This is a genomic window from Rhizobium sp. BK176 (assembly GCF_024808055.1).
On record NZ_JANUBV010000009.1, the window covers coordinates 221,852 to 279,522 of the forward strand.

Annotated in this window: 43 protein-coding genes and 3 pseudogenes (2 of these 46 running past the window's edge); 15 read left to right on the top strand and 31 right to left on the bottom strand. The window is 58.3% G+C overall.

What is annotated here, in order from left to right:
* Positions 1-47 carry the beginning of a hypothetical protein gene (locus FHT76_RS25090; protein ID WP_016553674.1) on the bottom strand. The gene continues 280 nt to the left of window position 1, outside the view, so the window shows 47 of its 327 coding nt (coding positions 1-47); it begins with the start codon at positions 45-47; the stop codon falls past the left edge of the window.
* A 2-nt stretch (positions 48-49) separates the two neighbouring features.
* Positions 50-304 (bottom strand): DUF2188 domain-containing protein, encoded by a 255-nt coding sequence (locus tag FHT76_RS25095; RefSeq protein ID WP_114712520.1) that lies wholly within the window; start codon positions 302-304, stop codon positions 50-52.
* Positions 305-517: 213 nt separating this feature from the next.
* Between FHT76_RS25095 and FHT76_RS25100 the strand changes: the two genes are divergently transcribed.
* The gene (locus FHT76_RS25100) at positions 518-691 is read left to right on the top strand and encodes a hypothetical protein (protein ID WP_183859117.1); all 174 of its coding nucleotides are present in this window, start codon (positions 518-520) and stop codon (positions 689-691) included.
* 10 nt (positions 692-701) lie between these two features.
* Here the strand turns inward: FHT76_RS25100 and FHT76_RS25105 are convergent, their stop codons facing one another.
* Positions 702-1,565 carry an MBL fold metallo-hydrolase gene (locus FHT76_RS25105; protein WP_183860698.1) on the bottom strand — a complete coding sequence of 288 codons (864 nt, stop codon included), beginning with the start codon at positions 1,563-1,565 and terminating at the stop codon, positions 702-704.
* Between the two features lie 194 nt (positions 1,566-1,759).
* On the bottom strand, positions 1,760-2,590 hold the full coding sequence (locus FHT76_RS25110) for an alpha/beta fold hydrolase (protein ID WP_183859115.1): 831 nt from the start codon (positions 2,588-2,590) through the stop codon (positions 1,760-1,762).
* A 381-nt stretch (positions 2,591-2,971) separates the two neighbouring features.
* Here FHT76_RS25110 and FHT76_RS25115 point away from each other — a divergent pair, with 381 nt between their 5' ends.
* From FHT76_RS25115 to FHT76_RS25145, 6 genes and pseudogenes are all read left to right on the top strand, one after another.
* A complete protein-coding gene (locus tag FHT76_RS25115) occupies positions 2,972-3,223 on the top strand; it encodes a hypothetical protein (protein WP_183859113.1) in 252 nt (83 codons plus the stop codon).
* 769 nt (positions 3,224-3,992) lie between these two features.
* Complete coding sequence (locus FHT76_RS25125) at positions 3,993-5,669, top strand: ATP-binding protein (RefSeq protein ID WP_259129422.1); 1,677 nt, start codon at positions 3,993-3,995, stop codon at positions 5,667-5,669.
* 306 nt (positions 5,670-5,975) lie between these two features.
* Positions 5,976-6,068, top strand: a pseudogene (locus FHT76_RS25130) (DUF599 domain-containing protein); the annotation flags it as partial.
* A 414-nt stretch (positions 6,069-6,482) separates the two neighbouring features.
* Positions 6,483-9,307 (top strand): annotated as a pseudogene (locus FHT76_RS25135) (2-oxoglutarate dehydrogenase E1 component).
* A gap of 100 nt (positions 9,308-9,407) precedes the next feature.
* Positions 9,408-9,630, top strand: a pseudogene (locus FHT76_RS25140) (thiamine pyrophosphate-dependent enzyme); the annotation flags it as partial.
* A 47-nt stretch (positions 9,631-9,677) separates the two neighbouring features.
* Positions 9,678-9,971 (top strand): helix-turn-helix transcriptional regulator, encoded by a 294-nt coding sequence (locus tag FHT76_RS25145; RefSeq protein WP_183859107.1) that lies wholly within the window; start codon positions 9,678-9,680, stop codon positions 9,969-9,971.
* Between the two features lie 6 nt (positions 9,972-9,977).
* Here FHT76_RS25145 and FHT76_RS25150 read toward each other — a convergent pair whose 3' ends face one another.
* The 8 genes from FHT76_RS25150 to FHT76_RS25185 form a co-directional block, all read right to left on the bottom strand.
* Positions 9,978-11,000: a GlxA family transcriptional regulator gene (locus FHT76_RS25150; RefSeq protein ID WP_259185938.1), complete on the bottom strand. Its 1,023-nt coding sequence runs from the start codon at positions 10,998-11,000 to the stop codon at positions 9,978-9,980.
* Positions 11,001-11,075: 75 nt separating this feature from the next.
* Positions 11,076-11,627 carry a G/U mismatch-specific DNA glycosylase gene (gene mug, locus FHT76_RS25155; RefSeq protein ID WP_183859103.1) on the bottom strand — a complete coding sequence of 184 codons (552 nt, stop codon included), beginning with the start codon at positions 11,625-11,627 and terminating at the stop codon, positions 11,076-11,078.
* A complete protein-coding gene (locus FHT76_RS25160; protein WP_246712538.1) occupies positions 11,624-13,417 on the bottom strand; it encodes an acetolactate synthase 3 large subunit in 1,794 nt (597 codons plus the stop codon). The genes mug and FHT76_RS25160 overlap by 4 nt, the downstream gene beginning before the upstream one ends.
* 146 nt (positions 13,418-13,563) lie before the next feature.
* Positions 13,564-14,169: a TetR/AcrR family transcriptional regulator gene (locus tag FHT76_RS25165; RefSeq protein WP_183756786.1), complete on the bottom strand. Its 606-nt coding sequence runs from the start codon at positions 14,167-14,169 to the stop codon at positions 13,564-13,566.
* A 56-nt stretch (positions 14,170-14,225) separates the two neighbouring features.
* A complete protein-coding gene (locus FHT76_RS25170) occupies positions 14,226-15,179 on the bottom strand; it encodes an aldo/keto reductase (RefSeq protein WP_183859101.1) in 954 nt (317 codons plus the stop codon).
* A 75-nt stretch (positions 15,180-15,254) separates the two neighbouring features.
* Positions 15,255-16,481 carry an adenylate/guanylate cyclase domain-containing protein gene (locus FHT76_RS25175; RefSeq protein ID WP_183859099.1) on the bottom strand — a complete coding sequence of 409 codons (1,227 nt, stop codon included), beginning with the start codon at positions 16,479-16,481 and terminating at the stop codon, positions 15,255-15,257.
* Between the two features lie 39 nt (positions 16,482-16,520).
* On the bottom strand, positions 16,521-18,077 hold the full coding sequence (locus tag FHT76_RS25180) for an MFS transporter (RefSeq protein ID WP_183859097.1): 1,557 nt from the start codon (positions 18,075-18,077) through the stop codon (positions 16,521-16,523).
* Entirely contained in the window at positions 18,070-19,212 is a 1,143-nt protein-coding gene (locus FHT76_RS25185; protein ID WP_246712537.1) for an HlyD family secretion protein, read from the bottom strand. Before FHT76_RS25185 ends, FHT76_RS25180 begins: the two co-directional genes overlap by 8 nt.
* 380 nt (positions 19,213-19,592) lie before the next feature.
* Between FHT76_RS25185 and FHT76_RS25190 the strand changes: the two genes are divergently transcribed.
* Complete coding sequence (locus tag FHT76_RS25190; RefSeq protein ID WP_183859093.1) at positions 19,593-21,350, top strand: MOSC and FAD-binding oxidoreductase domain-containing protein; 1,758 nt, start codon at positions 19,593-19,595, stop codon at positions 21,348-21,350.
* A 36-nt stretch (positions 21,351-21,386) separates the two neighbouring features.
* On the opposite strand, the gene tehA is transcribed toward FHT76_RS25190, so the two are convergent.
* From tehA to FHT76_RS25245, 11 genes are all read right to left on the bottom strand, one after another.
* Positions 21,387-22,577, bottom strand: a complete 1,191-nt coding sequence (gene tehA, locus FHT76_RS25195; RefSeq protein WP_246712536.1) for a dicarboxylate transporter/tellurite-resistance protein TehA — start codon at positions 22,575-22,577, stop codon at positions 21,387-21,389.
* A 254-nt stretch (positions 22,578-22,831) separates the two neighbouring features.
* A complete protein-coding gene (locus FHT76_RS25200; protein ID WP_310503132.1) occupies positions 22,832-23,206 on the bottom strand; it encodes a response regulator in 375 nt (124 codons plus the stop codon).
* 326 nt (positions 23,207-23,532) lie between these two features.
* Positions 23,533-24,201, bottom strand: coding sequence for a response regulator transcription factor (locus tag FHT76_RS25205; RefSeq protein WP_183860690.1), 669 nt, complete (start codon positions 24,199-24,201; stop codon positions 23,533-23,535).
* A 445-nt stretch (positions 24,202-24,646) separates the two neighbouring features.
* Positions 24,647-24,901 carry a hypothetical protein gene (locus FHT76_RS25210; RefSeq protein ID WP_183859091.1) on the bottom strand — a complete coding sequence of 85 codons (255 nt, stop codon included), beginning with the start codon at positions 24,899-24,901 and terminating at the stop codon, positions 24,647-24,649.
* A gap of 435 nt (positions 24,902-25,336) precedes the next feature.
* Positions 25,337-26,284, bottom strand: coding sequence for an AEC family transporter (locus FHT76_RS25215; RefSeq protein ID WP_183859089.1), 948 nt, complete (start codon positions 26,282-26,284; stop codon positions 25,337-25,339).
* A complete protein-coding gene (locus FHT76_RS25220; RefSeq protein ID WP_259132150.1) occupies positions 26,284-26,547 on the bottom strand; it encodes a cytochrome d ubiquinol oxidase subunit II in 264 nt (87 codons plus the stop codon). Before FHT76_RS25220 ends, FHT76_RS25215 begins: the two co-directional genes overlap by 1 nt.
* Entirely contained in the window at positions 26,492-28,222 is a 1,731-nt protein-coding gene (gene poxB / locus FHT76_RS25225) for a ubiquinone-dependent pyruvate dehydrogenase (protein WP_259185939.1), read from the bottom strand. Before poxB ends, FHT76_RS25220 begins: the two co-directional genes overlap by 56 nt.
* Complete coding sequence (locus tag FHT76_RS25230; RefSeq protein ID WP_183859083.1) at positions 28,212-29,387, bottom strand: NAD(P)/FAD-dependent oxidoreductase; 1,176 nt, start codon at positions 29,385-29,387, stop codon at positions 28,212-28,214. The genes poxB and FHT76_RS25230 overlap by 11 nt, the downstream gene beginning before the upstream one ends.
* Positions 29,388-29,398: 11 nt before the next feature.
* On the bottom strand, positions 29,399-31,030 hold the full coding sequence (locus FHT76_RS25235; protein ID WP_183859081.1) for an NAD-dependent malic enzyme: 1,632 nt from the start codon (positions 31,028-31,030) through the stop codon (positions 29,399-29,401).
* 213 nt (positions 31,031-31,243) lie between these two features.
* On the bottom strand, positions 31,244-31,894 hold the full coding sequence (locus FHT76_RS25240) for an HD domain-containing protein (protein WP_259132147.1): 651 nt from the start codon (positions 31,892-31,894) through the stop codon (positions 31,244-31,246).
* A gap of 234 nt (positions 31,895-32,128) precedes the next feature.
* Positions 32,129-37,534 (bottom strand): AAA family ATPase, encoded by a 5,406-nt coding sequence (locus tag FHT76_RS25245; RefSeq protein ID WP_259185947.1) that lies wholly within the window; start codon positions 37,532-37,534, stop codon positions 32,129-32,131.
* Between the two features lie 584 nt (positions 37,535-38,118).
* Between FHT76_RS25245 and FHT76_RS25250 the strand changes: the two genes are divergently transcribed.
* The 5 genes from FHT76_RS25250 to FHT76_RS25270 all read left to right on the top strand — a co-directional run bounded on the left by FHT76_RS25250 (position 38,119) and on the right by FHT76_RS25270 (position 41,677).
* Positions 38,119-39,063 carry a substrate-binding domain-containing protein gene (locus FHT76_RS25250; protein ID WP_259132065.1) on the top strand — a complete coding sequence of 315 codons (945 nt, stop codon included), beginning with the start codon at positions 38,119-38,121 and terminating at the stop codon, positions 39,061-39,063.
* 24 nt (positions 39,064-39,087) lie between these two features.
* The gene (locus FHT76_RS25255) at positions 39,088-40,149 is read left to right on the top strand and encodes an ABC transporter permease (protein WP_183756770.1); all 1,062 of its coding nucleotides are present in this window, start codon (positions 39,088-39,090) and stop codon (positions 40,147-40,149) included.
* Entirely contained in the window at positions 40,127-40,870 is a 744-nt protein-coding gene (locus FHT76_RS25260; protein ID WP_183756880.1) for an ATP-binding cassette domain-containing protein, read from the top strand. Before FHT76_RS25255 ends, FHT76_RS25260 begins: the two co-directional genes overlap by 23 nt.
* A gap of 70 nt (positions 40,871-40,940) precedes the next feature.
* Entirely contained in the window at positions 40,941-41,357 is a 417-nt protein-coding gene (locus FHT76_RS25265) for a response regulator transcription factor (RefSeq protein ID WP_183865078.1), read from the top strand.
* A gap of 149 nt (positions 41,358-41,506) precedes the next feature.
* A complete protein-coding gene (locus tag FHT76_RS25270; RefSeq protein WP_259132062.1) occupies positions 41,507-41,677 on the top strand; it encodes a hypothetical protein in 171 nt (56 codons plus the stop codon).
* Between the two features lie 636 nt (positions 41,678-42,313).
* Here the strand turns inward: FHT76_RS25270 and FHT76_RS25275 are convergent.
* The 5 genes from FHT76_RS25275 to FHT76_RS25295 all read right to left on the bottom strand — a co-directional run bounded on the left by FHT76_RS25275 (position 42,314) and on the right by FHT76_RS25295 (position 49,917).
* A complete protein-coding gene (locus tag FHT76_RS25275) occupies positions 42,314-46,135 on the bottom strand; it encodes a vitamin B12-dependent ribonucleotide reductase (RefSeq protein WP_259132059.1) in 3,822 nt (1,273 codons plus the stop codon).
* Between the two features lie 591 nt (positions 46,136-46,726).
* The gene (locus FHT76_RS25280; RefSeq protein WP_183756767.1) at positions 46,727-47,314 is read right to left on the bottom strand and encodes a hypothetical protein; all 588 of its coding nucleotides are present in this window, start codon (positions 47,312-47,314) and stop codon (positions 46,727-46,729) included.
* A 197-nt stretch (positions 47,315-47,511) separates the two neighbouring features.
* On the bottom strand, positions 47,512-48,009 hold the full coding sequence (gpt, locus tag FHT76_RS25285; RefSeq protein WP_114712411.1) for a xanthine phosphoribosyltransferase: 498 nt from the start codon (positions 48,007-48,009) through the stop codon (positions 47,512-47,514).
* A gap of 179 nt (positions 48,010-48,188) precedes the next feature.
* Entirely contained in the window at positions 48,189-49,031 is an 843-nt protein-coding gene (locus FHT76_RS25290; protein ID WP_183865076.1) for a universal stress protein, read from the bottom strand.
* A 109-nt stretch (positions 49,032-49,140) separates the two neighbouring features.
* Positions 49,141-49,917 carry a competence/damage-inducible protein A gene (locus FHT76_RS25295; RefSeq protein ID WP_183865075.1) on the bottom strand — a complete coding sequence of 259 codons (777 nt, stop codon included), beginning with the start codon at positions 49,915-49,917 and terminating at the stop codon, positions 49,141-49,143.
* Positions 49,918-50,138: 221 nt separating this feature from the next.
* Between FHT76_RS25295 and wrbA the strand changes: the two genes are divergently transcribed.
* Positions 50,139-50,735 carry an NAD(P)H:quinone oxidoreductase type IV gene (wrbA, locus tag FHT76_RS25300; protein WP_016553685.1) on the top strand — a complete coding sequence of 199 codons (597 nt, stop codon included), beginning with the start codon at positions 50,139-50,141 and terminating at the stop codon, positions 50,733-50,735.
* 72 nt (positions 50,736-50,807) lie between these two features.
* Here the strand turns inward: wrbA and FHT76_RS25305 are convergent, their stop codons facing one another.
* From FHT76_RS25305 to FHT76_RS25315, 3 genes are all read right to left on the bottom strand, one after another.
* Positions 50,808-50,945 (bottom strand): hypothetical protein, encoded by a 138-nt coding sequence (locus FHT76_RS25305; RefSeq protein ID WP_016553686.1) that lies wholly within the window; start codon positions 50,943-50,945, stop codon positions 50,808-50,810.
* A gap of 230 nt (positions 50,946-51,175) precedes the next feature.
* Positions 51,176-51,862 (bottom strand): response regulator transcription factor, encoded by a 687-nt coding sequence (locus tag FHT76_RS25310; protein ID WP_246712851.1) that lies wholly within the window; start codon positions 51,860-51,862, stop codon positions 51,176-51,178.
* Between the two features lie 7 nt (positions 51,863-51,869).
* The gene (locus FHT76_RS25315; RefSeq protein WP_183865073.1) at positions 51,870-53,342 is read right to left on the bottom strand and encodes a sensor histidine kinase; all 1,473 of its coding nucleotides are present in this window, start codon (positions 53,340-53,342) and stop codon (positions 51,870-51,872) included.
* A gap of 381 nt (positions 53,343-53,723) precedes the next feature.
* Here FHT76_RS25315 and FHT76_RS25320 point away from each other — a divergent pair, with 381 nt between their 5' ends.
* Positions 53,724-57,671 carry the 5' portion of a peroxidase family protein gene (locus tag FHT76_RS25320; RefSeq protein ID WP_259185942.1) on the top strand. Its footprint extends 2,745 nt past the window's final position, so 3,948 of the gene's 6,693 nt are visible here — the first part of the coding sequence; the start codon lies at positions 53,724-53,726; its stop codon lies beyond the right edge, outside the window.

Consider the following 57,671-nt stretch of genomic DNA (forward strand, 5'->3'; position numbering starts at 1 on the left):
AGCATCCATGCATGCTGCTGCTTCAGAAAACGTTCTTTGATGGTCATTCCTAGTCTTTTTCCTTGGCGTCATCGACGACATCGGCCTCGGGACGGTCGCCTCCGTTCGACCGTTCCGTTGTCCAGCTGCCGTCTGCACGCTGATATGTAATGTCCGCATCCTGGCCATCGAGCTGTTGTCGCTCCGCGGCTTGTTTGGCCGCTGCCAGTGCTTGTTCGTGAGTTGGGAAAGTTTCCGACCAGACATCGTCCAGGCGGTAAGCCCAGGCGCCATCGTGTTCGGCGACGTGGTAGGTAATCGACATCGATCATTCCTTCAAGAACTTTTCTCAGGAATTTGCGGGACGGCTTCCTACAAATTGCAAGACTGGAACGCAGGTCGCCAGATGCTTGTTCCCATCGACGCCTGGCCTGTGTGAGGCTGGATTCAGTGTGAAGAACGATCTTGCGCGAGCGGGGAACGCTTCATAGGTTTGAGACGTTGATGGATTCGTTCAACGCCTTTCAATAGGAACCACATGCGCGCTCAGTCGAAGCCGTTCATCGTCGAAGTTAAATCCTCGCGCCGCCAGGAGCGCCGCCAATCCGCGTCGATCTGGGGAAATCTGGATCTTTCGGCCGTTGCTGAAGAAATTGCGGAGGAACTGCCGCAACCAGCCGCCGCGCCGGCAGAATCCGCCGACGCGCAGTAGCCTTTTAAAGCTACGCCGCGACAAAGCGATAGGATGTGTCCTTGCGTTCGGCGTAGCCGACGCCCGGGTAACTCCAGTGATAGCCGAGCATCTTCAGCTTGTCGGTGGCGGCGCGATCCAACAGCATTTGACGGGTTTTCAACGCAACCTCCGGCTCGGTGTCGAAGCCGAAATGCCAGGCGGCATGTTCGAAGAAGATTACGTCGTTGGTGCAGGCGTCGCCCGTAATCAACAGACCACCGTCTCCAGCCAATTCGATCGAGATGTGGCCGGGCGTGTGCCCGCGGCTCTGCAGGATTCGCATGCCTGGAATGATCTCCTGATCGGGCCGAACCAACGTCAGACGGTCTTTGACGGCAAAAAGGTCCCGTTGCGCTCCGCGGGCAAAATCGTGAAGCACCGACGGCAGATGCGTCTCATAGTCCTTGTCGGTCCAGAAGTTCCATTCGGCTTCACTGACGAAATACTGCGCATTCGGATAAAGCACCTTGCCGTCGGCTGTTGTCGTTGCGCCCGAGTGATCCGGGTGAGCGTGAGTGAAAACCACCTTGGTGATCACCTCCGGCGCGACGCCGATGGATTGCAGGTTGGCGGCCAGCTTACCCGCGCTTGCCTGGAAATGACTGCCGGAACCGGTGTCGATGAGAATCAGGTCGTCGCCGTGGCGGATCAGCGGGATGTTGGCCTGGACCGGAGCGGCGGCCGAAGTTCCGCCGAGCCGCGGCATGATCGCCTTGCGCTCTTCAGGCGTGGCGTCGGGCAGCAGGATCTCGACCGGGAGCGTTAGAAAACCGTCGCTGACGACCGTAATGTCGAACGCGCCGTGATGGAAGCGATGGAACTCGGCCGCGATGGCATCGCGGGAAGCGAGCATCGCCGCTGCTGCAGCCGTCAGCTTCAGCAGGTCGCGTCGGGATAATCCATTTGGAATGCTGTCTCGTGTAGTCACAGCCGTCTCCTTTGCTGGGCAGATACGTCATGTGTCGCAGGCGAGCGCGACCGCACTCACCTGCGAATACTCATCCGCATAGCGGCAGCCGTGACGAACGGAGCCGCGGATCCACATGCTTAATCCAGGAAGAACTCCAGCAGGTCGGCGTTGATAACTTCAGGGTGCGTTGTGCACATGCCATGTGGCAAGCCGGCATAAGTCTTGAGTATGCCGTGCTTCAAGAGCTTGACCGAAAGCGGAGCGGAGTCGGCATAGGGAACGATCTGATCGTCGTCTCCATGCATCACCAGGGTCGGTACCGAGATTCGCTGGAGATCCTCGGTAAAGTCCGTTTCGGAGAAGGCCTTGATGCAATCGTAATGCGCCTTTGCACCACCCATCATCCCCTGCCGCCACCAGTTTTCGATGACGCCCTGACTGACCTTGGCACCCGGGCGGTTGAAGCCGTAGAAGGGGCCGGTGGGTACGTCTAGGAAGAACTGCGCACGATTGGCGACGAGCGCCGCACGGAACCCGTCGAAAACCGCGAGCGGCAGGCCGCCGGGGTTCTTGTCCGATTTGACCATGATCGGGGGGACGGCGCCGATCAGAACGGCCTTGGCGACCCGGCCGGGCTTCGCACGCGCGACATAGTGAGCAACCTCGCCGCCGCCGGTCGAGTGGCCGACATGGATGGCGTTCTTGAGATCGAGCGCGTCGGCTAGCGCGATAACGTCCGCCGCGTAGGTGTCCATCTCGTTGCCCTGCCACGTCTGGCTGGAGCGGCCGTGGCCACGCCGGTCATGGGCGATCACCCGATAGCCCTTGTCCAGAAAGAACATCATCTGCGCATCCCAGTCGTCTGCACTGAGGGGCCAGCCATGATGGAAAACAACAGGCTGGGCGGTGGCCGGACCCCAATCCTTGTAGAAGATTTCGGTTCCGTCCGTGGTCTTGATGAATGGCATGATCAGGTCCCTCTTTCTGGATGTGATTGCTTCGATGGTGGCAAGGCACGCCAGCATCCTTCCGGCGCCCATATTATGGAGCGTCCGGCTAGAGCTGGCCCACCGCGCTGCCGTACTACGTCATCATCATGACGCGGCTTTAGCGGCGCTGCGAACCAACGGTAACTTGAGGCAAATATTACAGAATGGAAGATGCCGTTTTGAAGAAATGGTGCGCAGGAGAAGCTAGCCGGTCGTGCCTTCGGACGGACGCGGGGCATGGGACGCATTCGTTATAGATCGGTCCCTGATTGGGAACACGGAGTGTCTACGAATTCAACGGGGCACTGGCCATGATATCGCCAAAGTCAGCATCGACCTTCCTGGAAGGGAGGCGATCTGATGAACGCTGACGAAAACCGCTATATCGAGATCACCACGCGGCTCCGTTCCGCGCAGTCGTTCTGCGAGTTTCTTGCGCACGGCGGCACTGTCCGCATCGCGCAGTCCGATGGCGCGCCATTCCATGACGTGAGCCACCGACTTCTCCAGCAGCATCGCCTGGAGGTCGAAGCCTTGAAGCGAGCCCGTAGGCAACTGTTTCCCGATCGAGTCGACGACGACATCAATCCTTGCCTCTACAGCCTGAACTAGCTGCTCGCTGTGACGCGATCGCATTCGCGGCGGTGCCGGCGGCGAGGCTGGCGTGATCAGCGCAACGTCAAGTTCGAAAACTGTGCGAATTGCCGAGCCCTCGAATTGAGCTCCAAAAATTATCCTGGGTTGCAGGCCCGCCACGTCGTCGGGATCGTCGCGCGCATGTTGACGTGAGTTCGAGGGTGGCGGGCGGAACCGTGTCACCAATTCCGGAGCGCCGCCATTGTACGATGGTGTCGGCGAGACCCTGGTACAATCGACGCTGGCACTCGACGGTGTAGGATCTGCCAGTGTGCAAAGATTTCGCACGGGGAGTTTTGAATGGATCGGATCGACGCGATGAGTTTTCCTTGCGGCAGTGGGCGAGGGCAATCTGGCTGGTGTGGCGCGAAATCGAGAGGCAGCAACGGACTTCTCGATCGTCTGTGCGATCGGCGTCACCAGCTTTCCTGCGCAACCCTTCGCTTAGCGTTCCGACGCGACGTCGGTGATGGCGCTGGACAACGGAACGCAAACTGAAGATCATTGCCGCGAGCTATGCCCTTGGGAGACCGTCTCCTCGGCGGCTTGACGACATGGAGTTGCGCCGAGCCTTCTTTGCGGGCGTCGGCGCCTGAGCGAGGGAGGCGCGGTGGCCGTGGTTTCCGACCAGCCTGTGACTGGCAGTTGCAATGCAAAGAAGCTGGAAGATCGGGTGCGCAGCCTTGAGACTATTCTCAGACGCAAGGTGTTGGAGAATGAGGCCCTGCGAGAAGCTCTTTCCAATGTGCAATCCGAGAAACCGATTGGGATACCCTTTGACGCCGGGGCCGCGATCAGATTCTCGCAGGCTCTTTCCCGCAACCTCCTCCATTCTACACTCGTTGGGCGTCTTTTGCAGATCTCCGTGGATTATGCAGGCGCCGAGCGGGGCCTCCTGATCTTCATCATCGATAATGCGGCGACGATCAAAGCGGAGGCTGTCGTTCGGGCCTCCGGCATTGAGGTCCAAGCACGAAATGATGCAGTCGGCATGTTCAAGGAGTTGCCGATGGCGATCTTGCAATACGTGATCCGAACGAACGAACCGGTGATACTCGACGATGCATCAACCGACGCTGTCTACGGTCGCGACGAAACGGTGCTCTCGCGAGGAATGCGTTCGACACTTGCGCTTCCGATCCTCTCGCAGTCGAAGCTCATCGCGATACTCTTTCTCGAAAACAACTTCGCACCCTGCGTGTTCACTCCGGATCGAGTCGCGGTGCTCGAACATCTTGCATCGCAGGCCGCGATCTCCTTCGAAAGCGCCGATCTTTACGCCGAATTGGAAAAGAAAGTCGCGCTCCTTGACGTCCTCCCGGTATCCGCTTGGATGCTCGAGCCGAACGGCACTCCCGAGTTCGTAAACCGCTCCGGATTGGAATTTGCCGATCAGTCTTTGGCTCATATCACGTCACATCCAGCCTCATGGATGGACGCTGTTCATCCGGACGATAGAGACGCGGCAACTCGGATTTTCCGTCGGGGTGTTCAGCTAGGACAAGACTTTTCCTTCGAGACACGAAGCCTTAGCGCCCGCGATGGAAGCTACCACCTGCATTTGCATCAAGCGGTTGCGCTACGGGACCGCGAGGGTCAGGTGGTGAAGTTCGTTGGAACGACCACCGATATCGACGAACACAAACGCGGTGAGGAATCGCTACGCACAACACAGTCAGCGCTTGCCCATTCAACCCGGCTTGCCACCCTTAAAGCAGTTGTAGCTTCGCTCGCGCACGAGGTGAGCCAACCGCTATCGGGAATATGGGCGAATGCAGACGCCGGCGCGCGGATGCTGGCTTTAGATTCTCCTGATCTCTCCGGTGTTGCAGAGTCGGTCAAACGAACAATGAGAGACGCAGTGAGGGCAACGGAAATCGTCCAACGGATGCGAGCGATGTTCGCTGAGGCCGCGCCGACTTCAGCAGCGGTGAATATCAACAATGCCGTCAATGAGGTCGTAGCGCTTATCGCGGGCGAACTGGAGAAGGGCGGCGCTACAGTACAAACCAGCCTGTCCGACAGAATACCGCTTGTCGCCGGCGACAAGATCCATTTGCAGCAGGTGATGCTAAACCTGCTGTTGAACGCGATCGAGGCTATGGCTTCCGTTGATGATCGCCCCCGGATTGTCCGGATCGAGACCATCTATGACGATCGGACCGGCGGTGTGCTCGTGAGTGTCCGAGACGTCGGGATTGGACTGGACAAGACGACGCTGGAAAAGCTGTTCCAACCATTATTCACGACCAAAGCGAAGGGTGTTGGTGTCGGCCTTTCGATCTGTCGAACGATAGTCGAAAATCATGGCGGGCGTATATCTGCCGCCGCCAACGCGCGTGAGCCGGGAGCATGCTTTTCGTTCGTCCTTCCGACGCACGAAGCGTCGGAAAAGCAGGCCCCGTCGAAATCGTCGGCCTAAGCCGTGAGGGTGCAATATGATCGTGCAATGGCTCAGCTTGGACGGTCAAAGTAAGTTCCGTTAAGTCATCAACACTCGATGATTAGCCCCTGCACCCTTGACGATCCGCTGTCGTCACGCCGTCGCGGACGCTTGTCGTACGATGCAATGGTTTTCGTTGCTTAGCCTAGGTGTGCTGCATCGGGTGACATGGTCGCGAAGGCACGCAGTCGCTGCGACGGTAGGAAGGTTCGAGAGGCACCGGTAAATGCTCGATGTGCTTGCACTCTGCTTTTTGCGATTGTCTGGGTCGCGATCGAGCCGCTGATGGCGCTCGGCGGGCCTATGCAGAATGACAACCTCTCGAAGGATATGGTGGTAGTCCGGCGTGCTTGGATGCGCGAGGTGCTGACGCGCGATCGAAAGGTGGGCCGTCTCTAGGCGGAAGAGACGGCCCAAGCGGGCCTCCGTAGGCCGCTGGCCCCGGCGGAGGGGAGGGCGCCGGGACATGTCGCCGGTCTTGAACGTGCGTTCGAGAGTGGGAGGTCAACGACAGGTCCAGGGTAACCCGCTGCGGCAGACGATTTAAGTGCACTTAGGTATTGGTCAGAGGGTCTGCGCCCCGTGGAGAAATTCCCGATACCATGGTGCAATTGGAGGAGCGAGCACAGTGGCAGATTGTAGGCGCATCGATCGGCAGGATCTGCAGGGCCTTTGTCCGGAATTGCCTTCTGAAGCCGCTTTCGGACAACAGCCATCCTGCTATTGTGTTGGCACGCAGTCCGCTCGGTCAACGAAGTGCAGTGTGTGAAACAACCGAACCTGGGTGCTGAAATGAACAGCGCGTTTACAAGACAGCCAGCGAACGAGGCCTTCCGCCAGACCGCATTCCTCGACAGCACGAATGCTTCCTATGTTGAGGAGCTACAGGCGATGTTCGCCAAGAATCCGAACTCCGTGGGTCCCGAATGGCGCGATTTTTTCGACCAGCTTGGCGACGACATCGGCGACGTCGCGAAGGGGGCGTCATGGAAGGATGCGAATTGGCCCGTTCCACTTCAAGGTGAACTCATCGCGGCGCTGGACGGCAACTGGCAGCAGACAGTGTCGGCAAAAGCCGAGGCTGATGCGACCGGCGATCGTACGGTCTCTGCAGAGTTTGACGCACGGGACACCGCGCGTGCCCTGGCGTTGATCGGGAGTTACCGGACCAGAGGACATCTTGCGGCGGACCTGGATCCCCTCGGTTTGAGTCCACGCGCACAGAACCGCGAACTGGAACCATCGTTCCATGGGTTTGAAGACGTGGATCTGGACCGTCCGGTCTACATAGGCGGCGTCATGGGCTTGGAGTCGGCGAGTGCACGTCAACTGGTCTCGGCCTTGCGCAGCGCGTACTGCGGAAAGATTGGCTTTGAATACATGCACATTGCCGACCCCGCCGGGCGCGAATGGATGCAACGGCAGGTCGAAGGGCAGAGGTATCAGCCGGAGGGGACGAAGAAGCGTGCCATCCTTCAGACACTTGTCGAGGTCACCGGGTTTGAACGCTTCCTCGGCAAGAAGTTCGTGGGTACGACGAGGTTCGGGATCGATGGCGCGGAAACCACGATCGTCGCACTTGAGGAGATAATAGCGCGGGGAGCTGAACTGGGCGTTGCCGAAGTGGTCCTGGGCATGGCCCACAGAGGGCGCCTCAACGTACTGGGCCAAGTCATCAAAAAGCCGCACCGGGCCATCTTCAGCGAGTTCAAGGGGGGGGCCTCGTTTCCTGACGACGTGGAGGGATCTGGAGACGTCAAGTATCACCTTGGAACCTCTTCGGACCGCATCGTCGATGGCAGGCAAATGCATTTGTCGCTGGTGGCGAACCCCTCCCATCTGGAGGTCATTGACCCCGTCGTTCTGGGCAAGGTGCGGGCCAAGCAGGAGCAGAGGGGTGACTCCGTCGAGCGATCAAGCGTGATGCCGTTGCTGATCCACGGAGATGCGGCCTTCGCAGGCCAAGGCGTCGTCGCGGAAAGCCTGGGGCTGTCTGGGCTAAAGGGCTATCGAACCGGTGGATCAGTCCATCTTATAATAAACAATCAGGTGGGATTCACGACTGATCCAAGTTATGCGCGTTCTTCTCCTTACCCTTCCGACGTCGCCAAGGCCGTAGATGCTCCCATTTTTCACGTCAACGGAGACGATCCGGAAGCCGTTGCATGGGTCGCGCGGCTTGCGACCGAGTACCGGCAGACGTTTCACCGGCCGGCGGTCATCGATCTGATATGCTTCAGGTTGTTCGGCCATAACGAGGGCGACGAGCCTTCATTCACGCAGCCGGCGATGTACAGGGAAATACGATCGCATCGGTCAAGTCTGGAGCTGTACGTCCAGCGGCTTGTCGCCGAGGGGATTATGACCGAAGCCGACGTTGACGCAGCCGGGGCAACATGGTCGGCTTATCTCGAAACAGAACTGGAAGCGTCAAAGAGCTACCGGCCCAACAAAGGCGACTGGCTCGACGGCCGATGGGCGGGATTGGAACGTGGTGAACCTGAAAGCGAAGAAACGTCGGATAGTCCGACAGGTGTTGATCTCGGAGTGCTACGGGATATCGGGCGGGCGATAACTGCTCTCCCCGATCGCTTTGCAGCGCATCCGACCGTCATCCGGTTCCTCGAAGCTCGCCGCAAGGCAGTCGAGAGCGGACGGGATCTCGACTGGTCTACGGCCGAGGCTCTCGCCATGGGTTCTCTTGCGAGACAAGGCGATCGCGTGCGCCTGTCCGGCCAAGACAGCGAAAGGGGAACCTTCTCTCAGCGTCATTCCGTGATCATCGATCAGGAGACCGGCGACCGCTATCTACCGCTATGTCATCTAAGCGTAGACCAGGCGCCGTGCGAAACCTTCAACTCGATGTTGTCTGAGGTTGCCGTGCTGGGATTCGAGTACGGCTACTCTTTGGCGGAGCCGCATTGCCTCGTCATGTGGGAGGCTCAGTTCGGAGATTTTGCAAACGGAGCCCAGGTGATATTCGATCAATTCCTGTCGTCGGCCGAAAGAAAATGGCTGCGCATGTCAGGCTTGGTCTGCCTCTTGCCACACGGATATGACGGACAGGGGCCTGAGCATTCGTCGGCTCGCCTCGAGCGCTATCTGCAGAACTCCGCAGAGGGCAACTGGCAGGTCGCTAATTGCACTACTCCTGCCAACTACTTCCACCTGCTTAGACGACAGGTAACGCGGCCTTTTCGCAAGCCGCTCATTCTCACGACGGCGACCTCGTCGAGACTCCGTCGATGCGAAGAGTTCTCTTGTGCTCAGGCAAGATCTATTTCGATCTCGAGGCAGAACGACGCAAGCGCGGCGTCACCGACGTCTACATACTGCGGCTCGAGCAACTCTATCCGTTCCCCGCAAAGGCGCTTGCTCTCGAGCTGAACCGGTTCGGGACAGCCGAAATATGTTGGTGCCAGGAAGAGCCGAAGAATATGGGCGCTTGGTCTTTCGTCGAAGCCTACGTGGAGTGGTCATCGGGGCAGGGACGCGGCCTGGCGCAGCGGCCAACCTATATCGGCCGCGCCGCGTCGGCCTCTACTGCTACTGGACAGATGGCACGGCACGTCGCCGAGCTCCAGGCGATAATGGACCGGGCCTTCGCTACCGATTGATCTCTTAGACTGGACGGGCCGATCGAATGGAACTTGAACTTCAAACAGCCAACGAGAGCACTAAGCGGTCGCGTGCGGCTGACCTACTTGAATATTACGGATGATGCTCTTGATACGGCGCTTCGAGGAGCGCGCAGGCCAGATGTATGGGGCAGGCCTGATTGGCGGCTTTTGTCATCTGTACATCCGACAGGAGGTGATCGATGGGAATGCGGGCCGCATTCATCCACGGCGATCAGGTCATCACCAGTTACAGGGGGCGCGGGCACACGCTGGCCGCCGGCATGAGCCCGCGATCAGTTATGGCGGAACTCTCGAGGAGGCCGTTCGCCAACGCTGCAAACGGCAAATGACAACTAGGAAATCAGATATGGATTCCGCGACCATCATCAGAGCGCTGGCCCATCCGACGCGACTAAATATCCTAAAGTGGCTGAAGGATCCTGACCGGTATTTTGGGCCGCAGGGATATCCAATTGATTTAGGGGTTTGCGCCAGCCAATTCCAGCGCGACGGAATGGCTCAGTCGACGGCATCCGGTCATCTCAAAGTACTAACGGACGCTGATTTACTGAGCGCCAGGAAGATCGGGCAGTGGAAGTTCTACCGAAGGAATGAGGCAGCCATATCGAGCTTTCTGCATCAGCTCACAACAGAAATTTAGGCCGGCTCAAGCGCCCGTCGCAGTGAATATTTCTTTTGGCGGTGGGGTAACGCCCCGACGGAAGCGACTTCTGTATTCGACCGGCGTGACGTTGATGCGGCGGACGAAAGCTCGCCGAAAGGCGCTCTGATCGTTAAAGCCGCACAAGGCTGCTACGCGCTTCAAGGGAACGTCGCCCTCTTCAAGCATTCTTCTCGCGGCATCCACCCTGACGGCTTCGACGTAGTCCCCTGGCGTCATGTCAGTTTCGCGTTTGAACGTGCGGGCGAAGTTGCGCGCGCTCATCCCAAGACGAGACGCCAGCGTCTCCACGGCGAGATCATTGGCGATATGTTCCGCTACCCATTGAGTTATCTCGCGAATAGGCCCCATTTCAGAGACCTGAGCTTCAAGATGCACGCTGAATTGCGACTGACCGCCTGGACGCTGCAGGAAAAGTATTAGCTCTTTCGCGACCCTCAGCGCCACGCCCCGACCGAAATCTTCCTCGACCATCGCGAGTGCGAGATCCATGCTCGCCGTTACACCGGCACTGGTGTAGACGGTTCCGTCTTTGATGAAAATCGTATTCGGCTGGACGTCGATCGCTGGGAACATCTTTCTGAGCCTTGTCGTGGAATTCCAGTGCGTCGTTGCGCGTCGTCCGTTGAGAAGGCCTGCGCTGCCCAGCAAAAAAGCTCCGGTGCAGATAGAAGCCAGCCGGCGCACCTGGACGGATCCGCTCTTCACCCAATCGACCAACTTGGGGTCCGCCTCGAAGTCTTGAACGCGCGGGCTGCCAGCAATTAAAAGCGTGTCGAACCCTTCCAGCGATTCGTCGATGGTCCGATCAGGGAGCAGGCGCCCGCCGTTAGACGCCACGACCGGCTCCCTGTCCCGCCCGACGACAGCTAGCTCGTATCCGGTCCTCCCATTAATGAGCTTGTTCGCTTCAGAAAAGACGTCCATCGGTCCCGCGACGTCCAGCATTTGCACGCCGGGCATGGCTAGTATCGCTATGCGCATGAGCTTACTCCTCGCGCCGGCCACCAGAGTCCGCCGAAATCTTCCGCGCCTACTTTGCCGGCGGCGGTGGCTGTCGGACAATAGTACTTTGGCATCGACTTACTCGTAACTCGCTCGGAGACGAGCGTACTCCTCAACAAGGCGCTGCAGCGAAAACGATCGATTTAGCCCGCTGGGATTGGGCAGTACCCAGACCTCCGCGCCGGCGAATGTCATGGCTTGCCGGCCCCAGTCAAAGCGTTGCGATGCGCAGAGACTGGCAAATGCCGGCTTCCCAAGGAACGCCAGCCTTTTCGGCCGAAAAGCCCGTAACTTGCGTTCGAATTCCGGCGCGGCGGAGGCGTAGTCCTGGGGACCGAGTTCGACGGCGCTTTTTGTCGCACGAGATACGAAGGCCGTGACGCCGCAACCGTATTCCAGAACCTGGCGCTCCTGATCCGCGCGCAACAGATACGGGGTGAAGCCGGAAAGATGAAGGACGCGCCAAAACCGGTTGCTCGGTGATGAAAAGTTGTGCCCGTCCCGGACAGCAGAGGTCGCCGGGTTCAGCCCGCAGAAAACTACAGAGAGGTCAGGCGCCAAGACGTCCGTCAGCCCCGCGGGTGAGACCGTGGGGCCCGGCGCCTCGTTCTGGGGACCTCGTTCACTCATACAAGTGCGCGGCCATCCCCGGTGATCACTGAACTCAGATCGACCGCCTCGTCCGAAAGGATCATTTCGTTGTGGGGTTTTCCGGATGGAATCATAGGCAGACAGTTTTCCGTCTTTTCTACTCGACAGTCGAAGATTACGGGACCGGGGTGGGCCAGCATCTCAAGGATCTTTCCATCCAGTTCCGCCGGGATCTCAGCTCTCATTCCCTTGGCGCCGTAGGCCTCCGCCAACTTCACGAAATCGGGCAGGCTTTCCGAGTAGGAGTGACTATATCGCTCATCGTGTAGCAACTCTTGCCATTGTCTGATCATCCCCATGTACTCGTTGTTCAAAATGAAGATCTTGACGGGAAGCTTGTACTGCACCGCCGTGGACATCTCCTGGATATTCATCAGGATGGAGGCTTCTCCGGCGATATCGATGACCGTGCTCGTCGGATGGGCGAGTTGAGCCCCGATTGCTGCGGGGAGGCCGTAGCCCATTGTGCCAAGCCCGCCTGAAGTCATCCAGCGGTTCGGTTCATCCAGGCTGAAGAACTGTGCTGCCCACATCTGGTGCTGCCCGACTTCGGTCGTCACATAAACGTCCCGGTTAAGGGTGAGGGCGCGCAATCGTTCGATGGCATATTGTGGTTTGATGACCTCGTCGGACTTCCGGTAGCCGAAGGCGTTGCGTGATCGCCACTTTTCGATCTGTTCCCACCAGACCGAGAGCTGGTCTTGGCGGCTTGTGGTCGAGGTTTTCGGCCAAGCGGCGATCATGTCGTCGAGCACCGAGCAGGCGTCACCGACAATCCCGACGTCCACCTGGACGACCTTGCCGATTGACGAGGGATCGATGTCGACATGGATCTTGCGCGAACCGGGAGAGAATGCGTCCAGCCTACCCGTGACGCGATCGTCGAACCGGGCGCCCACGCAAAACATCACGTCGCAGTCGTGCATCGCGTGGTTCGCCTCGTAGGCGCCGTGCATCCCAGGCATTCCAATCCAAAGCGGATCGGAAGCAGGAAACGCACCCAGACCTGTCAACGTCGATGTGACCGGGGCGCCCAGAAGAGCCGCGAACTGTCTAAGCCGCTGGCTCGCCGCTGGGCCTGAATTGATTATCCCGCCGCCGCTGTAGATGATCGGCCGTCGTGCTTTCGCCAACAAGGCTATCGCCTGGTCAATAAGTAAGGGGGATGCCTTGGTCTGCGGCTCAAACCGATGCAGAGGTCGCGCTTCCGCTGGCCCGACATATCTTCCTACCTTGACCTGAATATCTTTGGGGATGTCGATGACGACTGGACCCGGCCTGCCAGTGGTTGCGATACGGTACGCCTCATGCAACACGTGGGGCAGTTCCTCGATGCTTCTGACCAAATAGCTGTGCTTGGTACACGACCTGGTTATACCGATAGTGTCCGCCTCTTGGAACGCGTCCGTACCTATCAGATGCGTAGGCACTTGGCCCGTGATCACGATAAGTGGGATCGAGTCCATCAGCGCGTCCGCAATTCCGACAACGGTGTTGATCGCTCCGGGGCCGCTCGTGACGAGCACGACGCCGGGCTTTCCGCTGGAGCGCGCATAGCCTTCAGCCGCATGTGCGGCACCTTGCTCGTGGCGAACCAGAATATGCCGCAGCCTCGGCTCGTCGAGCATGGCATCATAAATCGGCAGAACGGCGCCACCGGGGTATCCGAAAAGCACTTCGACGCCATGATCTGCAAGCGCCCGAACAACCATCTCCGCTCCCGACATTTCGTCCGGCGCGGACGGCATAGCGTATTCGTTTGGTTTCATCCTTAAATTCCATTCGGTACGAGAAAGCTTCCACTTCGCTTTCGCGCCAGTATATAGAATTCGAGCATGACCGAATTGTCTTGCTGGGGGCAAAAACGGACAGATGCGCGTCCATTGCTGCCAGCGTCACTACCGACGCCTGAGCTTCATGGCGCCGGGGGTATTCCAGCGATGTGCGCCATGAGCCTTCTGACGCTCAGTTCCTGATCAAGCTCGTTCACCAGCAGTTTGAACCAGCTTAGGCCGACCCAGAGAGTTACCTTGTCGTCTACGTCCTCTGCGCGAACCTGACCTCGTTCCGCGCCCCTCTTCAGCATCTGTCTCACGTCGGCGGTGCGGGCGGGCAGGAACCGCTCCCGCAATGCGTCCAGAGCCTCGGACGCGCCCTGCGCTTCGGCAATGAGACTTTTCAATGCCGCGCCGGCAGGATGCGAGGCCCAAAAGCGCCACAAGCTGACAGTGTACTGCTCCAGGTCGTCCAAAAGATCACCGGTATCGGGAACTGGAACTGAAAGATGGCGCTCCGCCGTGTAGATCGCGATGAAAAGGTCCGCCTTTGTAGGATACCATCGGTAGATCGTCGTCTTGCCCGATCCCGCCCGGCGAGCGACTTCCTCGACCGAAAATCCGATGTACCCCTTCTCGGAGATCACTTCGCGCGCCGCCGCAAGCACGGCCGCCTCCGCCTCGGGATTGCGGCGGGCTCCGGTGGACTTGCGAGGTTTGGCGAGAGGCTTTGGCAGACTGGTCATACTTCAGGGGTAACTCAGGTTGAAGGTCAGGATCAACCGCGAAGCGCGAGGCTTATTTAAAAGCTTGACGGTCGCGCGCGCGGGATGAAGCCTGGAACGCCGGTGTCGACGACCGAATTGAACCGGATCTCGGTCTCGATCTTCTGGTCGATCTCGACCAGCGCTTCCTCGGGAATAGAGAGCAGGTTGGCGTTTTCCATGATGCGACTTGGCGTTACGGACGTCGTCAGAAAGGCTGTTCCTCGCTGAGCGGCCCATGCAAGAGATACTTGGGCTGGAGTCATATCAAGGCGGCTGGCGACGTTCTGGATCACCGGATCCTCAAGGAGGTTCGGTTCCATGCCATGTCCCAGGGGTGCGAAGGCCAATAATACGATTCCTTCCCGCTTGCAGTACTCGAGCATCTCCCATTCAGGAAGATAAGGGTGTGATTCAACCTGAACGATGGCAGGCTTTATCCTTGCTGCTTCGACGACGAGCTTCAGTTTCGGCAATGTGACGTCGGAGAGACCGATCGCCCTGCATTTCCCGCCATCGACAAGTGCTTCCAGCGCGCGCCATGTGTCGATCAAGTTCACCTGATCATCATAGATGACGGCGCCATGCTCATCGCGTGGATCGTGTTCATCTCCCGGCTGAAAGGCAAACGGCGTGTGTATGAGGTATGCGTCTACGTAGTCCACCTGCAGTCTGAGGCAGCTCGCTTCAAACGCGGCCTCGACCCGCTCTGGCCTGTGATTGGTGTTCCACAGCTTCGTGGTGATAAAGATGTCCTCGCGGCCGACCAACCCGGCGCTGAATGCATCCTGTAAAGCTTCCCCGATCACATGCTCATTCAGATAGCGCTCCGCGCAGTCGAAGTGGCGGAAGCCACTTTCGATGGCCAGCTTGACCGCGTTCTTTGTCGCCATAGGGCTGGGTATCAACGTCCCGAAGCCGACAACCGGAATATGGCCGCGGCCGTCCAGGAGAGGAAGGCGGCGATCGCGAGGCGCTACCGTTTCTTTCATTGTATGCTCCTTGGTTGAGAAAACATCGATGCGACAGCGCTCATTGCGCTACGGCAACAGATGTCTCGGTCGAAATTACTGCGAGGCATCCACGTCGACCCGTCGTTCGATCGTGAAAAGTTCTTGAGCACGGCTGACCCCTCGTAAAGTGTGAGCGCCAACCGACAGCAGGCAACCTCCGTTGTCCGCCTCCAGCGCTGAGGCAAATGTCGACGATATCAGGAGGTCCCTTTCGAGCGAGCGGCAGAGCGAGGCAATCCTGCTCACCTCGTTCACCGTCGGTCCGATGACCGTGAAATCCAATCGCTCCCGTCCGCCAATATTGCCGTAGAAGACGTCGCCGAAGTGCAGAGCCAGATAGACTTCCGTCACGGCGCGGCCTTCGATCCTGCGGCGCGCGTTCAGATCAACGAGCTTCTTGTCGAGCAAGCCCCGCCCGTGCAGCGCTGCAGCGCAGGCCTCCTGCGCAGTAGCTCCTCGAAAGATCGCGAGAGTGCCGTCGCCCATCAGCTTGAGCACTTCGCCGCCTGCAGCATTCACCGACGAAATGACCGCCTCTGCGTAGTCGTTGAGCATCGGGATGATCTCCTGCGGATCGGATAGGTCCGAGATGCGGGTGAAGTTCGCGAGATCCGAGAACCAGAGAGCGGCGGCAATCTGATCGGTCTTGTCTCGACGCATCCGGCCGAGCAGCACATGTCGTGCGGCATCCTCACCGAGATAAACCTTGGCAATTGTCTGCGCGACGCCGCTGATGGCGACGCACTTCGTCGCGAGCGCCAGACAGGGTGCGAGCGCTTTAAGCGCGTTGAGATCCGCTTTCGAAAAGCCGCCGGGTGCTCGTGTTGCAAACTGCGAAAAGAAGCAATCGATCTCCCCGATCGTTCCGTTGTCTCCGAACCTATGTGCTAAGGCCACAAAATCTGTGAACCCATCTGCCTTCATGGAGTCGAGCAGATAAAAGTCACCCGCATCACCATGGCAAAAGCGCCTCCTTACTTCGAGGTCGCCAGTCGTACGCAGGTAGAAGAAGGCGGTCCGTTCCCAGTTTATCGCGAGGCTTCCACCCGTTCCCAATCCGAACTCTGACAACCTCTCGATCGCCTGATTAGCGTCCCATCTGAAAGCGCGACGCTCGTACATGGGATGCAGCGCCTCGATCACCGCACTGGCTCGTTCCACCGGAACGCCAGACGCCGCGCAACGTACGCAGAAGCCGGCCAGCAAGTCGGCCTCGGGCATTCCTTCGATGCCCGACTGCATCAGCCAGGCGGTCAACTCTGCAACTCGGTTGTCTTTCATTGGCATGTCAAAGCAGTCTGTTGGCAAGAATCTGCGATTTTAGCGGGTCGTAAGTGGATGCGCGGGTGAGGGAGCCATGAGAGAAACAACGAGCAGTCCAGCGACCGCTGCAGCGAACGTAAGCCAAAACCCGTCGATATAGGCTAGAACATTAGCCTCCCTTTGCACGATCGAAGCGAGCACGCCCAATCCCCGCTTCAAAGCATCCGCGGACGTCGAACCGCTCGAGGAACCGGAACCGAGACTGGAGAGCATCGAGTTCCATCCGGGCGTCGTGCCGGTGACGTGAAGACCGATGAGGTTGGAGTGCAACTGCTCGCGCTGCCGAATCCAGGTCGTCATCGTGGTGGCGACGGTTTCAGAGCAGATCAGACGCATGACCTGAACATATGCTGTGAGCGACACGGCCCGCGCAGGATTCACGTTGCTGAAAAGCGTTGCCACGGCGGCAAGGAACACCAGCTCTTCTCCAAACGTTTGAAGAACGACTATCAGACGGAATTCGGGCAGCGCCCACAGGTTGGTGAGTTGGGTGCCCAACCATGCCGAGACAAGAAAACATGAGAACCCGAGGATCAGGGTGGCCCTCTGCTTGATCGTCCTTACCAGCACCACAGCGGTGCCGGTGGCTACCAGGAGGAGTGCAATAGCAAGCGGCGCCGAAAAATCGCCCACTTGCTCGGGGCGCAGTCGCGTGACCGAGACCAGGAAGTTCGGCTCGAGAAGCGAGCTCCCTAAGCTGGTGGTCATGAAACAAGCGATTGCCGCAAAGCCCAAGGCCACATTCCGAGAGAAGAGCACGGAAATATGCGCCCACGGATGCGTTACGCGCGCCTCATGCAAGAGGAATACGAGGACCAGAAAAGCGCTGGCGATCATCAATGAAACGACCATTCCAGATCGAAACCAATCCAATCGATTCCCCTGATCCAATGCAAAATAGAGCGTGGTCAAGGCGACGCCGAAGAGCGCCATGCCGCCCCAGTCCGCACGGCTCAGCAACTCCCGGTCCGTTACGACCGGCTTCGCGCCATACCAGAACAGGATTCCGACCATGGGAGCAATCAAGGCGCCCTGCCAGTACAGCCATTGCCAACCGATCGTCTGGGTGTAGCTTCCCGCCGTGTAGAGACCGAGATTCTGGGCGAACGGTATCCGGAGCACGTAGAAAGCCAGCGCGAAGATCCAGTACCTGCGGTCGAGATTCTTGAACGCTATCATCAGCGTTGCGCCGACGAACATTCCGAGGACCACAGCTCGCAGCGCGTGCAGAACTGCAAGCACTTCGAACGAATGCTGGAAGGGGATGAGAACCGACACCGTCGAGTAGAGCGCCACGGGCACAGTCATCACCCGCTTGACGCCAAAGACGGCTATCAACCAGCCGACGCTCGGGGCGACCAGTATCTGAGGCGCTGTCGCAAACGTGCTCAGCCACGCGCCTTCGTCGAAGCTCAACCCGAACGCTCCGCGCAGGTCCGCAAGGCCGATGTTTGCCGTCCGGACGTCGAACGCGGTCAATATCGACGCCAGAACCATTGCCACGGCAACAAAACCTTGCCGCGGCAGGTCGCTGCCATTTCCGGTCTTAGTCATGGCCTTCGGCCTCGGTGTCTATCTTCGTGATGACCGACATTCCTGGCCGAAGCCTTTCGAAGTGCGGCTGCTTTGCATCGAGCTCGACGCGAACCGTCAGGCGCTGAGCAACTTTGGTGAAATTGCCGGTGGCGTTGTCGGGTGGAAGCAGGGCGAAGGTCGAGCCGCTGGCAGGCGAAATCTTCGAGACGGCGCCATGAAACGTCTCTCCGGGAAGGAGGTCCGCTGTCACCTCTACCGATTGCCCTTCGCGAACTCTCGAGAGCTGGTTTTCCTTGTAGTTCGCAAGAACGTACACATGGGGAAGAGGGACGATCGAAATGAGACTGGTGCCAACGCTCACATAGTTGCCGATTTGCACATTTCGTCTGGCGACAATGCCATCGATCGGCGCACGAACGGTCGTATACCCGACGTCCAGCCGCCGAGCAGCGACGTCCGCTTCGGCCAGGTCGACATTCGCCTGCAGGACTTCGCGTTGTTTTGCGAGGACTTCCAGCTTCACCTGTTGCGCATCTACATTCGCTTTGGCGGTCTTGGAATTCGCCGAAGCTCGCTCGAACGCCGCCGTAGCCTTCTCGAGGTTTTGAACGGAGCTTGCTCGGCCGTCCAAGCCCAGCCGGGTCTGACGCTGGAGCTCCTTGTCCGCCTGGACCTTATCGGCTTCCGACGCTTGGCGTTGCGCCGCAGCCACGTCGATCTGCGTGAATTGAAAAGTACGCTGCGTCGAATTGTCTTCGAGCTGGGCGCGCGCGGCCTCAAGCTTCGCCTCGGCGGAACGCAATGCCACTTCGTATGGCTTCCGATCGATCGAAAAAAGAAGATCGCCGGTTTTGACACGCGTGTAATCGGCTACAGGCACCAACTCGACCGTCCCGCCGATGCGCGCACTTACGGACGAGACATCGGCAAAAACCGCCGCGTCGTCGGTAGATTGAACGCTTCGCGCGGCGACCCATGAGTCCCAGTTCGCCCCGGCTGCGACCACTGCGCCCAGTGCTATAATGATTGCCGAACTGGGGACGATCAACGATGAACGGTTGCGGACTGCCGCCACCGGAGCCGTGGGAGCCGCCGACGCTTTTGCTTCCCCCGGCTGCGGCACGAGCGCCGTTACATTGTTTTCGTGTGCCAAGCTCCAATTCCTTTTCTTTGACCACGCCATGACTTCATCCGTCGTGATGGACCTCGCGGTCCGCGATTGCAGAATTCGTTCGCCGCTTCCGTCGCTGGAAGGCGGGCCGTCTCGTCGACGGTCAACCGTAAGAATCCTGAGACGCTTCATATATACGATACGTATCGTATCGAAAAGGACTGTTTCATGAATTCTCGCCGGTACTGCTATTCGTTTTTGCTGACACTGGACGGGGGTATCAGATCATCCGGCGGCGCTACACGCCACAGGACTTAGGTATCGCCGATACTATCGTATGATGGTTCGACAGGTTGTGAGATGGTTCGATAGGCGCGCTGGACGCTCCGCCCTCGATGGCAACGAGACTTTGAGGTAACCCGATGGCCCGACTACTATCTGTCAACGTAGGTTTGCCCAAGACCATCTCCTGGCACGGCAGGGAGGTCCGGACCGGCATCTGGAAGGAACCCGTTGCCGGGCCCAGGATGGCAAGGCGCCTGAATATCGATGGGGACGGCCAGGGTGACCTGGCGGGGCACGGCGGTGAGAACCGTGCGGTGTACGTGTACCAGATCGAATCCTATGACTACTGGCAACGTTTCCTCGGTCGGAGTGACTTTGTCTTCGGACAATTCGGCGAAAACTTCACGGTAGAAGGGCTGTCAGATGCGGAAGCGTGCATCGGAGACCAATACCGGATTGGCAAAGCGTTGTTCGAAATCTCGCAACCACGCGTGACCTGCTATCGCCTCGGGATCCGTATGGATGTCCCAGAGATGGCGTCGCTTCTCGTCTCCCATGGTAGGCCGGGGTTCTATATGCGGGTCTTGGAGGAGGGGCTGGTCGAGGCGGGCGACGACGTCGAGATGGTCGCCGCCGGACTCAACCGGTTGACGATCTCGGAGGTCGACGCCCTGCTATATAAACCCGACCATCCCATCGACCGTCTCGACCTTGCGATCGACAATCCGGCATTGAGTCTGGGCTGGCGGCAGTCCTTCGAGAAGTTGAGGGACGCTAACCTCGACGGTCGGGCCAGCGGAAACGCAGGTCTGGCCGCGTACCCGCAGCCTGATCCGGCCTGGGAGGGATTTCGCGAATTCCGAGTGAGCCGGAAGACGTTCGCGAGCAGCGACGTCGTCTCGCTGGAGTTGGAGCCGAGCGACGGGCTCCCGATCGGCGACGCCCTTCCTGGGCAATTCGTCGTAATCGAGTTGAAGCCGACCGCTTCGATCCCGTGGCTGAGAAGCTACTCCCTATCAGCGCGGCCGGATAGTAGAGGGTTTTCCATTAGCGTGAAGCGTGAAGTTGGCGGAAGCGCTAGCGGCTACATCCACGACACCCTGGTCGTCGACGACGTCGTCGGCTTGAGCGCCCCGCGTGGCGCGTTCGTTCTTCCGCAGGGTGACGGTCCCGTGGTGTTAACAAGCGCCGGGATTGGAGTGACGCCAGTGCTTGCAATGCTTGAGGCGTTGGCGGAAGAGGGGACAGAACGGGAGATCTGGTGGCTTCACGGCGCGCGGAACGGTCTGCAACATCCGTTTGGTGAAACTGCCCGTCGGTTCCTGTCATCGATCCCACGCGCCCACAGCGTGATCTGCTACAGCTCACCGACGCCGATGGACGTCATTGGACGCGACTACGACCGCAAATCCCGACTGAATTCGGATGTGCTCAAATCCTTGCCCTTGCCCCTCGACGCCGAATACTGCATCTGCGGTCCCGCCGAATTCATGAGCGATCTCATTGAGTTTCTCCGATCGTCGGGGGTCGATAGGAGCCGCATCCACTCCGAGGCATTTGGGCCGGTTTCCTCGATCACGCCCGGCATCGCGGCGGTCGAGGGACGTCGTCCGCATCAGCCTCCCGGAGAACGGGGAACTGGACCATTGATCACATTCGCCAGGAGCGGGCTCAGCGTCGCGTGGAGTTCAAACTACGACAGCCTGTTGAATTTTGCCGAAGCCTGCGACCTCCCGGTGCGCTGGTCTTGCCGCGCTGGTGTCTGTCACACGTGCGAGACGGCGCTAATTTCTGGTGCCGTCGTCTACGATCCCCAGCCGTTGGACACGGCTGCGAAGGGAAACGTCCTCATCTGCTGTTCCAAGCCCAAAGCGAATGTAATCCTCGATCTTTAAGCTTATGGAGCCGCCCGCTGTTGCTCGTGCCGTGATTTATCGCTTCAGGAGCCATCGAATGCTCCCGATTGCGATGGCCAGCACGATCGCACTTGAGATGATAAGGAGGAACGGCGCGATCATCCCCAGAACTGGACCATCAGTCCGCGCTGCCATTTTCATCGATGCACTGGTAAGCGCCGTGAGCCCGAACGTAATTCCCCAGTAGGATAGATCGAGAGGCTGCCGCCTGATCCACGGGATCAAACGGGCGAGTATCAGTAATTGAAGCAGGCCATATCCAAAGAGAGCATGCGAAAGCGGATCCGGGTGCCCGGTGGTGCCACTCAGATATGCAAGGCACCCGACAGCAGGCGGCGCCAGTTGAATGCCCAGCATGGGGCGGAGCAATTCTGGCAACTCCTTGTTCGTGAGAAGCCTGTGCAGGACCACCGACTCTATCGCCAACCAGGAGAAGAACCCGGCGCCAAACGCCAACTGGCTCCAGTCTGAATGGCCGAAAGCGCTTGCGGCGATCGCGGTCACGAACGATCCCGCGCCGGCTGGGAGATATAGGGCGGCCGTGGTGGAAACTGGATCGCGGTTTCCCTCCCACAAGGAACCTGTCAACCAGACTCCGAAAACGACCGTGAATATAGCGCCAAATGCGAATAGGCTCACTCCCGCGAGCCAGGAATATGGCAGGACACCGAGCGCAATGAGCATTGACGACACGCCGAGAAGGCCGACGAAGCAGCTCTGCACCGGATTGGAGAATTCGGCGAGTGCTTCATCTCTCGCGAGCGCCCATTTGGTTAGAAACAGAAGGGTGAATACTACCCAGATCGCGCCGGCACAGAGATATAACGCCTCGCCGATAATCGTCGGAAGCCTCCACAATTCCGCAGCGAGGCGCCAGTTCGTCGCCAACCCGGATAGACCCAGAACGCACCCGAAATAACTTGCCTGGACTCTAGGAAATAGCACCGCACCATAGGTGGATCCCAAGCTTCCGTTGGTCGATAATCTGCTCACGAACGCCTCCATTTTTATAGTCAAGCGCCTTCGATGGTCGCCGACGGTCTCCGGATCGGGCAAACGCGTTGCTCTGACGCGCCTCGACAGGTGGGTGCGGTTGATCCAGAGAGGCTCCAAATCTGAAAGGATGAATATCTGCGGCAGGTTCTGCAGCGGTCGCGTCGCGGCAGGAAAGGACAATCTGCACCGCAGCCGAAGCTGCGCCGGCAAGCACCTTCCTACGGATGTGATGCGCAAACGCAATCATCGAACACTCCTGCCTTTCGAAGCGGAAAGCCTCTCACTGAACCGAGTTTCGATCTATTGCACCATGGTGTCAGGGAGCCGGCGAAGCGATCTATGTTCAGTCGTTCGGACCGTCCGTAGGAAGCCGCGGCTACCCCTGTGTCGCGTCGAGAGCTCAGTAGCGCCCCCCATGTGGGACCGTCGTCAGAATCTCGAACCGTCGGCCGACCGAGGCTTTATCAACGATGGAGTGCAGAGGCGACTGCCTTGCGAAGTTCGTCAACGCACAGCGGCTTATACAGGCAGTCGATCGCTCCCATTGATATCAGCCGGTCTCGAAGAATTTCGTCCTCGACGCCCGTGATGAATACGATCGGAATATCGCGTCCGCTGGAGATCATTGATTGAAAAAGTTCCGGGCCAGACATTACCGGCATCGCGACGTCCAGAACGATGCATTCCACCTCAGCTATCCGAGGAGAGCGCAGAAAATCATTCGCGGATGAAAATGTCTCGACGTCGAACCCGAGAGAACCAAGCAAACCAGACAGAGATTCGCGCACCGACACATCGTCGTCTACGACGGATATGAGCGCACGCAGATCCACCATCATCACCTCCGGAATTGGGTTCCAGCTTGCCCTCTTTTGCGACCACCTCTGGATGTCTCATGGCGCACAATCAGGCATATGCTTCCGACAACCAAGAGTATATTGGACAATGGTATCGGATGTGCTCTCGATTGCGGTACGGCTCGATCTCGAACACGAGCTCGATGGGCACCATCACGCGAAAGAGGGAGGGATGATATTGTACGAAGGTGTGTTCGCTACCTCGGTAGCGGGTCGAGGAGGCACGCAGGATCGGACAATCGCGGTTTCACTAAAACCGGCGCTCTCGTCTGTCGGCACGCTCGTGGGCTCGCCGCGAACGCGTTCCCCTAGCTTTGCCTCTTGACGTTCAACAAAGCCGCCATGGTCACAAGATCGGGAAGCGAACGGGCATCCATCTTTCGCATGACCTGGCCTCGGTGCGCCTTCACCGTTATTTCGCTAATGCCAAGCTCGTATGCCACCTGCTTGTTCAGCAACCCGGCAACCACAAGTGCCATCACCTCTCCTTCGCGCCGCGTCAGGGAACCGTGTCGCTGGCGTATTTGGCCAAGGTGATTTTCTTCCTGTTGGATGGACTCGTTTTGTGCGATCGCCGTCCGTATCACCGCAAGGAATGCGCCCGGATCGATTGGCTTGGTCAGGAAATCGCTAGCTCCGGCCTTCAGAGCTCTTACTGTCATCGGTATGTCGCCCACGCCTGAAACAAACACTATGGGCACCCGGCTTCCCCTGCTGGTTAGAGCCGCCTGTAGGTCGAGGCCGTCCAGTCCGGGCATATTAACGTCCAGAACCAGGCAGCTTGGGAGCTGCCGTGGAAGATGCGATAGGTAGTCTTGCGCAGATGAAAACAGCAGGGGTGTCCACCCCACGGAGCGTACGAGCAATTCCAGCGATTCTCGAACGGAAGCATCGTCATCAATGATGATGATAACGGGACGTGGCGGCACCGACAGCGCACTAGGCGCCGATTGGCATCGATCTGTTGGAGGGTTCATGTTCTGCAAGACATCCTCCTGTGCGACGACCGTTGGAAATCTGCCATGCCTCAGCGGCCTGTGCCAAAGGCCTTCGACCCGGCAGCCGGATCACACCGTACAGGCCAGTGTAGCATAACACACAGGCCGAGCTTCAATTGTCCGAAAGTATTGGTTTGAAAACAAGTCGCGGGCGCGCCACGTCATCACCAAGAATAATACATCCTACGTCCGACGCTCGATTCACACCCCGACTCCTTAAAAAAGAAGGGCTACTGGACGATGGTGTCGGCAATACTTTGGTGTCCCAGATACCTTCGCACAAGTGCGCTCCAGCGACCCGTTGCACATACTTCGCCTGAACAGCCCCTAGGAGCAGGCGATGATAAATCGGGATGAGAGACCACGCCAGGGCTGCGGCCTTCCGCTTTTCGCTATCGCTGCCGCTATGACTGCGATGGCCGCATCACTGGCCGTCGTACGGCATCCAGCTACCCTGACTCGGGTCTGGGTACCAGGCCCGGAGCAGATGTCCGCTGATGGAGCCGAAACTGCGCGGCGTGGATTTTGTGACAAAGAGTTGTTTCAAGGCAAGGGCAATATGTTCAGAACATTCGATAACCAAGCTGCCAAAAAGCACTTGGACGGCGCGGAAGTCGCTATGTTGCGCGTCGTCCTGCGAGACTTCTGCGAGACCCACGGCTTCGCGCTGGACGATCAACGAACACTTCACGCGGCTCGCAGACTTATCCGCCTTTTTCAGGGCGGAGAGAGTGACTGTGCGCGTTTGCGTATGTTGATGGACATGCAATCACTGAGCTGAGATCCGAAGGAAGGCACGACGAGGAAGTTACTTCTGCCGGCGCATCTCCTGATGTCAAGCTGCTCGCCGAGCGCCACACTCGCCGAGGGGTCCGGTGTCTCATTCGATACGGGGCCGACGTCGCATCTGCAACGTGAGGCCGACAGTGTGTGATGGGGCAAATTGGGGGAGGGCGAAGCCAGCATCGATTTGAGATACAGCCCCTCACATCTGCGGTGCGGTCGCGTCTTCGGTACAAATTCGCCCCGACAGAAATTCGGCATAACCTCCACGCGCGATGTCCACTCGAGACCCACCCAAGCTTGGAAACTGCCCGCTTGGATGCTCGTGGAGCTACTCGTCAAGCAGCACGGCGACCGAGACGCCCGCCGCGATGGTGAATATGCTTGCCAGCACACTGGCCAAGGTACTGCCCGCGGCCCGATCCCGATAAATATTCCTTGAGACCGCTATGGCGGAAACCTCTGTTGCTGTGGGCAGTACGCCCAGTAGAAAAGTCTGGGCCAAAAGCGCCCCTCGCAACCCCACGAGATAGGCGGTGCCAAAGATCACAATGGGTTGCAAGATGTTCTTCACGAACACATTGAACGTCACCTCCTTGTTGAGCTGCAAGCTGATCCCCGACAAAGTCAGACCAAGGGCGAAAAGCGCTGCGCCCCCAGCCGCTACGCCGATCTCGCTTGCTGCGGTCACGGCAAGTTCAGGCAACTTGAATCCGGACGCCGCGAAACCGGCGCCTGCAATAGGCAGAAAGACCAGGGGCTGCTTTGCCGCATTCCACAGCGCCCTGCCGATCCCGATCCGATGCTCTTCATCGGTAGCGCTCCGTGCAAGGACGACAAGCGTGATCGGGACGACGATCAGAGTCACGATCAGATTTCCGGAGACGACCATCAGAAGCGCCGACGACCCGACGGATGCGACCAGAACCGGTGGGCCGCAGTAGGCGATGTTCGGGAAGGAGCAGGCCAAGGCCTGCAGAGCGCTGTCCGCCTCTCCATGCTTGAAAAGCAAGTGTCCGGCAGCCCAGCCAATGAGGAACGTCAGGCCAAACCCGATCAGGAGAGAGAGTAGGATCCTGGCGTTGAAGATGTCTGCCGGATTGGCCTTCGCCGCCGCGAGAAAAAGTGCGATCGGAAGTGCGAACAGCACGACGAATCTCGCTAGCGCGCGTCCGTACTCGATCGGCATCATCCCGAGCTTCCCAGCCATCCATCCCAAGGTTATGCAGAAGGCGATGGGCGCGAGTGAATGAGTCGTGGTCGCAAGAATGCTCTGCATCAGTAATGCTCCTGTTCTGGGCTCACCTTGCCTTTGAAAACGAAGTAGACGAGCAGGGTGTAGACGATCGTGATCTGCAGAACGAAGATGCCCGCTCCCCAGAACATGGAGGCTAATGTCGATTGGGGCGCGACCGCCTCTTCCAGAGTCACCGCAGGAGGGATGACATAAGGGTAGAACGACACGGCGAGCGTCCCATCCGCCTCCTCAGCGCCGCAGGAAGTTCGATACGGTGAGATCGACGAGTTGATCGCCTCGGCCATTCATTACCGCCTTCAAAGCCCATACGCCGAAGCCTTTCACCTGCGCGGCCTCGATCTTCGGGGGCATTGAAAACTCCTCGGTATTCGTGACCACGTCGAGCAGGGCGGGGCCGTCATGCGCGAGTACCTCGCGCAGCGCGCTTTCCAACTCGCCTGGATCCTCGACGCGAACACCGTGGATCCCTGCCGCCGCGGCTACCGCAGCAAAATTCGGGTTTGAGAGATCGACGCCGGTTTCAAGAAAGCCCGCGGCCTTCATTTCGAGAGCAACGAATCCCAGAACCGAATTGTTGAAGACAACGATCTTTACCGGAAGCTTCTGTTGCACGAGCGTCAGGACGTCGCCCATCATCATTGCGAAACCTCCATCCCCGGAAAGGCTTATTACCTGTCGGTCGGGGTAGGCGGCTTGAGCACCGATCGCCTGCGGAAGCGCATTTGCCATCGAACCGTGCACGAGCGAACCGATCATCCGTCGTCGGCCATTCATGGCAAGGTACCTTGCGGCCCATACGGTGGGGGTCCCGACGTCGAACGTGAAGACCGCGTCGTCGGCAGCGAGATCGCTTACGAGCTTGGCGAGGTACTGAGGATGGATCGGCTTGCGGCCCGGCTTGCCGGATGCGAGGTCATCGAGGCCTTCGCGAGCTTTTGCATAATTTTTCAGACTGTCGGACAGATGCGAGGTGTCCGACTTTTCGTCAATCCTAGGCAGCAACGCTCCGACGCTGGCCTTGACGTCGCCAACGAGGCCAATGTCGAGAGGCGCGCGGCGCCCAAGGCTTTCCGGTCTGATGTCGATCTGAGCGATCTTGGAGTCGGTGGGATAAAACTGCCGATAGGGAAAGTCCGTGCCGAGCATCAGCAACGTGTCGCATGCGAGCATCGCCGTGTAGCCCGAAGAGAACCCGATGAACCCTGTCATGCCAACGTTGTAAGGGTTGTTGTGTTCGATGTATTCCTTCCCACCAAGGGCATGCACTATGGGCGCCTTCAGGCGTTCGGCGAGAGCGATAACTTCGCCGTGGGCGCCCCGGCATCCTCGACCACAAAGGATTGTCGTCCGCTCACTCTTGTTCAGGAGGGCTGCGAGGCGATCTAGTTCAGGATCTCGTGGGAGTACCGTGGGTACATGAATCTTGAGCCCCTCGGGCTGCGAGATCGGGGCGTCGTAGTTCGCCAGCGCAATGTCGCCCGGTATGACCACCACCGCCACGCCCTTCTTGCCGATCGCCGCCCTGACAGCGGTCTCCAGAACCCCCGGGAGCTGCTGCGGGTTTGAAACCAGTTCGCAATAGTGACTGCATTCCTTGAAGAGGTTGTCTGGATGCGTCTCCTGGAAATAGCCGCGGCCGATCTCCGTGGATGGGATCTGTGCGGCGATGGCCAGGACGGGTACTCGAGAGCGATGTGCGTCGAAGAGACCGTTTATCAGGTGGAGATTTCCTGGTCCGCAGCTTCCCGCGCAGACCGCGAGCTCACCGGTAAGGTGCGCCTCGGCGCCCGCGGCGAACGCCGCGGTTTCTTCGTGCCTGACATGCACCCATTCGATGTCGCCTCGACTTCGCATAGATTCTGTCAAACCGTTGAGGCTGTCTCCGACGACGCCGTAGATGCGGCGCACGCCGGCGGCGTGCAGGACTTCGGTGATGATATCTGCTGCTTTATGCGGCATGACCGCCTCCTTGAGTGGCGCTATCCCGCTTGCGCGAGCGTTGGACATCCGAGGGTACCGGAGTGGCAAAAGATGAAGGGTCGCCGTCTGATATGAGTCTGGCGCTCCGCTGACGCGTCACGAACGCCCAGATCCAGTCGAGCGCGACTGAGGTCCTGCTGCGAAATCCGATGAGAAACATCACGTGCACGAGTGACCAGAAGACCCAGCCCGTGAAACCGGATAGCGAGATCTTTCCGACGCGTACCACCGCGGCCCCGCGTCCGATAACAGCCAGGTCTCCTTGATGACGATACTTAAAGGGTGGGGGCAAGGGCTCCTGCGCCGCATGTGCCTCGATCACCTTTGCGACATAACTGCCCATTTGCTTGGCAGCGGGAGCGATCCCCGGAACCTGCTTCCCATCCGAAGTCGCGACGCACGTATCACCGATCACGAATATCTCGGGGTGATCACCTAGGTTAAGGGTTGGCGACACAGCGAGCCACGACAAGCATTTTTCAGAAAGTTCCACCGGAAACGCGCGAAGAAGTCTTGGCCCGGCCTCGACCACCACAATCCGCATCGATTGCGTGTCGATGGTCCGGAACTCGCCCTTCAAGGTCCTGTGTGTCAGCTCCGCGGCGGCACCCGCCATTTCGACGCCAGTTGCACCGCCACCGACGATCACTGTCGTCAAGCGTCGACGCCTCTCCTCTGCATCGGGCGTCTTGTCCGCAATTTCATAGGCGCGTAACAAATTTTCGCGCAAAGCCCTTGCGTCTTCAATTGTCTTCAATCCGGGGGCGAAGGGTTCCCATCCTTCGTTGCCAAAGTACGCATGCCTGGCGCCCGTGGCGAGTACAAGATAGTCGTATGGGACGATGGAGCTGCCATCCGTAACGGTACGCGAGCGAGTATCAACGCCGCTGACCTCCATCATCAGGACGCGTGTGTTCCTTTGAGCCGAAAAGATGCTTCTCACCGGCCAGGATATCTGGCCCGGCGACAGCGATGCCGTGGCGACCTGGTAGGGCAATGGCTGGAAGAGATGTAAGTTTCTCCTATCCAGCAACGTGATATCAACCGGCGCAGACCTGAGACCCCGTGCGACAGCAAGGCCTCCAAAGCCCGCGCCGACGACGACGACGCGGGGCCGGGGTGCAGCGGGAGGACGGTTTGCCACGACCAGCCCTCTCAATTCAAATGCCGGTAGACAGGCCTGTACGTCTTGCTGCTGATGAGTTGGGCGACGTCGGCTGGGCGTTCGACATTCGCCAGACCTTTGTCGAAGATATGCTCGGCAATTTTGCGGGCGACGTGCAACGAAGCCTCGAGGATCTTGCTCTGTGGCGGATAGATCAAACCGGCGTTCAGGCTATCCTCGTCCACCTGTTCTGCGACGGCCTTGGCTGCAACGATAAACATCTCGTCGGTCACAAGTTTGGCTTCGGTCGCGTAAACGGCCATCCCCATGGCCGGAAAAATGTACACGTTGTTTCCCTGGCCAGGAACTAAACGGTGCCCGTTTACGGTCAAGGGCGGGAAAGGGCTCCCGCTCGCGAACACCGCTTTTCCTTGCGACCACGTGTACGCCTCCTCGGCGGTGCATTCGGACCGCGAGGTGGGATTGGAATAGGGGAAGATGATCGGGCGATCGTTTATCGCCGTCATCGTCTCGATGACGGTTTTGGTGAAAAGCTTCGGGGCGGTGCTGACCCCGATGATCGCGGTGGGTTTCAGTAGCTTGATCGCATCGACGAAGTCCGCGACGGGTTCGTGATCGACGACGAACGGCTTCTGGAAGTCCTTCACTGCGCGGGACGCCACGAGGAGACCATCGACGTCGAACAGCGAACTACGACTACGAGCTTCCGCAAAGGGAAGACCCTGCATCGCCATGCCCTGAGCGATCAAATCCGCGATGCCGGTTGCAGCAGATCCGGCTCCAAGGAATAGGAACCGCTGATCCGTGAGCGTTCCCCCCGTGATCTTCAGCGCGGCATAGATGCCTGCGAGAGCGATCGAGGCGGTGCCCTGGATGTCGTCGTTATAGGTGCAGATCTTCGTCTTGTACCTCGACAGGATCGGGATAGCGTTGAAGTTGGCAAAGTCTTCCCACTGGATGCAGCATTTCGGAAAGAGGTCCGTGACCGCCGCGACGAACTCGTCAATGAACGCGTGATAGTCATCGCCGCGAATGCGGTCATGCCGAAGCCCGAGATAGAGCGGGTCGTCGAGTAGAGCGGGATTATTGGTCCCGACATCGAGAGTGATCGGAAGGCACACCTCCGGCGGGACGCCCGCGCATGCCGTATAAAGAGAAAGCTTTCCTATTGGGATTCCCATCCCGCCAACGCCGAGATCGCCCAGGCCAAGAATTCGTTCTCCGTCAGTGACCACGATGAAACGGACGTCTCTCTGTGGCCAGTTCGAGATGAGTTCTCTGATATGTCCCTTGGCGGATATTGGAATGTAGAGCCCGCGGGCTGAATGAAAGATGTGGTCGAACTTCTGACAGGCCTCGCCGACCGTGGGAGTGTAGACCAGCGGCATAAACCCTGCCGGGTCGGACATCAGGACTGCGTAGTATAGGGTCTCGTTTCTCGCCTGGAGGTCCGAAAGCAACAGGTACTTCTGGAGGTCGTCTTTTAATGCGTCGAGCTGCGCATTAATTCGCGCAACCTGGCTTTCGATCGATGTAGGCGTCGGCGGAAGAAGCCCCTCAATGCCATACCTGTGGCGCTCATTGCTGTCGAAGGCAGTCCCTTTGTTCGTGTGGGGGTCACGCAAAAGGGCATAGCCGTTGGACATAGCTTCTACAGCCATGGTCAAGCTCCTTGGTTGTTTGATTGTTCGGATTGTAGGCCAACCGAGGCCGGACGGGTGTCTCGATACGGGCTCGAGACACAGTCTGCCTGCAGGGCGTCTTGCTTTCGGTCTTGCCCTACGTGCACGACCACTCGCTCGAGGCTTCCTTAACTCTGACGGAAGACTAGGCTTGGGGACTGTCCCCGGCAACACGTACGATGGTATCGATCCTTACGTCGTCCATTTCGAGGCCAGAACCGCTTCCGTGAAATCCGTCCGCTTGTAGGTCGGGTCCATTTTCGAAAGTACGTCCGCCTTGATGTTTCCGAAAGTCGTCTCAGGTTTTCGGATGGTGCCCATGCAGAATGAGGAAAGGATGCCTTGCTTGAATTTCAGGCCCCGCGGATGGCACGCACATACCTCGTTCCGCTGTTTGGACGTGAACTCCTCGAAGCCGATGCCGAGGACGTCCATTTCGACGCCTGCAGCAACCAAGGACACAGTGGATCGCTTGTGCTTCGGGATCCCCGGCGTCGTATGTAGGGCAATCGAATCCCATACGTCGTCGACATCCCGCTCGGGCAGTCCATATGATTGGAGAAAGTTTCGGGCGGCATTCGCTCCATCCACCTCGAAGCGTTCGTTGGGGCTCGCATGTGCATCCATAAGGCCCATGTCATGAAACATTGCCCCGATGTAGAGTAGCTCGGCGTCATACGTGACGCCCCGTCGTTCGCCAGTCAGCGCGCCAAAGAGGAAAACTCGTCTGGAGTGGTGATAAAGGAGCTCCGTTTCAGCGTCACGAACGAGTTCTGTCGCTGCCTGGGCCATCGTGCTGTCTGGAATTCCCACTCCTGCAATCGTTCTGGGATCTGTGGACATCCGTGCTCTCCAACCGTGAACGCCGGGCCAGCCGGCTGCAAATTTCACCTGAAAATTATCTGCAATTCGGCGGGAGCGTATTGGACGAGAGTACGATTGACGGCGAGCGCTTTAGCGGCGCCGTCTGGCTGATACCTAAGTGCAATGGAAGCAGGAGCTCTCAGCGGTATTCTCGACGCCGGAACAGACGAAGAAGATCAGTAATGATCGTGTCGGAGGACAGGAAGCTAAATTTCAGTCGCCGACGGTTCTATCGGTGGGTGCCGTCGCGGTACCGTCGACGTTTGGTGAATCTGTTATGCGTTTTTCCTCTGGGGTAGGAAAATGAAGATTGAAGACGGCCCCTGTCGGCAAAGCTGGCTCGGCCCACAGCTTGCCGCCATGCGACTCGATGATCGACCGGCAAATCGAAAGGCCCATTCCCAATCCTTCGGGCTTCGTGGTGTAGAACGCCCCAAAAACCCGCTCTAAATTTTCCTTCGCAATTCCCGGCCCAGAATCCTGGACTGATACGTGGACTCCACCCGACTGGGATTTGGCCGAACTGACTAAGATGACGCCCCGCCCACCGGCAAAGTCGTTGATAGCATCCAGTGCGTTCATGATCAGATTCAGTACTACCTGCTGCAACTGAACCCGGTCGCCTTGGACAGGCGGCAAGCCCTTGGTGAGTTTTGCCTCCAGTAGAATGCCACTCTTCTGCGCCTGACTTCGGGTCAGGCTGATGACCTCATCGATAACATCGTTTATTTCGAGTGACGATTTCTGCGGAGGCGCCTTTTTGATGAGCGTACGGATCCGGCCGAAAACTTGACCGGCGCGGGTGCCGTCGCGCACGACGCGAGCAAGGGCCTTTCGGGCTTCGGGCAAGTCAGGCTCGTCGTTCAAAAGCATAATCGCTGTTTCGGCGCTAACGACTACACCCGAGAGAGGCTGGTTCAGCTCATGGGCTATGGACGCTGCCAAGTGTCCCATGGCGGAGACACGGTTCGCGTGTGCGAGAGCCAATTGGCTCTCGTGGTAGCGCCGCTCGCTGTCACGGGCTAATCCCTCGGCCCGCCGGCGATCCGTAAGGTCGATAACGAACGCAACACCTTCCATTGGTCGTCCGTCAAAAAACGCGGCACCAATCAGAACGGGAACCCGTGAACCATCTTTCTTGACGTATTCTCCCTCAAACGGGGTAGCGACGCCGGTCGCGCGCATCTCCTCCATCACACGATCGTTTTCTGGATCCCACTCGCCCGGCATCAGGCTCTTCCAGCGTAGGTCACCTTCCTCCAGATCCTCACTTTCGTAGCCAACAATCTGAAGGAATGCATCATTAGCATCAATGATCCTCCCGTCGAGGTTCCAGGTGAATATCCCAATGATATTGGCGTTGAAGAGGCGCCGAATACGAGATTCGCGTTCTTGAAGGTCTCCGTAAAGACGAGTGTTCTCCAGTGAGATAGCAGCTTGCGTCCCCATGAGCTCCAAGAGCCGCGCTCGATCGCTCGTGAAAACGTGCGATGCCAAACTATTTTCAAGATAGAGAAGACCACTCAGATAGCCTTGACGAATAAGTGGGACGCACAGGATTGACCGTGGGCTCTGCCCGGTCATGTAGGGATCATCGGAAAAAAGGTGGTGCTCGGCGGCGTCGTCAACGATCAGCGTTTCTTGGGTTCGCATGACGTATCGGATGATGGATCGAGGAACTGGTGGAGCTGTGAAATCTTTATGACGCAGAACAATCGAGTCTCCTTCCAGCACAGCCTCAGCTTCGATGCTGTACCCACTCGGATCGGGTAGGATCAGGAGCCCGCGGTCGGCACCTGCTGTCTGCATGGCGATCGTCATTAAACGTTCAACCAAATGAGGCAGTAAAATTTCGCTCGACAGTGCCTGCGATGCCTTGAGAACAGCGTCGACATCGACATCGACGCCTTCAAGGTCTGAGTTGCCAGCAGCTCCCGGCTCCTCGCGGCCCGAACGATGTTGCTTAGCGTTCAATAACTGGGGATGGAGCGACTCAAGCTGTTTCACTTTGCCTAGCGCGCCCCAGCGTAGGTAACAGTCTCGCGCCTTCGTAAGGTAGGTATCGCAGAACTCCTGAAAGCCGTGGGCGCCGTAAAACTGTGCGGCAGTTTCATAGGCTATCGCTTCGTTATGGAGAAACCCGTTTGCGCGAGCAGATTGGATCGCGAGTTCGTAAAGTCGCTGGGCCTCGAAATCGCGCCCTTCGAGTCTTGCAAGTTCGGCGCCGACCAAAGCGGCGCGGTTCTCAAAATTTTCTGGGCAATTCCCTGCCCACGCCATTAGCTGTCTGTGATGAGCACCCAGAACATCGATGCCGGCCTTGGTAGCTGCGGCTCCAATCCTACGCTGATTTCCAGCTACAGATAAGGCTGCGTAGAAATGGTACTCTGCCAGTTCGAACATTGCGGCAGAAGTCCAGAGTAGTTTTTTCGCTTTCGCAGCGGCGTTCAAGGCCACGGAGAAATCCCCAGCAAAAAAGCGTGCTTGCAGCTTCCGAATCCAATACCAACACTCGGGTTGCTTGGTGGAAGGGTCGATTGCATAGCGCTCTTCCAAGTCGCTCTCAGCGATTTGTTCGTCGTCGAAGGAGCCAAATCTGTATGTAAGTCCGCGCAAACTTCGGATAACGCCGAGCTGCGCCTTCATGATGTCCACGATGTGGCCGTAACGAGCGCGCTCAGCAAGCTCAAGGCCGACGTCGGCTTGGCGCTCCGCCTCTTCGAGGGGATCTCCGGCGGCGAGCAAATTGGTATTGAGGTTGTCGCAACAATATACCGCGAGAGTTGGGTCGCCGCCTTTCGTCGCGGTCTCAAATGCCTTCATAACCACGATCCGACTTGCACGGACGTGCTCCATCCACATCAGTGAAAATTGCGCGAACCAGAGGTAAGCGGGAGCGCGAAACCTCTCAAGACCGCGCTTGTCCACCAGTTGATAGCCGAGGCTCGCGAACCGATACCCCGCATTGTAGTCATTGAACTGTGGTCCCGCTATTTTGCTAAAAAAGACGTAAGCGACACATGATCCGTCGCCATGTCCCCGCTCAAGGCTAATGTTGACCGAATGACAGATAGCCAGCGAGAGAAAGTTGGCATCAACGAAGAGAGCCGACGGTAATACTCGCGTTAGAACATCCAACGTAGCGAGGGCGACCTCGTCGGTCATCAACGGCACATCGATAAGTTCCTCGATCGTCCGATCTCCAAGGTTTTTCCAAATTCTGTCGTACTCGCGCTTGACTTGGGACCTTCTTGGATGGGGAGTCCAATGGAGCCCCAAAGACTGCAGATACTCAATGCATATGCCGACGGCTTTGTCGCATTGGTCGAGGGTGGAGTACAAGTCGATGCGCAGGCATGCCACGCTCGCCCGATCGAGAGTGTTCGCTGATCTCAATGAAAGCCTAGCTAGCCGATCATCAGCAGATTCAATCTTTCCGACGAGAAACTCGCATTCAGCCTGGTGCAATTCCAGGGCGAACGCGGTCAGATGACGGTCCTCCCACATCTTGGCCGTGAGTAGCGATGCGCCAACCGCGAAATATTTTAGTGCCTGATGGTAAGCCGTCGACGCCCTCGCACGTCTGCCAGCCGCCAGATTCAATTCAGCAAGTTGGGCTCGCTCTTCATCCGAAACGATCAATTCTTTTCCGCGGTTGAGGTGAGTGACAATGTCGAAGATAATCTCCTCTCGTTGCTCAGCCCGTGTTTGCGAGACCAGGAGACGCCCAATGTGCAGATGCGTCTCGGCGCGATGTTCCGGCTGAATGAGCGAGTAGGCTGCCTCCAATACTCGGTCGTGCATAAATCGGTACGAGCGTTCGGTGTGCTCAAGAAATTCGCGTCGGGTTGCCTCCCACAATACAGCGTCGACTTCACGCTCAGACGTTGCGAGTACCATGGACAGTGTGGCAGTCGTCGCACTGGTACCCAGGCAGGCAAGTTGCTGCATTGCAGCACGTGTCTCTGCAGGCAACTGGCCGATCTTGTTGACCATCAGTTCGGCTACGTTCGCGGTATATTGCTTACGCCGGATGGTATCAGTATCCCACGACCACATACGCTCGCGGGCATCGAAGGCAACGAGACCCTCTTCGCTGAGCCCAGACAAGAACTGCTTTATAAAAAAGGGGTTACCACCAGTTTTCTCGTGTAGAATCTGGGCTAATGGAGCTGCCCTCGACTCGTCGCAATGAAGCGCTTGGGCGAGAAACTGTTCAAGGTCATTTCGACCGAGCGCGCCCAGCACGATCAACTCGCTTTCGAACCCACCGTCTCGGATTGATTGAAGTCTTGAGAGAAGTGGATGGCCGGCTCTAAGTTCGCTTTCTCTGTAGGCGGCGACGAGCAAAAGGTACTGCATTTCGGCATGTGTCATTAGATCTTGGAGGAGATCCAAGGATGCGGTGTCGGCCCAATGTAGGTCATCAAGAAACAATACGAGGGGATGCCCTACCGTGGCGAACACTCCGACGAAGCGGCGAAAGGCGATCTGAAAGGCTTGCTGGGCCTGCTGTACCGGAAGGTTGGGAGCGGCTTTTTGCTTCCCAATGACTAGAGCCAGTTCGGGCATAAGATCGACCAAGGCTCGCGCCTGTGTTCCCAAGGCTTCCAGCAAAGACTGTCGCCAGAGATCCAACTCCGCTTCATCCTTGCTTAGCAAGCCGCGAATTGGTCCTTGAAATGCTTGGGCGATAGTCGCATATGGCGCGTCGCGTTTTTGCTGGTCGAATTTGCCAGACGCGAACATGCCTTGGGATTGCACCAATGTCCGTTGTAGCTCGTTGAATAGTGTGGACTTTCCCACGCCGGAATGGCCGCAAATTGTTACCAGCTCGGGAGTTCCGGTGGTGGATACGCGACCAAAGGCGTCCACTAGCGAGGCGATTGCCAATTCTCTTCCGTAAAGCCTCTCCGGCATCAACAGTCGATCAGGAATATCGAAACAGCCCACGTCAAAGGGATTGATGTGCCCACCGGTCTGTAAGCCCGCTAAACAGAGCCCGAGATCGTATTCGACGCCAGCGGCTGTCTGGTAACGGTCGTCGGCCGTTTTAGCCAGGAGCTTCGTTACGATTTTAGAAATTGTGGCTGGGATACTCGGTATTCGTTCGTGCGGCGGAAGAGGCGCCCGAGCAATGTGGCAATGAATCAATTCTAATGGGTCAGACGTGGGAAATGGCAATTCCCCCGTCAGCATTTGATAGAAAATCACTCCCAGCGTGTAGAGATCGCTTCGCGAGTCGATCGAGCGGTTCATCCGGCCCGTTTGCTCGGGCGCCATGTAAAGAAGAGTGCCGGCAATAAACTCTGGGGGATCCAAAGCTTGGCGTTCGCGAGGTAGTCGGGATGCATGTCCGAAACCAGTAAGATGCACGTTAACGCCGGCGCTATCCGCCAGGATATGAATCGGCCTGAGGTTTTTATGAATAAGCCCGGTCCGGTGCATCTGCCGAACCGCTGCAACCGTTTCTATAGCCAAATGGAGAAACTGGAGGATTGGCATTGGTTTGCCAAGTTTGCGATCCAAACCCTCGCCACCGGGATCGGACAATATTAGCATTGTCTTATCCCGCTCCCGGACGAATTCCTTTGGAAGGACGGCCCACGCACTGTCCAGCTAATCTCTGAGTTGATACTCGTTCTCAAGCTGGGCAATACTTGTAGGTCGGGGATAGGGTGAAGCTAGACGCAACGTGAGAAAGTTGTGAGGTGACCCATCACCATCAGGAAACGCCTCTCGAGAGAGAATGCGCTCGCCGTCTTCCCAAAGGACGTTCGTACCGCCTCCGCGCGGGTCAGGCGAGGTCTGGGAATCCATCCGTCAAGCTCCACGGTTCGTCGCAAATGAGTGCCGAGGGTCATTTCAAAAGAGCACGGCCGAAACACCGACCATCGCCGTGAAGGATCCGACAACTACAGGTGAGATTTAGGACGTCGCTTCGTTATTTGAGGCGCAATGCTCGACAAACAGTGTTAAGCTCAAGCCAGTATTCCTGATCTTGTTGCTCGCCGCCCTCACGTCCTTTCGGTGTCTCAGCGATCTTGCACCTCGGTAGTCACCGGCAGCTCAGCGGAAAATACCATCTTTAGCTGACAATTATATTCTGTTTTGCGATAAATGAAACATATCATCCGACCGGCCGCGAACTGACAATCACGGCTCCCTGAAAGCACCCGTTTGCATGTGAGGGAGGATTTAATATGAGGAAACTCGCGCTGGCGGCGCTCGTAGCCGCAGCCATTTGGGTGCCACAAGGTCTGGCGTTCGCTAGCTCCACCATCATTATGGTAACTCATTCTCCGCCGTCCGATGCGTATTGGGTGAGTGTAATAAAAGGATTGGAGCAGGCCGGGAAAGATTTGGACCTCAGCGTCCAATATCGAGGCGTGGAGAATAACCTCAACGATCCCAATCAGCAGCGTCGAAATCTCGAAGCTGCGATCGCGGCGAAGCCTGACGGGATCATAGTTTCCGATCCGACGCCATCGTCATTGAACGCCACCATCAAGAAGGCGTCGGATGCTGGCATTCCGGTCATTCTCGTAAACCAGGGTGGCGATCAGGTTGCAAATGTGGGTGCGCTTGCCTTCGTAGGCGACGACCCCGGTACACAAGGCCAGATGGGCGCTGCCCAGTTCAATTCATTCGGGTCCAGAAAAGCGCTGATAATAACTGCCCCTCCCGGAGCTTTACCTTTCCTCGATGCGCGCACGAACGGGTTTAAGAAAGCATTCAAGGGAACGTCGACACTGGCAGAAATCCCGCTGTCGGATTTCAACAACGCCAATCGGATAAAATCGATCACGGAGTCGGAACTACAGAAAGACGGATCGATCGATGCGGTCTTTTCCATTGGCGGCTGCTGCATCACGGCGATGATGCAGGTCAGATCAGACCTTGGGGAGCGGGCGCGGGATATCCACTGGGGCACGATCGATATGACGGCCAGCGCAATTCGATCCTTGAAATCTGGAGAACTTGACTTTGCTCTCGATGCCCAGCAGTACGCGCAGGGCTACTATCCGGTGGTCATGTTAGACTTATATGTGCGTCAAGCGATCCGACCGGCCGAAGCCCGGCTGATCACCGGTCCCGTAGTTATTACCCCAAGCAACGTGAATCATATCGAGGCCACTGGTCGATGACAGTCGAGCGTTGGGGCGTATGATATGGAAGCGTCATCTCAACAGGGGTGCAACGAGAAGGCGGGGGCGAAAAGCGGCTTGTCAATACTAGCTCGCCCAGAATCGACCGCCCTGGTTGGCACTGTCGTGGTGTTCAGTTTTTTTGCCTTCTTTACCGGCCACGCTGGGTTTCTGACGTTACCAATGACGCGCAATTATCTGGAAGTCGGAGCTGAGATAGGGATTATCGCCGCGCCCGTGACGTTGCTGCTCGTTGCGGGGGAATTCGACCTCTCTGTCGGGGCGAACGTCGCACTGAGCCAATCAATCTTGGGTTATTTGATGGTGTATGGCGGTTGGCCGGTCGCCGACGCGTTCTTAGCCGCCATTCTCATCGCGTCAGTTGTTGGCGCGGTCAATGGGATCTTGGTCGTCAAGACTAAGCTTCCTTCATTCATCATAACCCTTGCCATGCTTTTCATCCTTCGAGGTATCGCCCAAGGCGGGCTGCGAATGCTCGTTGGCACGACGACGATCGACGGAGTTCGAGATCATGCCAGCGAGGACCGACTCTCGTTTTTGTTCGCGTCTTCGATTGGTCCGTTCTCAGTTTCGCTCGTTTGGTGGCTTGTTGTGACAATGCTTGGCGCATGGGTTCTCGAAAAAACGGCCTTCGGCAACTGGATTTTCGCGACGGGGGGAGATCGCCGTGCCGCGCTGCAGTTGGGGGTCCCAGTGCAAGTGGTGAAAGTGACCCTCTATATAGCCGTTGCAGTTTCGACAGTGTTCGTAGCGGCACTGGACATTTTTGCGATCAATCAGAGTGATGCGAACGCGGCGACAGGACGGGAATTCGAAGTGGTGACCGCCGCAGTAATTGGTGGCGCCCTGCTGACGGGGGGGTATGGCTCGCCGATCGGTTCATTTTTGGGCGCTCTCTTGTTCGGTATGGTCGAACAAGGCTTTTTCTTCACGCCACTGCCCGACGTTTGGTTCATGACGTTTCTTGGCGTCGTGCTCCTTCTCGCGGTGCTGGTAAATAACTACACCAGGCTAAAAGCTTTGAAACCACGGAGGAGCGGCGATATCGGGCGAACCCTACCTTGAGACGGTGAACGTTACAAAATTCTACCGTGATGTGGCAGCGTTACGGGACGTTTGTCTTTCCGTCCGATGCGGAGAAGTGGTCTGTTTACTTGGCGACAATGGGGCCGGCAAGTCCACGCTAATCCACATTCTGAGTGGGGTAGAGAAGCCCGACCTCGGCACGATACGTGTGGGTGGGATCGATGTGAAATTAGGTTCTCCCGCCCAAGCACGCGACAGAGGTATCGCCACGGTATTCCAAGATCTCGCTGTCGTACCGATGATGCCTGTATATCGCAATTTCTTCCTCGGGCGTGAGCCCACAATTGGTTGGGGGCCGTTCCGACGGTTCAACTCAAAGGCAGCGATCGCTATCGCGGAGAAGGCTTTGCGCGACTTCGGCGTCAGTTCAGCTTCCGTGCGCCTTCCCATAGGGACGCTTTCCAGCGGTCAACGTCAAGGCGTAGCGGTAGCAAGAGCCCTCCATTTTGGCGGTCGTATCCTCATTCTTGATGAACCGACGTCAGCCCTTGGGGTCAGACAGGTCGAAGTAGTGCTCGGGTATGTAAGGCGTGCCAAGGATGCGGGCGTGGGCGTGATACTCGTGACCCACAACGTGCAACATGCCTACGCGATCGGAGACACCTTTGTTGTGCTATTTCTCGGACGTCACGTTGGAACATTTGACAAATCGAACTTAACGGAGGCCCAACTGACCAGGATGATGGCGGGTGTTATCTGAAAAAGGACGGCCCTTCTCCCGAAGGGTTTGGGCCCAGCTACCCACTGATCAAAGCATAGGAGTGGTTGAAATGATTACGAAGCTCGTTCAGCCGCGCTCGAATAGCGATCCGGAAAAGCCAATTATTTTTATAGTTGATGATGACGTGTCCGTCCGAGAGTCACTTGGACATTTGGTTCAGATTGCTGGATGGAAGCCGGCAGTGTTTGCGTCCGCGGAGCTTTTCTTGGAAAACGCTGCGACTCCAGGTCCTTGCTGCTTGATTTTGGACATCAATATGCCGGAGCTCAATGGGTTGGAACTTCAACGCGTCATGGCGGCGAAGGGGATAAATATGCCAACTATCTTCGTGTCCGGGTACGAGGAGGCGCGCAATACTCACGCAATGAATGGAGGCGCCGTTGCATTTTTAACGAAACCCATCAACTCCGCTGAGTTGCTGGAAACCGTGAGCACGGCGCTGGCTTCCTGGGAACCGTCCCCGTAAACATCGTTGCGCCTTGCCGTTGGCACCGTCGGCTATCAACCCGGGCATCAAAAGGCGTACACGCCGTCCGGTTTCCAAGACACCGTCGCGCCTCGGCCAATGGACCTGAGCGACATCTCCCGGACGGTCGCAGACTATGCCAAAGCGGCATGCCTAGCGCAGTCGGCAGGTTTCGAGTGGAGCTGCACGGCATCAGCACCTGCTTGATCCCGACCTTCCTCTATGAACGGCACAATCAGAGAACGGATGACTACGGTGGTACAGCTGAGAACCGGGCACGGTTCCCTCCCAAGGTCATCGATGCCCTTGTGGACACCTGAGCGCCTGGAAGCGTTCGAATGAAGCTCAGTCCGGGTCTGAAGGCATGGGAAATCTGGTCGCTGCAAGAGCGACCTTGGCGACCTTCGAGTCCCTGGTTGGGATCAGGTTACGGGGGTGAACCTAGAGCCTGGAGCCGCCTTCTTGACCGCATCCTTGAGACGCTGAAGGATTGAGATCTTCTCTGCTCCGATGAAATCCGGTTCGATCAGGTCGGCGTAGCCGAAACGACCAGCCTGATTGACGTGGAACTTGATCTGATGATGAGCAGCGGTGATACGAAAGGGGCGTGGCTTTGCATGCCTGGATCTTAACGCACGACAACATCTCGAAGCCCTTCGGGCCATCGCCCTCGTATGAAACCTCAACGACATGGGGCTTCTCCGGGTCGCGCAGATCGGAGGCATGTATCCAGACGAAACGAGCTTGGTAATCATGTCCGTGCCAGTTTGCAATTACTGCGTCTGCGATGTCCTTTCACCTGCCGAAGTTGATTCCTGCTTTGTTCCCTAAGACATTTTCCGGGCACCGAAGTGCCCGGAAAATATCTGCGCGTTGACCAAGATGGTCACCTTAGTGGCATTCCCAGCGGCGCAATGAAGAACTCAGTGGCTCCCTGCAGCATCGAGCATCAGCTATCAGCTGCAGCCGCTCGTTGCCCCGCATGTGTCGCACTTTTCGCATGTCCCGTTGCGGACCATCGTGAAGTTCTGGCACTCGGAGCATATGTTGCCCGTGTAGCCCTGCATGATGGAGCGGGCGCGGCGTTCGGCTTCGACCTTCTTGGCTTCCGTCTTGGCCGAAGCCGCGTCGGCGGCTGCCTTGTCGGAGAAGAGGGCGGTTGCCTGCTGCTGCGCCTCGGTCGTGACTTCTTCGAGCACTTCCTCGGCGATCTCTTCGGCCAGTTCCTTTGCCCGCTCCTCGTAGTCGCGCTTGAAGGCGACGATTTCGGAGGAGGAGACAGCGAGCGTCGGTTCGATCTTGCGGGCCGCAGCGCCGGCAAAGGACGTCACCGTGGCGCCGGAGGAAGCACGCGCCGGAGCTGCGGTAGCAGAGCCCTTCGGCTCACCGCCGGCCTGACGTTCATTGCCCGTTACCAGCGTCGGCTTGTAGCCGCGGGTCCAGCCGGTCGAGACGAGGTTCGTCTTGCCTTCCTGGATGCCCTTGCCAAGCGCCGTGTTCGAGAAGTCCGACGTATCGACATGCGCCAGGTCGTGGCGGCCGAGGTAGGAGACGGCCAGTTCGCGGAACACGTAGTCGAGGATCGACGTGGCGTTCTTGATCGCGTCGTTGCCGATGACCATGCCGGCCGGCTCGAACTTGGTGAAGGTGAAGGCCTCCACATATTCCTCGAGCGGCACGCCGTACTGCAGGCCGAGCGAGATCGCGATGGCGAAGTTGTTCATCATCGCACGGAAGGCGGCCCCTTCCTTGTGCATGTCGATGAAGATCTCGCCGAGGCGGCCGTCGCCGAATTCGCCGGTGCGCAGATACACCTTGTGTCCGCCGACGGCGGCCTTCTGGGTGTAGCCCTGACGGCGGTTCGGCAGCTTCTCGCGTTCGCGGGTGACGCGCTCGACCACGCGCTCGATGATCTTCTCGGTGATGGTGACGGCCTGGGCGGCGACCGGCTGCTGCAGCAGATCCTCCAGCGCGTCCTCATCGTTCTCGTCTTCGATCAGCGAGGCGTTCAGCGGCTGCGACAGCTTGGAGCCGTCGCGGTAGAGCGCGTTTGCCTTCAGGCCGAGCTTCCAGGAGAGCATGTATGCGCTCTTGCAATCGTCGACCGTCGCGTCGTTCGGCATGTTGATCGTCTTGGAGATCGCGCCCGAGATGAACGGCTGGGCGGCCGCCATCATGCGGATGTGGCTGTCGACCGAGAGATAACGCTTGCCGATCTTGCCGCAGGGGTTGGCGCAATCGAAGACGGCGAGGTGTTCGTTCTTGAGGAAGGGTGCGCCTTCCAGCGTCATTGCGCCGCAGACGTGAACGTTGGCGGCCTCGATATCCTTCTTCGAGAAGCCGAGGTGCTCGAGCAGGTTGAAGCTCATGTCGCCGAGCTGTTCGTCGGTAACCTTCAGCGTGCCCTTCAGGAAGTCGGCGCCGAGCGTCCACTGGTTGAAGACGAACTTGACGTCGAAGGCCTGCTTCAGCGCGCCGTTCAGCGCCTCGATCTTCTCGTCGGTGAAGCCCTTGGCCTTCAGCGAGCCGGGGTTGATCGCCGGCGCCTGGTTCAGGTTGCCGTGGCCGACTGCGTAAGCTTCGATCTCGGCGATCTGGCTCTCGGAGTAGCCGAGCGTCCGCAACGCTTCCGGAACGGCGCGGTTGATGATCTTGAAGTAGCCGCCGCCGGCAAGCTTCTTGAACTTCACCAGCGCGAAGTCGGGCTCGATGCCGGTCGTGTCGCAGTCCATGACGAGACCGATCGTGCCGGTCGGCGCAATCACGGTTGCCTGGGCGTTGCGGTAGCCGTGCCTTTCGCCGAGCTCGAGAGCCTTGTCCCAAGCGCTCTTGGCATGAGCTGCGAGATCCTGGTCCGGGTTTTCCGAGTGGATCAGCGCGACCGGGTTGATCGACAGGCCTTCGTAGCCCGTGGTCTCGCCGTAGGCGGCGCGGCGATGGTTGCGGATGACCCGCAGCATGGCTTCGCGGTTCGGCTTGAACATCGGGAAGGGGCCGAGTTCGGACGAGATTTCCGCCGAGGTGGCGTAGGAAATGCCGGTCATGATCGCAGTCAGCGAGCCTGCAATGGCACGGGCTTCGTCGCTGTCATAGGGAATGCCCGACGACATCAGCAGGCCGCCGATGTTGGCATAGCCGAGACCGATCGTGCGGTATTCGTATGAGCGCTCGGCGATCTGCTTCGACGGGAACTGCGCCATCATGACGGAGACCTCGAGAACGACCGTCCACAGGCGAACGGCATGTTCGTAGTCTGCGATGTCGATGCGCTTGGTGGCGGCATCCTTGAACTGAAGCAGGTTCAGCGAGGCGAGGTTGCAGGCCGTGTCGTCGAGGAACATGTATTCCGAGCACGGGTTGGACGCACGGATCGAGCCTGCGGCCGGCGAGGTGTGCCAGTCGTTCATCGTCGTGTTGAAGTGCAGGCCCGGATCGGCCGATGCCCATGCGGCGTAGGAGATCGATTCCCACAGGTCGCGCGCCTTCAGCGTCTTCATGACCTTGCCGTCCTTGCGGGCGGTCAGGTTCCAGTCACCGTCGTTTTCGACAGCGCGCAGGAAGTCGTCCTTGATCGAGACCGAGTTGTTGGAGTTCTGGCCGGATACCGTGAGGTAGGCTTCCGAATCCCAGTCCGTGTCGTAGGTCTTGAACTCGAGGTCCTTGTAGCCCTGCTTGGCAAACTGGATGACGCGACCGATATAGTTTTCTGGAACCTGGTCCTTCTTGGCAGCGCGGATTTCGCGCTTCAGGGCAGGGTTCTTGTTCGCATCGAAGCAATCGCCATTGTCAGCTTCGCAGTTGACGCAAGCCTTCATGATTGCCTTGAGATGCTTGGCGACGACCTTGGAGCCGGTGACCAAGGCAGCAACCTTCTGCTCTTCTTTCACCTTCCAGTTGATGTATTCCTCAATATCCGGGTGGTCGATGTCGACAACCACCATCTTGGCCGCACGGCGCGTCGTGCCGCCCGACTTGATGGCGCCCGCTGCACGGTCGCCGATCTTCAGGAAGCTCATCAGACCCGACGAACGACCGCCGCCGGAAAGCTTTTCGCCTTCGCCACGGAGGTAGGAGAAGTTCGAGCCGGTGCCGGAGCCGTACTTGAAGAGACGGGCTTCGCGGACCCACAGGTCCATGATGCCGCCTTCGTTGACGAGATCGTCTTCAACGGACTGGATGAAGCAGGCATGCGGCTGCGGATGTTCGTAGGCCGACTTGGACTTCACCAGCTTGCCGGTGAAGGGGTCGACATAGAAGTGGCCCTGGCCGGGGCCGTCGATGCCGTAGGCCCAGTGCATGCCGGTGTTGAACCACTGCGGCGAGTTCGGGGCAACGCGCTGTGTGGCAAGCATGTAGGCAAGTTCGTCCTTGAAGGTGAGGGCGTCTTCCTCGGACGAGAAGTAGCCGCCTTTCCAGCCCCAGTAGGTCCAGGTGCCGGCAAGACGGTCGAAGACCTGGCGCGCGTCGGTTTCGGAACCGTACTGCTGGTCCTTCGCAACATCCTTCAGGGCCGCGTCATCGGCAACCGAACGCCACAGGAAGGAAGGAACGTCGTTTTCTTCGACCTTCTTCAGCTTAGCGGGGACGCCGGCCTTGCGGAAATACTTCTGCGCCAGAATGTCGGCGGCAACCTGGGAAAACTGCGCCGGAACGTCGATGTTCTCGAGGCGGAATACGATCGACCCATCCGGGTTCTTGATCTCGCTCGTCGCCTTGCGGAATTCGATGTCCGCGTAAGCGCTCTGTCCTGCCTTCGTGAAACGGCGTTCTATGCGCATTTCTCTAACCTCTAGCTTGCGCGCCCCGTCCCCGTTGACCAAGGCGCAAGTTTCCACCTCCGGCGGCGCCGTGAGGAGCGCAGCCAGTTCTCGTTTCCGTATCGTCACAGGAGTGTCATCCGGAGATGTTCATCCTGTATCTTGTGGTGACGGTGGCTGCAAACACTAAATATAGTATTAACAGCTTATTATCGCCAGCCCCGGACGTCACTTTTCGGAAGATAAAAAATCGCGCACGAAGCCCCTCATGGCGGTCATCCATCATGGACGCAACACCCTGATTCTACGCTCGATTTTTGAAAAGAACCGGCCTCGTTAATTCCGGTCCAACTGCCGCAGCAACATCGGAACCTATTAAGTTGGAATCAGGCGATTCCGTCAAGAGGTTGTTTTTAACGAAGCGTTCACCACAACATATTGTGGATCGGGCTGTGGACACTGGGGAAAAGAAAGTCGTGCAAGGAATTCAAAGACTTGCGAGCTTTGACCGCTCCAAAGTCGAAAAAATCTAAGAAAAGTTGCGACCGTGTTGATTTGGTTGCAGCTTTTGCTGGCCAAATGCGGCAGCCGATTCGTTGAGGATAATTTCAGTCACAATGCGTCAATCGCAATGGTCACCGTTGCGATCCCTATAGGCGTTCCGTTTTCATCCTTGATCACAAAACTCGCCTGCGTTTCCAGCAATTGCGTCTGTTCATCGCGCTCGGCCCGATCGATGAATATCTCGTCGGTCTGTTTGGCGAATGTTTTGAGGAACTTATCTTCGTCGCCCTGCCAGTAGTCGGATGTCATGGTGCCCTGGCCGACATTGAGGCCATGACGATCGGTCACGAACAATTCGACGATGGTGCCCTGCGAATCATCCTGCTTGGTCTTGAGGTATCGCGACACCGGCTTGTTGAGCAGACGTCTGACCATCTCCCAGCCGCCGCTCTGCACTTCGGCGCGGTAGGTGTTGTCGAGCACCTGGATGTGCGCGTCACTGATATTTCCGAACTTAGCGTTCTGATCTTCGATCGCCTTCCGGACGATCGGCGTATTTACCATCGGCTTGACGACCGTCTCGACATATTCCCGTACCACGGACACATAGGCCGGTTCGGCCGACATGGCCCCAGGCGAGAGACAGATGCCAAGCCCCAAAGCCGCAACCGTCCCGACGTAGCCCCAACGCATCATATTCGTTCCAACGTCGCGTCCCGCGACCATGCCTCTAAACCAATCCCCCAAGGTGACGCCGTTGTCGCGCGGGATTGTGGCTCGGAAGGATAAGGTCTGCAGCGGGCGCGCGACAGCGGAATCCGAGGAGTTAGTTAAACAAAGATTGGTGCAATTTTAAATTGCCGCCATCTCGTCTGGTTGTGCCGAGGGAGCCGTCAGCCGCGACTGCCCTTGGAAATCGGTTCCTGATAGGTGAAGCCCATGTCCCAAGGGAAATAGATCCAGGTATCCTGGCTGACTTCCGTGACAAAGGTGTCGATCGTCGGCACGCCCTGCGGCTTTGCGTAAACACAGGCAAAGTGTGCCTTGGGCAGGATGGTGCGCACTTCCGAGGCTGTCTTGCCGGTGTCCGTCAGGTCGTCGATGACGAGGACGGACTCGCCTTGGTCGGCAGTCAGTTCCGGCGCGATGCCCTTCAGGAGCATCATTTCCCCCTGATTCACATAGTCATGGTAGGAGGCGACGCAGACCGTTTCGATCAGCCGGATATTGAGCTCGCGCGAGATAATGGCTGCTGGTACCAAGCCGCCGCGCGTGATGCAGACGATCGCTTTGAAATCGCGCTTAAGGCCGGCGAGGCGCCAGGCGAGTGCGCGCGCATCGCGGTGGAACTGATCCCATGAAACGGGAAAGGCTTTATCGGGAAGGGACATGGTTTGCTCCGCGGCATGAATGATGACACGCCGTTCGCCGGCGGCCGGGACAAGACATTCCGCTCGGCCAAACGCAAATCGCGCAGCCGAAACTGCGCGATAAGAGGACCGAAGCCGGAGCTCGTCATCGGTCGCCGCAATTAGCGGAATCCGGGGGCAAAACGCAAGCCCCATGATTCCTAGCGCGACAGCAGCGTCAAGGCCGTCATCGATTGCAACAGCGTCTTCGTCGTCCCGCCGAAAATCATCTGCCAAAGCCGCGAATGGGTGTAGGCGCCCATGACGAGAAGGTCGATACTGCTGTCCGACAGACGATTTTCAATAATTGTTGACGCCGATTTGTCCGCACTTTCGGCGGTCGCCAGGGTGACTTTGACGCCATGGCGGGAGAGAGCCGCGGCAATGTCGGCGCCGGCGACAGCAGCGGATTGAAGTGCATTGTCGACGGGATCGACCGAGAAAATCTCGACTTCATCGGCCGCCTTCAGGATTGGCAGTGCATCGAACGCCGCGCGCGCCGCTTCCCGTGAGCCGTTCCAGGCGATGAGCACCCGCTTGATCGGTTTCGGCCGGCGCAGCACAAAGGGGATCATCAACACCGGGCGGCCGCTTTCGAAGAGAAAGTTGTCGATGTCGACGTGACTGTCCGACGGCTTGGCCGGATCTGCCTGTGACGCGATGAGCAGGTCAGCGCTTCGAGCGCTTTCGATCAAGGGTGCCGTGCCGTAGCCGGTGGATGAGGCAAAGCTGCGCCACTGAAAGGAGACACCTTCAGCCGCTGCCTTCTTGCGGAAGATGCGTTCGACTTCGACCGTTTCCGCATGCGCCATATCCTGTAGCGCCTGCACGGCGACGGGATCGGGTATTTCCATCGGCGCCACGAGCGGCACGACAGCGACGGTTTCCGCATGAAGGCCGATAACATGGGCATTGGTCTCAGCGGCAATGGCAAATGCAAAATCCGCTACAGCGGGAGCGTTGGCGACGGTATCGAGAATGGCAAGTATGGTTTTGTAAGACATAAACAATTCTCCTTATGCGGATGAAATCAGTTAATCTTCAACGAGAATGCGCCGGCGAGGGCGCCGGTTCCTTGATGCACATCAAAGGCGATGCGGAACCTCTCTCATACTAGGCCTCTGCCGAGCGATTTTCCGCAACCTCCTTTGCCTGGCGAATGGTTTCGATCATGCCGCGCACGTCGGCTCGTGCCGCGTCGATCGCAGTCTGGGAGCGGCCACGGACGACGATTTCGGTCGAGAACGCTTGCCCGACGTATCGGGGGTAGGAGCCTATGTTGGTCTCCGGATGAGCTTTTTGGATGGCAGCCAGCGGCGTGCCGATGTCACCCTCTCCGAAGGGGCAGGAGATGCCAAGCGAGAGCACCCGTGTGCCGGTGCGCAATGTCGGGATGACCGCGTCGACCATGGCCTGGAAGACTTGCGGGACGCCGGCCATCACGTGAACGTTGCCGATAACGAAGCCTGGAGCGGTGGAGACCGGGTTACGGATGTGGCGCGCACCTTTTGGCATCCGGGCCATTCTCTTCCTGGCGTCGGTGAATTCAAGGCCGCGACTGGCATACATGTCGCCGAGTAGTGTCATTGCGTCGGCATCGTATTCACACGGCAGCCCGAATGCTGCCGATACGGCATCGGCGGTGATGTCGTCATGGGTCGGCCCGATGCCCCCCGAGGTGAAGACATAGTCGTATTTTGCGCGCAACGCGTTGAGCGCTGCGACGATCGCACCTTCCTCGTCACCGACAATACGGACCTCCTTGAGGTCGATGCCACAGAGAGTCAGCACATCCGCCAGATGGCCGATATTCTTGTCCTTGGTGCGGCCGGATAAAAGTTCGTCGCCGATGGCAAGCATGGCGGCGGTGACAATAGTCTCATTGGTCATGGGAAATTTCCGAACATTTGGATCCCCACATAGGTAGCGCCCTTCGTCGGTCTTGCAAACCGGGTCGTCGCCGCTACGTCACGCGACTGGCTGCAAGTATTTTTTCGTCTATGGCCATTGAACAGTGCGTTCTGCCACGTGGGGCTATGTTGATGGCGACTCGCTGCTAAGTTTCCACCGCTTACGAATTCAAACACAAATTCCCTGATGGAGATAAGTAAATGGCGAAGGTACTCGTGCTCTACTATTCGGCCTATGGCCACATCGAAACCATGGCCTACGCCGTGGCCGAAGGCGCAAAGTCGACTGGCGCTGACGTTGTTGTCAAGCGCGTTCCGGAACTGGTCCCAGACGAGGTTGCCAAGGCGTCCTACTACAAGATGGACCAGGCCGCGCCAGTTGCCACCGTCGATGAACTTGCTGATTATGATGCCATCATCGTAGGCGCCGGCACGCGCTTCGGAACCGTTGCGTCGCAAATGCGCAATTTCTGGGATCAGACCGGAAGCCTTTGGTTTGCCGGAAAGCTGGTCGGCAAGGTCGGCTCCGTTTTCACCTCGTCGGCGACGCAACACGGCGGTCAGGAGTCCACCATCCTCGGCTTCATCCCTACCTTCCTGCATCAGGGCATGATCGTCGCTGGACTCCCCTATGCTTTCCAGGGCCAGATGGGCGTTGACGAAATCAAGGGTGGTTCGCCTTATGGCGCCTCCACCATCACTGACGGCGACGGATCACGCCAGCCTTCCGCGATTGAATTGGAAGCCGCCAAGTATCAGGGCGCACACGTCGCCAAGATCGCCGCGAAGCTCGGCTGATCGATTCTATCCTGGCAGGCGCGGCTATCAGAGTCGCGCCTGCTTCAAGGCGCAGCCAGTTTGCCGGCTGCGTCAGCCGTAGAGTTCGTGCAGCTTCACTGCGTAGAAAAGAAGCGGTATTCCAAGGACCGCAATTGCGATCATGAGTGCTGTTCCCGCCCGGAACAATTTGAGACGTCGCGTTCTCGTGCCATCCCAATCGTAAACCATCGCCTTACTCCCACAAGACAGCTTACAACCATGCGCAGCCCCAACCGCGATCCTTCTGGCGCGCGCATACAAGCACATTCGAAAGCGATGATAAAGAGCAGCTTCCAGCGGCTGTCTGCTGTGGCTGCGGCGCGAGAAGGCTGCGCTGCCGTAGTCAAGGCCCCTTTGGCGGCACGACAAGGCGGATTAATCAGGCTACGATACGACAGCCACCGCAAAATTTCGGACCGCTAAATTTGGCTAGATAGTCTTGAAGCGCTGCCGCCCATTCGGTCTGTGGCGCTTTGTTGCGCCAGTAGCGCTATTTCGACACGGTTTCGCAGGCCAAGCTTGGCGAGCAGTCGCGAGACGTGAAACTTGACGGTCTTTATCTGGACGCCGGTGGCTTCGGCGATCTGACGGTTCGTCTGGCCCCTGCCGATCAACGCGAAGACGGTGGCCTCCTTTGCGGAGAGTTTTGCGACAAGACTGTCTGTTTTCCGGCCTGCCGAGACATTGCGGATCACGTCGTAAAGCCGCATGCCGATGTTCGATGAGAGATAAGAGTTGCCGGCGGCAACCGTTTGGACCGCCGATATCAGATCCGGAGCCATCGAACCCTTGAGCAGGTAGCCCGTGGCGCCGGCTTCCAGCGCTTCCAGAACATCGTCGTCTTCCTCGGACACCGTCAGCATGACGATCTTCACCTCCGGCCATTTTTGCCGGATCTCGCGCGCCGCGGCGATCCCGCTGCCGGGCATGGAGATGTCGAGAAGGATCACATCGGGCTGACACTGTTCCGTCAGTGCGATTGCCTCGTCCTTGGTTGCGCCTTCGCCCACCACCTTGATTTTTCCGGATGCCGAAAATGCCTGGATGACGCCCATTCGAAACAGCGAATGATCGTCAGCGACAATAACCGAAATAGCCGATTGCATGCCCAATTCAGTGCTCCATGTCGATCGTCATCTCCAGCCGCGTACCCTTGGGGGTGCGATTGGCAAAAGTGAGTGCTCCGCCGAGGCTCTCGACACGCTGCCGCAAGCCGTGAATGCCCATGCCGCCGATATGCCGGGCGGTGGATTGTTCGCCCGGCTTCAGGCCGTCATCACACACTGCCAGCATCAGCTTCCCATCGACAAGTGCGCATTCCACCTTCTGGCCATTGGCGCCGGCGTGCCGATGAGCATTGTTGAGGCCCTCCTGCAGGAAGCGATAGATGCAGGTCTTGATCGCAACCGGCAGCTCTGGATTGGCCCGGCAAGGCTCGAACAGAACCCTGCTTCCCGTGCGGGCCTCGTGGTTGCGGATGACCCTCGCGACGATCTGGTCGAGGCCGAGGCGCTCGATATCCGGCAACAACAGGGAGCGTGCGATCGTCCGAATTTCCGCCAGCGCCTCCGATAGCGTCGAAGACACCATGTGCAGCGCGTCGTCACGCTCGCCGCGGTTCTTGGCAACCCGAACGGGCTCGAGCTGCAGTAGGGCGTAGCTGAGGAGCTGGCCCGGGCCATCGTGCAGATCCGCCCCGATCCCGCGTGCGAAATTCTCGTTCATGGTCGCCAAACGCACGGAAGCCTCGCGATCCCGCTTTCGCAATTCCTGCACCTCGTCGCGCGCGCGTTCAGCCTCCTCGGCGCGGCGATTGAGGAGCTTCCGCTGCCGTTCGATTGTCATGCTCGCCCGATGTACGATGCCGAACAGCCCAAGCATAACGAGCGCGGATGTGGCTGCAACTATGCCCCAGCTCTGGAATTGCAGCTGCAAAAGGTGGTCGCCAACCACGGCGGCGTCCTCATGAATTTCGGCAACCGCAAAGACCGCGCCCGTATCCTTGTCGTGAATGGGGCTGTAGATCTCCAGATAGGACGTCGTGAAGTTTCGCTGGGTATGTTCATCCGCTTCCAAGTCGGCGTGTTGCGCCGCGACCTCGCCCGCAAGCGCACGCTTCATGCCCTCTGGAGCATTGAAGCGTCTGCCGACAAGCTCCTTCGAAAGCGAGTAGGCAACCGTGCCATCCGGCAGCCAGACCTCTAGATACGGAAAACGCTGCCGGACCTCAGGCGCGGCAAACAGTCGATCGAGTTCGGCCACCGCGGTGCTCGACAACTGGGTCGTGACCTCAAGTTCCTGCGCGATCGGCTGTATCATCCGCTGAACCAGCAGAGCGGTCGACGCCGCACGGCTGTTGGTTGCGTTGCTGACGAGGATCCCGGCTATTAGATGTCCCGCGATCGTTGCTGTAATCAGAATAAGAAGGCCGCTTGCCAACAGGAAACGAACAGAGAGTGTCTGCCGCGCAATCCAGTCCTGTGTCGGCAATCGAATGCGCGTCGCGGCAGAGGAGACGCCAACAGCCCTGGAAACTCGCGACGTCGCACTATCCGTCTTTCCTTCCGCGGGGATCCTTTCAAGCACCCGTTGCCTCCTCCAGAGCGCACATCTCACCTAGGTAGGTGACCATACTCGCAATATCCGGCCGGATTTCCAGCAGAAAATCAAAACACGATGAAAGTCGATCCGGAACTGGTCAGAGGTCTAGGTAAAGTCTGGGCTCTGACGGATCCAATGTAAAACCAAAGCACGATTTTTCGATCGGACGTTAATCGAATACTTCGTCGGACTTTCTGTCGTTCAAGTAACGTCCGGTATTTGTCATTCTTGACTATGGTCAAATGACGAGTTCATCGAAGCTCGGCTTTCGACAAATGGGAACCGCAGAACCAGCCAGCTGCCGTCAGGCAGGTGGAATGGCGAAGCTTTGAAAAGCCGCGACGATCGCGCACCGTGGAGGATAGAATGGTCCAGCTCAACAAACATGACCTCGAGTTCATTCTGAAGCAGATCAAGTTGGCTGAAGCGCACGCGGCAGGAACGCCGCTGACGGAACTGGTTTCCAGCCAACTCATCCCCTACGGACTGCGCACCGTGGATGGCAGCTATAACAATCTCGCGCCGGGCCAGGAGCATTTCGGATCCTCCGACCAAATCATGCAGCGGCTGCTCGACGCGCAGTTCAACACTGCCGAAGCAGGCACCAGCTATACCCAAACCTCTGGGAACGTCTACGACTCGCAGCCACGCGTGGTCTCGAACCTGATTGTTGACCAATCGATCGGCAATCCAGCCACCATCCTCTCGGCACTCACCAATCTCGGTCACAGCGATCCCTATGCCTTCCTGGGCCAGACGGCGAATGCCAACGCCTATCTTGCAGCCGTCGACGCGTACGAGGCCCATGCAGCGGCTGAAAAATCGGTCGCTGCGGCCAAGGGCGCCCTCGCGGCGCTTTACTACAGTCCGCTGCCACCGACACCGGAAGCCGTCGCTTCAGCGCAAGCAGTCATCGTCGCGGCAGAAGAGCAGGCGGATGGGGCGCTGGCAGTCAAGAACCTTGCCTACAGCACGATGGAACAGCTGCTCGGTGTGACGATGGAGGGTGACTGTGTTCTCATCCCCAACGTATCTGCCGACCTCGGTGATACCGCGCCGTTCAATGGATTCTTCACGCTCTTCGGCCAATTCTTCGATCACGGCCTCGATCTCGTCAGCAAAGGTGGCAGTGGAACGGTCTATATTCCGCTGCATCCGGACGATCCGCTCTACGTGCCGGGAAGCCCGACCAATTTCATGGTGCTCACCCGCGCGCAAAACCAACCGGGGCCTGATGGCGTCGTCGGCACCGCGGACGACATTCGCGAACACACGAATGAAACCACCCCGTGGATCGACCTCAATCAGGTCTATACGTCGAACCCATCCCATCAGGTGTTCCTGCGCGAATATGTTCTGATTGACGGCCAACCGATGGCAACTGGGCACATGCTCGAGGGCCTCAACGGGGGACCGCCAACCTGGGCCGACGTAAAGGCACAGGCCCGCGATGTGCTGGGGATCGTTCTGACCGACCAGGACGTGCTCCGCGTTCCTGCGATCGCGACCGACTTTTATGGTGAGTTCATTCGCGGCATCACTGGGTTTCCGCAACTGATAACACTTACCGGTGCAGTCGAAGGCAATCTTGACGGCACCGTCGCCGCATCGCAGGCGCTCTCGGCCGGCCGCGCATTCCTCAACGATATCGCTCACACAGCAGCGCCTGTCTCTGTGGACGACGACGGCGATCCCTCAACGCCGCCGGTCCTGATGCCCGACGGCGATACCGATGTGGGCAACGCCGTGCCTGTCGACAATCGCGGCAACAATCTTGCCTACGACAACGAACTCCTCGACGCGCACTACATCGTCGGTGACGGGCGTGGTAACGAAAACATCGGCCTGACCTCCGTTCACCATCTCTTCCACCACGAGCACAACCGACAGATCGACGCGATCAAGCAGGAGCTGATCTCGGGGCCTGATGCCGATGTCGCCTTCCTCAACGAATGGCTTCTGGAAGACGTAGCCGCACTCCCGACGAGCCAGGCCGAGATCGACGCCCTTGTCTGGGATGGCGAGCGGCTTTTCCAGGCCGGTCGCTTCTCGACCGAAATGGTCTACCAGCATCTCGTCTTTGAGGAATTCGCCCGCGCGGTGTCGCCGAACATCGACCCATTCGTTTTTTCCAACAGCGTGGACATCGACCCCGCGATCGCGGCCGAGTTTGCGCATGTCGTTTATCGCTTCGGCCACTCGATGCTGACCGAAGATGTATCCCGCCTCAATTTGCTGCTCGGGGGGGACGGCGAAGTGACAGGGCAGGAACAGGCAGACGTCAAACTGATGGACGCCTTCCTCAATCCTGTGATGTTCGCCGCGAGCGGCGTCGACGCGGAGGCGGCCGCTGGGGCCATCCTTCGCGGCATGAGCCGGCAGGTCGGCAATGAGATAGACGAGCACGTCACCGATGCTCTGCGCAACAATCTCGTCGGCCTGCCGCTCGACCTTGCGGCACTCAACATGACACGCGCCCGCGAGACCGGCGTGCCATCCCTGAACGCTGCGCGTCGCGATTTCTATGCGCAGACCCAGGACAGCATGCTGAAGCCCTACGAGAGCTGGTTCGAGTTTGCGCTGTCGCTGAAGAATCCCGCGTCTCTGATCAACTTCATTGCGGCTTACGGGACGCATTCGACGATCACCCTGGCGACGACGCTTGAAGAAAAGCGTGCCGCCGCAACCGCGCTCGTCCTAGGTGGCACGGGCGCGCCCCAGGATCGTCTGGACTTCCTCAATGGTACGGGTGGGTGGACATCTCAAGCAAATGGTGTGACGACGACCGGCCTCGATACCGTCGACTTCTGGATCGGTGGGCTTGCCGAAAAGAAGATGCCGTTCGGCGGCATGCTCGGCTCGACCTTCAACTTCGTTTTCGAAGCCCAAATGGAAAAGCTTCAGAACGGCGACCGCTTCTATTACCTGAGCCGTACTCAGGGCCTCAATCTCCTCAACGAGTTGGAAGCGGATTCCTTTGCACAGCTCGTCATACGCAACACCGACACCGAGGACCACAATGCTCATCTCAACGGTGCGGCCTTCCAGACGGCCGACTATATCCTCGAGATCGATCAGGCAAAACAGTTCAACGCCGGTTTGGATGCGGCGGATCCGATCGGCACCAATCCCATCCTCCAGGCGATCAATCCGCTCGTCATTCGCCAGGATCTCAATGGCGACGGGACTGTGGATTATCTCCGTTTCACAGGTGGAGAACATGTCGTGCTCGGCGGCAGTTCCCGCAATGACACGCTCATCGGTGGCGAGGGTGACGATACGCTGTGGGGTGGTGCTGGCGACGACCGGCTGGAAGGCGGCTTCGGCGTCGATCATCTGCACGGCGGCGATGGTGACGATATCATCACGGACAGCGGCACGGACGTTGGCGCTGCCGACGTCATTCATGGCGATGCCGGCGAGGACGTCATCAACGGCGGCAACGGCCTGGACCTGATCTTCGGTGGCGATGACAGCGACTTCATCTACGGAGGCAGCGAAAGCAAGACGATCAGCGGCGGCGAAGGCAACGACTTCATCCGCGGTCCAAGCGGCCCGAGCTTCATTGCCGGCAACGAAGGGGATGATTGGCTCGAAGGTGGCGACGGCTTCGACACACTTGCCGGCGAGAACTCGGAGCTGTTCTTCAACTCGACGATCATTGGGCACGACGTTCTGAACGGTCGCGGCAACGACAACGACTACGACGCCGAATCCGGCGACGACATCATGTTCCAGGGCCCCGGCATCCAGCGTAACAATGGCATGGCCGGCTTCGACTGGGCGATCCACAAGGGTGACACCCAACCTGCCAATTCGGACATGAATATCTCGATCTTCGTCAACCAGCAGAACAACATCTTGCGGGATCGCTTCGATCTCGTGGAGGGCCTTTCGGGCTGGACCGGAAACGACGTGCTGCGTGGCCGCGATGTTGTGATCGGCGCATTTGATGCGAACGGAAATGCCACGCAAGTCGATCCCGATGCCCCACTGGACTCCTATTCGAACGCGCTGCTTGCCAAGAACCTGCACCTCATCGACGGGCTGGAGGATCTCACGGCGCATCTTCAGCGCACCGAGGTGACGGTCGCCGGCAAGACCGAAACGATCGTCATGGATACATCCGATGCCTCGGACATCATCCTTGGCGGTGCCGGCAGTGACGTTATCGAGGGAATGGGTGGCAACGACATCATCGACGGCGACAAGTGGCTGAACGTTCGTATTCTTGTGACCCCAGACGCATCTCGCGGACAGAATTGGTCAGCGTTCAGCATCGATACGCTATCCGACATCCAGGCGAGAATGTAT

Excerpts from the sequence above, each read along its gene's own strand:
- FHT76_RS25095 (WP_114712520.1), bottom strand. The coding sequence starts at position 304 with ATGTCGATTACCTACCACGTCGCCGAACACGATGGCGCCTGGGCTTAC.
- FHT76_RS25100 (WP_183859117.1), top strand. The coding sequence starts at position 518 with ATGCGCGCTCAGTCGAAGCCGTTCATCGTCGAAGTTAAATCCTCGCGC.
- FHT76_RS25105 (WP_183860698.1), bottom strand. The coding sequence starts at position 1,565 with ATGCTCGCTTCCCGCGATGCCATCGCGGCCGAGTTCCATCGCTTCCAT.
- FHT76_RS25110 (WP_183859115.1), bottom strand. The coding sequence starts at position 2,590 with ATGCCATTCATCAAGACCACGGACGGAACCGAAATCTTCTACAAGGAT.
- FHT76_RS25115 (WP_183859113.1), top strand. The coding sequence starts at position 2,972 with ATGAACGCTGACGAAAACCGCTATATCGAGATCACCACGCGGCTCCGT.
- FHT76_RS25145 (WP_183859107.1), top strand. The coding sequence starts at position 9,678 with ATGGATTCCGCGACCATCATCAGAGCGCTGGCCCATCCGACGCGACTA.
- mug (WP_183859103.1), bottom strand. The coding sequence starts at position 11,627 with ATGAGTGAACGAGGTCCCCAGAACGAGGCGCCGGGCCCCACGGTCTCA.
- FHT76_RS25160 (WP_246712538.1), bottom strand. The coding sequence starts at position 13,417 with ATGAAACCAAACGAATACGCTATGCCGTCCGCGCCGGACGAAATGTCG.
- FHT76_RS25165 (WP_183756786.1), bottom strand. The coding sequence starts at position 14,169 with ATGACCAGTCTGCCAAAGCCTCTCGCCAAACCTCGCAAGTCCACCGGA.
- FHT76_RS25170 (WP_183859101.1), bottom strand. The coding sequence starts at position 15,179 with ATGAAAGAAACGGTAGCGCCTCGCGATCGCCGCCTTCCTCTCCTGGAC.
- FHT76_RS25175 (WP_183859099.1), bottom strand. The coding sequence starts at position 16,481 with ATGAAAGACAACCGAGTTGCAGAGTTGACCGCCTGGCTGATGCAGTCG.
- FHT76_RS25180 (WP_183859097.1), bottom strand. The coding sequence starts at position 18,077 with ATGACTAAGACCGGAAATGGCAGCGACCTGCCGCGGCAAGGTTTTGTT.
- FHT76_RS25190 (WP_183859093.1), top strand. The coding sequence starts at position 19,593 with ATGGCCCGACTACTATCTGTCAACGTAGGTTTGCCCAAGACCATCTCC.
- FHT76_RS25200 (WP_310503132.1), bottom strand. The coding sequence starts at position 23,206 with ATGATGGTGGATCTGCGTGCGCTCATATCCGTCGTAGACGACGATGTG.
- FHT76_RS25205 (WP_183860690.1), bottom strand. The coding sequence starts at position 24,201 with ATGAACCCTCCAACAGATCGATGCCAATCGGCGCCTAGTGCGCTGTCG.
- FHT76_RS25215 (WP_183859089.1), bottom strand. The coding sequence starts at position 26,284 with ATGCAGAGCATTCTTGCGACCACGACTCATTCACTCGCGCCCATCGCC.
- FHT76_RS25220 (WP_259132150.1), bottom strand. The coding sequence starts at position 26,547 with ATGGCCGAGGCGATCAACTCGTCGATCTCACCGTATCGAACTTCCTGC.
- poxB (WP_259185939.1), bottom strand. The coding sequence starts at position 28,222 with ATGCCGCATAAAGCAGCAGATATCATCACCGAAGTCCTGCACGCCGCC.
- FHT76_RS25235 (WP_183859081.1), bottom strand. The coding sequence starts at position 31,030 with ATGGCTGTAGAAGCTATGTCCAACGGCTATGCCCTTTTGCGTGACCCC.
- FHT76_RS25240 (WP_259132147.1), bottom strand. The coding sequence starts at position 31,894 with ATGTCCACAGATCCCAGAACGATTGCAGGAGTGGGAATTCCAGACAGC.
- FHT76_RS25250 (WP_259132065.1), top strand. The coding sequence starts at position 38,119 with ATGAGGAAACTCGCGCTGGCGGCGCTCGTAGCCGCAGCCATTTGGGTG.
- FHT76_RS25255 (WP_183756770.1), top strand. The coding sequence starts at position 39,088 with ATGGAAGCGTCATCTCAACAGGGGTGCAACGAGAAGGCGGGGGCGAAA.
- FHT76_RS25265 (WP_183865078.1), top strand. The coding sequence starts at position 40,941 with ATGATTACGAAGCTCGTTCAGCCGCGCTCGAATAGCGATCCGGAAAAG.
- FHT76_RS25270 (WP_259132062.1), top strand. The coding sequence starts at position 41,507 with ATGCCTAGCGCAGTCGGCAGGTTTCGAGTGGAGCTGCACGGCATCAGC.
- FHT76_RS25275 (WP_259132059.1), bottom strand. The coding sequence starts at position 46,135 with ATGCGCATAGAACGCCGTTTCACGAAGGCAGGACAGAGCGCTTACGCG.
- FHT76_RS25280 (WP_183756767.1), bottom strand. The coding sequence starts at position 47,314 with ATGATGCGTTGGGGCTACGTCGGGACGGTTGCGGCTTTGGGGCTTGGC.
- gpt (WP_114712411.1), bottom strand. The coding sequence starts at position 48,009 with ATGTCCCTTCCCGATAAAGCCTTTCCCGTTTCATGGGATCAGTTCCAC.
- FHT76_RS25290 (WP_183865076.1), bottom strand. The coding sequence starts at position 49,031 with ATGTCTTACAAAACCATACTTGCCATTCTCGATACCGTCGCCAACGCT.
- FHT76_RS25295 (WP_183865075.1), bottom strand. The coding sequence starts at position 49,917 with ATGACCAATGAGACTATTGTCACCGCCGCCATGCTTGCCATCGGCGAC.
- wrbA (WP_016553685.1), top strand. The coding sequence starts at position 50,139 with ATGGCGAAGGTACTCGTGCTCTACTATTCGGCCTATGGCCACATCGAA.
- FHT76_RS25305 (WP_016553686.1), bottom strand. The coding sequence starts at position 50,945 with ATGGTTTACGATTGGGATGGCACGAGAACGCGACGTCTCAAATTGTTC.
- FHT76_RS25310 (WP_246712851.1), bottom strand. The coding sequence starts at position 51,862 with ATGCAATCGGCTATTTCGGTTATTGTCGCTGACGATCATTCGCTGTTT.